Source organism: Thermosulfurimonas marina, assembly GCF_012317585.1.
Lineage (GTDB): Bacteria > Desulfobacterota > Thermodesulfobacteria > Thermodesulfobacteriales > Thermodesulfobacteriaceae > Thermosulfurimonas_A > Thermosulfurimonas_A marina.
This window is the reverse complement of record NZ_CP042909.1, coordinates 1,603,840-1,659,633: the sequence shown is the minus strand read 5'-3', so window position 1 is coordinate 1,659,633 and position 55,794 is coordinate 1,603,840. Positions and strand designations below refer to the sequence as shown.

The window sequence follows — 55,794 nt, the reverse complement described above, 5'->3', positions numbered from 1 at the left end:
TGAAAGAATTTTTGTGGTAGTCTTCCCCTATGAAAGACGCTCGCTATTTATCCCCAAAAGCTCAAGAAGCCATAAGACTTAGAGCCGTCCGAGCTGTCCTCAATGGCCAGTCTCAAACCCAGGTGGCTCAAACTTTTGGTGTGGCCAGAGGGACCATTTCAAGATGGCTCAAAATCTATCGGGAAAAAGGCGAAGAAGCCCTTTTGGCCAAACCTCGCGGACGACCTAAGGGAGGAAAGCTTAAGGGTTGGCAGGCGGCGCTGATTTGCAATCTCATAAGGGACAGATGTCCAGACCAGATGAAGCTTCCCTTTGCTCTTTGGACTAGAGAGGCTGTGGGGCAGCTCATAGAGAGGAAGTTTGGGATCAAGCTATCGGTATGGACGGTAGGGCGGTATTTGAGGCGGTGGGGCTTTACGCCGCAGAAGCCTTTGAAGCGGGCCTATGAGCAGAATCCTAAGGAAGTAAAGGCGTGGCTTGAGGAGGAATATCCACGGATCAAGCAGAAGGCCCGAGAGGAAGGAGCGGAGATTTACTGGGGAGACGAGACAGGGATCAGGTCTGACCATCAGGCAGGAAGGAGTTGGGCCCCTAAGGGGGAAACACCGGTGGTGGAAGTAAGCGGCAAGCGATTTCAGTTCAACATGATATCGGCCATAAGCAACCGAGGGAAGATGAAATTCATGATTTTTGGGGAGCGGTTTAATGCGGAGATATTTATCGAATTTTTACGAAGACTCATAAGATCCAACGAAAAAAGAAAGATATTTCTGATAGTTGACAATCATAGGGTACATCATGCGAAGAAGGTGTCAAAGTGGGTGAGTAGACATAAAGAAGAGATAGAGATTTTCTTTTTACCGAAATACAGTCCGGAGCTGAATCCGGATGAATATCTGAATCAAGACGTGAAGACAAACGCAGTGGGAAGGAGGAGGTCCCGGACGAAAGAAGAATTGATGGGCAACGTGAGGAGCTATTTGATGAGCACGCAAAGGCAGCCAGAGATAGTGAAGAGTTACTTCCGTGCTCCGGCAGTCAGATATGCCATGTAATGTCACACATTAATTGCTCGGATTAATAATATATTTAGTACCTCGCAGGCTCGGAGGTGACGAGGGGTGTTCCGCCCTCTTTCCGGTAATCCCGTCCGCTACGTGACCACACGATGAGAGCGTAGCGATAACGCCCTCCCTTGACCGGCACCACGTAGAACCGATCCGCCGGAGGCGCGACTTCCATGCGAGCAAGCTTTTCTTTCACCGCCGCTTCGTAGCTTCCGTAAAAACCGAGCACGTAAAGCTCGCCGCCTTTGCCTTCGAGGAGCTCCTCCCACGTGCCCGCTTTAAACCGGGCGGGAGTGCTCAAGGTACAGAAAAACAGGGCATCAGGTTTCAACCTTAGTCAAATAACCCTGTTTTTCCGTCCACCCTACGGGAGCTAAAACCTCCCGCCTACTACCTCCTATCCCATAGAGGGACTCGGAGGATACTTGCAAGTAAAGAAAGTCCACAAGCTTGAACCTCACAGGATTACAGAGCTTGATAAACAGAATTTTCAGGTTCTCATAAAAGCTTAGTTTAAGGAGCTTTGCTCCCACCCTCAGTATGTTCAACGCTCCTACAAGGTCTGCGTGAAAAACTTTGTTCATAACCCTGTCCTTAAAGAGGTTCCCGTTCCTGCTACCCTTCCTCAGCTTCCTTATCTCTTTATCAATCTCCTTTTTTCTTCCTTCATCTTCCTCCTCTGACTTCAATTTCCCGAGCTCCTGAACCCTCAACACATCAGCAAAAGGAGAAGTCTTTGACGTATAGCTCTCATCTACCTCTACAACTTCCATTCCGAGCTCCCGAGCTTTGTATTTGATCAGCTCTATAAGTTTCCTGAACGGAATTGACACAAACTCCTGATTGGTCTTCCTCCCTAACTCTATCTCGTTCTTGCTATCAAGAGCGTTCTTCCCTATGTAAATTACCCTGTGTCCTGTCTCGTGGAGCAAATCTACTAACTTCCTCGCTATCTTGTGCAGGTTGTTGTCAATCCACCTCTTCCTGTGAGCTGATAAAACCTTCTCCTTTATCTCAAGTTCCTTCAGCTTTTTCTTAAAGTCTCTTCACATCTTCGTAATCTCCGCTCTTTATCTCATTCCTCAGGTAATCCATCTGAGACCTTAGCTTCGCCTTTTCTTTGTTAAACCACTGATTGAAAGCTTTTATCTCCTTTCCCGAGACTATGAAGCTCTTAAGCTTAGGATTTTCACTTACAATGGATATAAGCTCGTCAAGCCCTATATCTATCCCCGCTCTGTATTCTCCTTTCGGTTCTCTCTTTTTTACTTCCTGCTCGTAAACAACATCCACATAAAGGTCATCTCCGAAGAACTTGAGTCTTACGGAAGAAACTCTATGAGGGAAATCTTTGGGTAGTTTCACTTTGAGGTATCTGCCGCTCCTGAGTTTGATTATAAGACTATCTTCTTCCTGTCTGAAAGTGTTAGCGTTTCCTTCTGCGGAGAAGTTCATCAAGTATCTGAGTTTTTTAGGCTTAGGAGGTCTGGGCATTTCTTTGAACTTCTCAGGATTATTCCTGAAGCTCTCAAGGGATTTGAAGAAACTCCTGAAGTCCTTTATAACCTGACGAATAACAAACTGGATGTAATGGGAATTGTCTATCTTCTCCTTCTGAGCTTTAAGTCTCTCAAGAAGTTCCCTTAATTCAGAATTGCCCTCTACATTCTTTAAGGTCCTTTCAAACTCCTCTCTGTATTTGCCTGAGTAGTTCTTGGCAACCAGACCGTAAAGGATGGACTGGTTTAGCAGATGCTTCCTGTAGAGGAGGTAGTATTTTCTTATGAGTATTATGAGCATGTTTCTGAAGTGAGCGAGGTCTAAGAGGAGAGTCCTTACTCTTTTCTTTTTCTCCTTTCCGCTCACTCTTATGGAAAGGACTCTCTTACCTGATGACACCCTCTACCACCTTCCTGAGCTTTCTTCTATTTGAATAATACTTCATAGAGAAGGAGTGTAGCAAGGTCTTGCGTAGATAACTGTTTTCCTTTGAAAAGGTTTTCCCATAGTCTCAAGAAGATACCTGTAAACGCTCATGTCGCTAACCTTTCCTTCGGGCTAAGAACAAAATAACAAATCGCTTTTCCACGCCCCAACCCGCTCAATTCCGTTCACCATAACGGTTTCCGGGAACGTGCGATGTGACGGTGAGTCCTCAAAGGTCAGAAGAGGCCTGCCTCGCGGAAGAACACCTCAAGGTGAGCCGCCACGAAGCGGTAGTGTTCCCGAAAAAGCGTCACTATGGCGAGGCCTCCCAGCACCGCCGTGAGTATCGTTTCCGGCGTTGATCCCGTTCGGAAAAAACGCAACCCAAAGGAACGCCTCCTCGGGGAAAGCAAAGGCACCCTTCCTGTAAGGGCGTCTTCAACGATGTGAGCGAGACATCCCACGGCGAACCAGAGCACCCCAAAAGCCACCCACGCCGGAAACGCGGGAGCGGTTTTCAGGCCGTAGAAAGCGAGGAGGGCCGCCGCCAAATAGGGGACAAACCAGTGGCTTCCCTTCCGGTGGGCGTAACGGGGTACCCTCCCACACCACCAGACGAATTCGATGAAGTCGGGAAAAACGCTGCTTAGGGCGGCGATCAGGGCGGCGGGAAATGAGTGGGTGATAAGGTAGACCGCCGAAAAAGTGATCGTCTTGTGGGCGCGCCAAGTCATGGTGAGGAAGAAAGTAGCGTGCGGAGGAGAATCTGGGTCGCGGCTAGGGGGCTTAGGAGGCTTCCCGAGGGCGAGAGCGCTACTTTGTTTTTTAGACCTAAAATCTAGGAGGAGGCCCTAGAATGGGTAGGTATTATAAGATTGCTATCCTTTTGCTGGCAGTTTGTGCCTGCATCTCTTGGGAAATGGATTCTTCAGCGGGGACTCTGGGGACAACGGACGCCACCCTGCAATCGTCCAATCTCCGCTTTTCCGCAGGGCAGGCGTTCTCTGCTTGGGGGACCGGGTCTTCTGGCATGAAAGTTTACGCTTTTGTGGGACCCACTCTGAAGGACTTGTCTCGGAAGGACTTGGCTGTTTATAAAACAGTAATTCGAACTTTTGGTGTGGCGGTGTTTGCTAAGAAATATGTGTGGAATAAACCGCCGGTGGTGAAATGGAGGCGAGCTGCTTTTTGGAAGGGATTCCTTTTTTCGTCGTCGTCGAATAGTTTTTTTTATGATCAAAGTGAATTTACTTCTTCCAGCAACTATGGAGGGGGGGTGTTTCTGGAAGTTTTTAAAGAAGAATGGCAGGGATTATGTGCGTATAGAATGCCGTCATGCTTGCCGGTGCACCAAAATAGAGTGGCCGATCTGTGTTTCGTATTCCTGTCCATTGGTACGAAGCGTTGATATAGATCTCCAAAACCCTGGCACGCGCGTTGTTTTCCGAAATTTGAAGGTGAAATATTGCTTTGGGCTGCACTATGGATTAGGATATTGCGGAGGTGATTCGTGGAGAAAATATGCAGGCCTTGCCTGCGCCTATGGCTATTGGACTCTCACGACCGCTCCCGATCGTGTGTGCTTGTCTGGATGGTGGGATAGGGTTTACCAAGATGAGACGTGTCATTTCGGTGTAATCGCTTACAGGAATTACCCAATACCTAAAGCTTGTGTCGTGCGGATTGAGTGATTTTTCTTTACTCAAGGAAGGCCTCACCTACCTGACGGGTTAGACCCACATCACCCATTGGGCCTTCCCCGCAATCAAAATTGAAAAGCTTGACCGATGAACCGTCAAGCCGATCAGGCGGCGGGTTGTAGGGTTCTGGGAGTGAACTTTCGACCTTTCGGAGTCTTCAGTCCAAGACTCGGGCCGATCTGAACGATCCCTCTCCTTTCAAGCTCCCCTAAAAAACGCAAAACGCTCTCCCCGCGCCCCGAAGGATGATTGCGGAGACGCTGGGCGAGCTCTTCAAGATCCACCTCATCCCAGTAGATGTCGCCCGCGAGTTGCCTCAGGTAGCTCCACTTTCCCTCGATGCCTCCGCGCACGCAGAAAAGGTCCGCAAGGGCGATCTCGGTCGGGGCCACCTTTCCGAAAAGATCGGTTGGCGCTCTTTTCAGGGAGCGTACCTCCACCGGATACCTCGCCCCGCCGGGGTATTCAAGCGTGAAGGGTCGCTTTGAACGCCAGGCCCGCGGGGTCATGATGGTGATGGTGTGGATCCCTTGCGAGAGGACACCCTCAAGGGAGAGCGCCCGCTCCATGCTCACATAGGCCGGCCAAGCGACGGTCACCGCGACCTCATCCGGATCCGGTAAGTCACCCGCGAAGGCGTACCATCCTTTGCAAAGACGCCAGAGGATTCCTTCCCGCACCGCCCGGTGCGTGATTACCCGCAGGGATCGTGGGTTCAGCCGCCCGACGGCGCCAAAATGTGTGGCAAGATCCTGGAGGGAAAACACCCGGCGCCCCTCGAGAGCTCTCTTAAACTCCATCCATTCTCTATACCGCATTGCCGTTTTCCTCCGTTTTCCTTGCTGTTTTTATTTTGGTGTCGGAGACGGCGTTTTTCGTGGATGTTCGTTCGCCGGTTCGGTTCCCGCGGCGCGTATTCTCTCAAGCAGGACCTCGAACAACCCTCCCCGCGAGAGCGTTTCCTCCGCGAAGCGGAGGACCTGCTCGCAGTAGACATACGCTACGAGCTCGCTCGCGCGGTGCATCGGAAGCGCATACCTTGTGAAGGTCGTCCGGAGATCCTCAAGGGCCTCGGGACGGTTGAGCCACTCCCTGAGGCGCCCTACCCCTTCCCGGAATTCGCTCGTACTCAGGCGGTAATCCCTAAGCTTGCGAGCGACGAGTTCCACGAGAGCATCGAGAGTTTTCGAAAGAGCTTCGGGATGCAGGAGCCCTCTGCCCTCCCCTAGGAAGTAGAGGTCGAGCACGTCGCGCACCTTGGGTTCTCCCCAAGAGCGTGCTCGGGCCACGAGTGCCACCACCTTGTCGGCAAGGATCTCAAAGGGATCCTCCACCGCAATGAGAGCCCGTTCAAGAGGTTTTACCGTGACGCGGTAAGCGGCGACATTTGCGATCTTAACATTGACGCGGGTCTTGCGTCGTTCGCCCTTTACTGAGGCTTTTACGATAAACCGCAAGACATCTCCCTCTCTCTTTTGACACTTGAGCTCGGCGGACTCTGCCTCCTCAATGAGGGCGGGGATTAGTCGCGTCGCCTCTTTTAACGCCTCTTCGATCGTGGCGGAATCTTTTGCCGGGTGATCGAGGTTGTTTCGGTGCTTTACAAAATCGAGATCCTCCGACCAGCGCACATTCTCATAGAAGAAATAAAGACACGACCCGCCGTGGAACACATACCGCGAGAAGAACCCCTTGGTCGCAAGCGCCCACAAAATCACCCTCTGCATCCGAACCTGCACATTCTCCGCGTCATGCCCCTGCCTCGACATCATTGCTACCCCTTTGCTGGCGTAAGCTTGTTAACAATAATGTTAGCAACCTTTCGTTGATAGGGCAAGGGTTTTCCGGTTCGCTTTATCTTTCGCGGGCGAAAAGGCCCCTCCTCCCCTTTATCCCTAGCTATTCGCCTCTGACGTCTTTTTGAGGGCGTTTGGGTCGAAAGGCTTGCCTCGAGCAAACATCCCTAAAATAGCTCTCGCCACCAGGTACAGAAAAACAGGGCATCAGGGAGGTCCCTCCCCCGCGTCTCCTTTAAAATGGGGGCTATCTCCCCTCTTACCAGTTCGTAGAGGCGCTCGGCCAGGCCGTAGCGCAGGAATTCCTCCACCGCAAAGGACCACTCTAAAAGAAGGGCGTAAGGAGTGAGATCAAAAACCGGGGCCACCCGTTGCTCCTCCGGGAGATTTTCCACTTTTTTTAGGAGATCCCAGAACTTCAAAGGCCCCGTAATAAATACCCCTTATCCTTATCCCCTTAAGGACCCGGGCATAGGAAAGGGCTACCAGGTTGAGCATGGGAAGAGAACGAAAAGAATGCGTAATGTCAAAAAAGACCTCCTCTCCTTCCGACAGGTTTTCTATTACCTTACGAAAGTTGTCTCTGATCTCCTCCTCCGAACGCCCTTCCCAAACTTCCACGGGGACAAGAGAAGGCTTAAGGGACTTCTGACGGAGTCGCGCCTCCAGACCTTCCTCAAAATTGCCTCCGTCTTCCCAGTTTTTCCTCCGGGCCTCGGCGGTAAGGAAAAAAAATCAAACGATCCTCCTCTTCCCAGTCCGAACAGAGCAATTCCACCAGGGCCTCCTGCACAAAAGGGGTCAACCCGGAGGTCTTGCCCCGCAGTTGATAATGCACCGGGACGTAACCGGTGGTCCCTAAAAAGGACATAAAAACCCGACCCATTAGATCCTCTTCCCCATTTTCTTTTTCACCGAAGATCCCTTTTATTTTTTCTTTTTAACCACCAGTTTGAAGCGCCGGCCAAGCTTTTGTAAGTCCGGAGGCCGGGGATCCGCCTGGACCTCGGTTTCCGGGATGTAGAGCGCCGCCCAGCCAAAGGGCTTTAAGCCCGAGGTGCTTTCGGGTCTCCTCTGCTCGGAAGCCAGCCAGACAGTGGTGGCCTGATCCCGGTAAGTATCTCTGCCCCGGGCGCCCCGGATATAGATGTGTCGGAAACCCTCGATGGTTACACACTCGGCCCCGCTGTGACGCCCCAGGCGGAGAGGATAAGCCCCCGAGGGGAACTCCGGAGGCCCGGCTCCCAGACGGGAAAGGATCTCAAACTCCCGGCCGGCCTCTTTTCCGTAAAAGGAGGCAAGCGCCTTAACTATCTCCTCCAGGATAATCCCTCGGCGGTCTGATCTTATCAGGGTAATTTCTCCCTCAAAAACCGCCCCGGGTTCTATCACCTCCAGGATCTGGAAGGGGCCCCGGGCCTCTCCGCCGGCTTTCTTACGATTTACAGCATAGACGATGCGGGTTTTTACCGAGCCTAAAGGACGAAAATCCGAGACCTTGAGCAGTCGAAAAGGATCATTCTGAAAACGGTCTTTGGTATAGTCCAGAATATCGGCCTCCAGCTGTTTGCTGTCATAACTTTTGCCATAGCAGTAGTCCTGCCAGGTTTTTCCCTCCACCTTTTTCCGCCGAAAATTAAGGATCGCCGTGCGAAGGGCCCCCTTGACCGCTGAGCCGGGAATTATGGGCACCCCTTCATTGGGAGAAAAAGCCGTGCGATAGATGGTAAACTTTTTGAATTCGTTAGCCAATTTGCGGGGGTTCCCTAATAAAGTTTCCAAACTTTTATAATGATCCAGAAAATCCTGAGAAACCGGTATGTGACGCCTCACAAAATCAGAACCCCTCTCCCGGATAAACTTTCTGGCCAGTCCATCCACCAATAAGTAAAGCTTTGCCAAGGATTCGGTAGTCCCCTTCTGGCAAAGGAGTTTGAAAGCCCGCAGCTCTTTTTCGTCAAAATGGGCCACAAATCTCTCAAAATCTAGCACTCCCAGATAGCCATCCGGGTGAACGAAAAATTCCGTGGGTTCATAGACCTCTCCGGTGCCCAGATGAAGGGGGGAGAGGACTTTGAGGCGCACTTTATGGACCTCAAGGGGAAGGGCTTTCATGAAAACCCTCCAGGGGAAAGACCAGGCTATAGCCCTGATGCAGGGCCCTCTTCTCCGCCTTGGAAAGGCCGGAAACCGCCCGACCTACATAAGGCCCCGAGGGATTGGAGGTCTTGAGCACCGCCCCCTCCTGGGCCATAAGGACCGGCTCCTTGAAGGGATTTTCGGAAAGGGCCAAGGGCCCCCCGTGACGCCCGAAACGCACGAAAGGTTGGTACCAAATTTTTTCATACTCCCCCGGGGCGGGGATATAGGGAGCCAGGGTATAAAGGGTGGGGGAAGGCTCCGGGAGGGGCAAATCCTTCAGGTCTTCCACCTCAAAGCGGCCAAGGCCCGCAGAGGCATCCCGACCGAAACCCACCTCCCCCATTCTCCGAAAGGCCTCGGCCAGGGATTCCTTATCCAGGGCCTCCTCCCGGAAAAGGGCCAATATCGCCAGCCTCAGTCCGGGCAAATACCAGTGGTTTTCCACCTGATAAGGGGCAAAGCCCTCTCCGGTGGAAAAGGAAAGGCGATTAAGGGAATTATGGGATTGAGGGAAAAAAAGAAGCAGATCCGGGGGTTTTTCGGGAAGAGTATCCTCAAGATCTTTCCAAAAGAGCTCCACCGCCTCCGCAGGCTTCAAAAATTTTACCTCCCTTAAATTCACCTTCGTCCCGGAAACCAGCATGTAACGCCTTTTCTTTTCCTCCTTGCGCCTTGTGAGCACCTCAAAACAATCTCCGTCCTCCTGCAGGAAAAAATGTACGGGAAGGGTCGGCCGGGGTAAAAGCCAGCAGGATCGGCCCTCCCTTTCCAGGCGAGGAAAGGCAGAGGAAAAGACCACAAAGGGCTCGCCTTCGTAAGCCCTGCGCCAGTGCTCTAGATCCCCTTTGATCAGTTCGGGATCAAAGACCAACTGCCAGAAAAAATGCCCAAAGATGGTGTCCCCCTTAAGAGAGGTCCCCAAGGGACCGAGAGGCCTGATGACAATCTCCGCCAGCTTCATGAGATCACGCTCGGGAAAAAGGATTCATAGCTTGAAAACGCTGATCTATTTCCGAATTGTCAAATTTGAAGCGCACCCGACCGTAGCCGCGGCTTCCGCTTCCCCCCAGGACATCGTATTCCAGGAGTTTGAGGCCTTCAAGGAGAAACTCCTCCAGCCTCTCATCCCCTTCGAATATCTTAAGGGTAATAGAAAACTCAAACTCCACCCCCGCGGGCACCCGTTCGGTAAAATGGGGATGCACCGCAGTGCCGGTAATGCGGTTGATGGTGTTTTCGGCCTTCACCTCCGTTAGCACTATCTCGCCCCTTCGGGCCTTTTCCCGACAATCCTCGGTGATAAAACAATCGGAAAAAGAGGCCCGGGTGGGACCGAGACCGAAGGCTTCCTTGGCCTCGGCGTCGGCCCCGCTGGCCCCGAAAAGTTTGAGAATCTTTAAGGCCACCTCCTCTTCTTCCTTGGAAAGGTCTTTTTTAAGAATTTCGGCGGAAAGAGGCCTTTTAGGATCCGGGTTCTTAGGCAGGAGCCCGCTTCTCATCTCCAGAAGGGAGCGCACCTTTCCTTTAAGGGAAGAGCCCGGGATATAAGGCTCGTGGGTGAAGGGATGCTTGACTACGGGATTGTCCGTGCCCCCGATGTGCATTTCGGTCTCCCCCGCCCCTATATGGAGCCCGGTCTCCAGAATAATCTTCCCGGTTATCTTTTTAATCTCCCTGAGCTTGGCCTGAAAGTTGTTTTTCCCCATCGCGCCCCTCCTTAGTCTTTAGGACGACATTCTCTGTAATAGGCCATAAAGGCCTCTAAAAATTGGGCAACGGTTTCCAAATCTCTAGGGCCGCGTTTTGCATCCTCGGAAACCGCTTTTATGAGTTCTTCCATCATCTTTACAAAGGAATCGGTCACCAGATCCCGGCCCCTGGCGTAGTGCACCAGGGCCAGCTGACGGTGAAGCTGAGCCAGAATAAAGTTCCAGTTTCCTCCCCCCTGCTTGCTCCTCTGATTTAAATTAAAGATCACATCGTAGTATTTTCGGATCTGGGAATTCTTGTTCTTGTGGCCTTCTTTTCCCCCTCCCTCCTGGCTGATTCTTTGGGCCCATTCCTGAGCGACTTCGGAAAAAGCCCAGGGATTAATCTGCTCTTTGGCTTTGTCTTTCCAGATCTTTTCCACCAAGGCCATAAGCGCCTCCTTTGACGCGTTGTTTGCGGGTTCGATAAAGGAGTGGCCAGAGGGCTATGATGAAAGCTTCCCGGTAGGTGTCCAACCATTGGGCCAGATCAAAAACCAGGGATTCATATTTTTGGGGGCACCCCTTGGCCCGCTCCAGTTGGCGCACCAGAAAATACCTGAGAAAAGCCCGCCACTTGAGACACCGAAGCCTGGAGAGAGGAATCTGAGTCCGCGTGAGAAGACAGATCTCCTCCGCGGCCATAAAGGCCAATTCATTAAGGCGGTAAAGACTGCCCCGGGAAAGACAGCCCTCCTCCGTCCATTGCTCCAGTTTTTCTTCTATTTTCCTCAACTCTTCAAATTCCTCCCAAGGAACTACCACACCGAACATAGTGACCCGGTTTTTGTCCTTCTTGGCCGAAGAGAGGGCCTCTTCGGATTTTCGGGCCAGAAGATCTACCGGCGTGTAGGGCTTGTGAAGGACTATCCCGGCGGAGAAATGGATCTTCGAGTTTTCACAAACATACTCCCTGAATTTGTGCCGTAAGAACAGGGCCAGATCCCTTATCTCCGTCCACGGACCGATAAGAAAAAGATCATCCCCTCCGGCAAAGACGGTATAAACATTGCGAAAGGCCCCCTTGGCTTCGCGGGCCAGGGCGTAAGGCAGATAAACGGTAAAAAAGTTGTGAAGCTGGCGGCTCATGGTAGAAAGGCGGGAAAGGGTGAAAAGTTTCCGGGGAAGACCGCAGGCAAACAGGGCCCCCAGATTGTCCACATCCGCCTTGAAGGTGGCCAGGGCCGGAAGACCGTAGAATTCGTCCTGATCCTTTTGCGAAAGGGCCAGTTGAGCCAGATGATGAAAGGTCTTCGGGCTTCCGACTTCAACTTGATCAATCAGGGAAAGGCCCTCCGACTTGCCCCTTTCCCCCACTAGATAGCGCCGATCGTATCGGTCTTCCTCCCGAAAGACCGGCACATACCCGTTGAGGGGTAAAAAGGTAGCCCCCACGGGGAGGGCTCCGTCTTCGGTGATGTTCAAATCAAAAAGTTTTAGCAGAACGCCTTTTTTTTGCCAGCTCTTCCGCGCAATCCTCCAAAAACCTGATCTGATATTCTCCAAAAAGAGGTTCTTTCAGGTCTCCGTCCTTTCCGCGGACTACGGCCATTCTTTTGCCTTTGACCAGGAGGGTCCCGATCAAGGCCTGGTCTCGACAGAGTTTACAGGCGCAGGCCTCCTTCTGATCCGGTCGCAAAATGTAGGAATCGCCCTTTATCCCGGGGTCCGAGGGCCGTCTCCCGCAGAGGGGGCAGAGGGAAGGTTCCAGATCGTTACGAAATCGCTCGAGATAACCCGGACTTACACGTTCGCTAAAGGCTCCCCCAAACCGGTAAAGATCAAACCGTTCGTATTTGGCCTCCTCAAGACGCTCGAGGTGCCTTCGCCAGAGCCCCTGGAACCTCTCTCCCTCAAAATCCCGGGGACAGGCCTCGGTGACCGCAAAGCCCAGGGCACATTCCCCTAGATAATTTTCGTAAAGCCAGCGGTTTATCCTTTCTCTGGTTTGAGAAAGGGCCTCCAGGGTTTCTTCCAGATTGGGAGCTAAAAGATGGACCTTTCCCGCGGCCGAGAAAAAGACCGAAAGAAAGGAAAGGCCGATCCTTTCGCAAAGCATTTCCGCGGCCAGCTCTACCAGAAGGGACACCAGAAAGGAGCGCCCCCGTAAGAGTTTGGCCCGGTGATGCCGCTCCTCACCCCCGCCTTTAAAAATAAAATCCTGTATTCCGTAAAAATCTCCGGAAATCAAAAGAAATTTAGTCTCTGAATCGTCACATATAAATTTTCTTTCTAAGGTGCCCCTTTTTCGGTGGTAAAGATAAAGGGCTCCGGCCAGGGCCGCCGTGGTGCGCAAATGATCGTAAAGGGAGACATCAGGAATTACCCGGCCGACACGGGCCGCAGGAATATGGGAGGTAGTGTTTCACAAATTGTGTCCGAGGGGGTAAATAAAGAGGCCTTCCTCCTTGCGATAATAAGTGGGAGTCAAACCAAAGGGAAGGAGGAAGGCCATGCAGGACAGAGAAATTATAGAAAAGCTGGAGGACCTCATCAAGGAGGCCATTAAAAGCGTGATTGAGCGACTGGCTATTGAGGAAAGAAGCCTTTACCTTGAGGAACACCCTGAAACCAAAGGCAATGGTTTCTACTCTCGCTCCCTTCTCACCAAATACGGGCCTATTGAAGGCCTTATGGTTCCCAGAACTCGAGATGGAAACTTTAGAGCTCAGATTCTACCTCCTCCAAGGAGAAGAGCCGGTCTCGACTTGGGAGAAGCTGTATTGGCCTTGTACGCTTCGGGAGCCAGTACCAGGGCGGTTTCAAGATTTATCGAGACCATTTACGGGGCTTACTATTCGCCAGCCAGTATAAGCAGACTAACGGAGGTAGCCGAGGACCAAATTGAGTCCTGGAGAAAGCGAAGGCTTTCGGAGGAATACTTTGCCCTTTATCTGGATGCTACTTTTCTGCCGGTGAGGAGAGGAACTGTGGCCAGGGAGCCGGTGTATCTGGCTTTGGGGATAAGGCGAGATGGGACCAGAGAGATTGTGGGCTTTTGGACCAGTGGAGGGGAAGGTGAGAGCGCTCTGGTTTATCAGGAAATTTTCAACGAACTGCGCGAAAGAGGTCTCAAGAGGATTGAGGTGGTCATAGGGGACGGGCTATCAGGCTTGAAGGAGGCGGTTCTCAGGGTTTATCCTGGGGCCAGGTTTCAGAGATGCGTTCTTCACAGTCTCAAGTATAGCCTGAGGAAGGTTCGGAGGTCTCACCGAGAGGCGCTGGCTCAGGATTTGAGGAAAATTTATCGGGCTGGGAGGAGGTCCGAGGCCCTGGAGGCCTTCAGGGCTTTCAAGGCCCGGTGGCAAGGGAAGTATCCGGAAGTAGTGAAGCACTGGGAGGAGAACCTCGAGGATCTCTTGGTTTTTCTGGAATATCCGGAGCCTATTCGGAATTATATTTACACCACGAATCAGCTTGAAAGGCTGATTAAAGAGGTCAAGCGCAGGACCAAGGTGATAGAGGTTTTCTGTGAGCCTGGGGCACTTTACAAGGTAGTCTATCTGGTGCTTAGGGGTCTAGAGGAGAAATACCGTTCGCGAAAACTGAGAGGTTTTGAGGATCTTATGGAGGAAGGCCTTTTATCCTGCGGACACAGTTGACGAAACACTATGATATGGGAGGTGTAAATCCGCAGAAGAGAATCAAAGTGTTGCGCCCAAAGCTCAATTTTCTCTTTATGACAGAGTTTTTTAAGATCTTCGGTAAACCCTTCAAATAGGTTCTGATATTCCTCCCGGGCCTTTTCCCGGGACAGAGCCTCTACCCTCACCGGAAAGATGGATGTGGGCGAAAGCGGGCTCAAAGGATAGCGCCAGAGAAAGTGATCGGCCTCTTCAAAATCTTTATCTCGACGAAGAAGCCTTTCAAAAAGCGGGAGAAGTCGGGTGGTTCTGTACTCTTTGATACCTATTTCCTCTCCCCTTTCAAATTCGGCCCGGTCGATGCCGCTGCTCAAGCAATCGGCCTGAGTAATGATCCACTGAAGAGGGGTCTCCGGCCGGTGGTGTTTGGCCGCCAGATTGATAAAAGAATCCTCCCTTTCTCCCTCTCCCCAATCCGGAGAATTCAGTTCGGAAGGAAGATAATCCGAAAATCTTTCGATGAAATAAGCCGTATAGAGGGCATGCTCATGGGTATGACGGTTCCGGGAACGATCGTAACGCAAGTAAAGATCGGCATTTCTTTCCCGATATTCTGAAGGAATATCTTTTCTTAAATATTCCTGGGAAAATTTGCCCACATCGTGAAATAAGCCGGCCAGGGAGACCTTCAATGCGGTGTTTTTTACTTCCTCAGGCCCCTCAAGCCCGTGCTTTTCCACCCCCATGTTCCCCTTATACTTGAGACTTTTCTCATGTCAAAGGTTAATCCGTATTTCCGGGGTTATTTAGAAATTTTCGGGCAAAATGAAGGGCGGTGGCGGAAAGGAAAATTGAAAGGTACACTCGGGATTGAGACTTTAGGAGATCCTTTCCTCCCGCGCCGGAGGGTACGATTTTTAAACCTGGGCGTTTCAGATGATCTGGATTCCTATAAGCACCTTCTACATCTACTTTGGGGCCGAGGGGCCCGATAAACTCCCGAGGGGGCTCTTTTCCGCCCTTAGAGGGGCCTTCGGCCGGGCCCTCAAAAGGCTTTCCTGTGTGGCCCGCCGGAGAAAGAGCTGTCTGGGGTGTCCCCTGGCTCAGGGATGTGCTTACGGATACCTCTTCGAGACCCCGAGGCCCCCGGAGGCCGACCGCCTCCGCAAATACCCCTTTGTAGGACACCCCTTCGCCTTTGCCCCGCCCTTCCCTTACGAAAAGAAAAATCCCCTGCGCCTGAGGATGACCCTGGTGGGCCAGGCCCTGCGCTTCTTTCCTCATGTGGTTCTGGCCCTCGAGGCCCTAGGGCATGCAGGTCTGGGAAGAAACCGGGTGCCCCTACGGCTCCTTTCCGTAAAGGAAGAATTAACAGGAAGAGACCTCTACCGGGAGGGCGAAATCCAGAATCCAGAGCCGATTCCGGCCCCGGAAAATCTCCCTCTGGCCCCGGAAACCCTGACCCTACACTTTCTGACCCCCACCGCCCTGCGCTTTTCCCGCAGGCTGGTAAGACCAGAGGCCTTAGAATTTCATATTCTGGTCCGGAATCTCCTGCGCCGGGCCTCCATGCTTTCTTATTTTCACGTCGGAAGACCCCTCGAAATAGACTTCAAGGGCCTTATCACCCAGGCCGAAAAGATCTCCCGTGGAGGCCAGGATCTCCGTTGGGTGCGATTTAAGAGGCGCTCAGCCCGCACCGGAGAGGTTCACCCCCTAGAAGGGTTCACCGGAAGGGTCTCTTTCCGGGGACCTTTGCGCCCCTTCCTGGAACTCCTTTGGCTGGGCACCTATATCCAGGTAGGCCGCCATACCAGCTTCGGCTTCGGACATTTTAAGGCTTCTGCCGACTAGATATCCCTACTTTCTGCTATACTGAAAGCCGGGAGAGCCGGCCATGTGGTGGAAGCGCATTGAGAACCAGACCTTGCTGGCCATCTTCCTGGCCATCCTTTTCGGGTTGATTTTCCCCGAAGTAAAAACTTTCGAAGTCCTGGGACAGATCTTCCTGCGCCTTCTCAAGATGGTGGTCCTGCCTCTGGTCTTTACCTCGGTCTTCGTAAGCCTGGCCGGGATGGGCACTCTCCGGGCCTTTGAAAGACTCGGGTTTTTAAGCCTGATCTATTACCTATTTACTACGGCCCTGGCGGTGATTACCGGGCTCGTCCTGGTCCATCTCCTCCATCCTGCGGCCTACCTATCCTCCCTTGCGGCCCCGAAGCTGAACCCCCTCAGCCTTCAAGATCTCCTCCTGGAGCTCTTTCCGGAAAACATGGTGCGGAGCTTTGCCGAAGACCGGATCATCCCGGTCCTCTTTTTAGGCTTGGTGCTGGGAGGAGCCTGCCTGCACACCGGAGAAAAGGGGGAGCCCCTCAAAGTCCTCCTGGAATCCCTCAACGAAACTCTCCTCACCCTTACCCGGGGAATTATACGCCTTACCCCGGTGGGGGTCTTCTTTCTGGTGGCCCCTCTGGTGGCCCGGGAGGGCCTTCAGCCCTTGCTTGATCTCGGACACTATGTGGCCACCGTAATTCTAGGGCTTTCCCTTCACGCCCTCTTCACCCTGCCGCTTCTTCTGCGTCTTCTGGCCCGAGTCTCTCCCTGGCGTTATTTCTTGGCGGTAAGGGAGGCCCCTTTCTTGGCCTTCTCCACGGCCTCAAGCTCGGCCACCCTTCCGGTGACCCTGGAGGTGGCCGAGGAACGGGGCGGGGTGCGCCGGGAGGTGGCAGGCTTCGTGCTGCCTCTCGGGGCCACGGTCAACATGGACGGCACGGCCCTCTACGAGGCCGTGGCCGCCATGTTCATGGCCTTCTCCTACGGCCTCACCCCGGGGATAAAGGAAAGCCTCCTGGTCTTTCTCACCGCGGTCCTGGCCTCGGTGGGGGCCGCGGGTATTCCCGGGGCCGGGCTGGTGACCATGACCCTGGTGCTTCAGTCCATAGGACTCCCTCTGGAGGGGTTAGGGCTCATCTTGGCGGTGGATCGCTTTTTGGATATGCTACGCACCAGTGTAAATGTGTGGGGGGACTTGGTGGGCGCGAAAATAATCGATCGGGCCCTATCCCCTCAAGGAGGGTAGCCATTCAGGACCACGAAAGAGAACGCCTCATTCCTGATACCAGCATCTTTACCAACCCGGACATCTATCGCCAGTTCGGAGAAAGTCCGGCCGAGGCCTTCCGACACTTCCTGGAGATGGCCGCCGAGGCCCGGGGCCTGGTAGTCTATATGCCCTCTTCCATCTATGAGGAACTCAAAAAAATGGTGCGCGATCTACACATCCCGGCCCGGGCCCGGGCCATCTTCAAGGTCAAATCCCCTCGAAAATACGAACTCCAGATCCCGGCCTTTCTTCTCTATGAATTCATCGAAGACCTGCGCAAGCGCATCAACAAGGGCCTGCGGGTGGCCGAAGAGGCCGTGCGTCTGGGCTCGGCCAAAAAACCGGGTGAGGTCATCAATACCCTGAGGCGTAAATATCGGGAGGCCCTGCGGGAGGGAATCCTCGACAGCCGGGAGGATCTGGAGCTCATCCTCCTGGCCCTGGAACTGGACGGAATCATCCTTTCGGCCGACCGGGGGGTGCTTCTTATGGCCGACAAACTGGGGATCCGCTATGTCCCCCCGGCGGAGATCCGGGAAACCCTGGAGGGCTTCCGTTACATGGCCTGAGGAAGGTCCCCTTCCAGGGGGACCTCCTCCACAAGCTCTGAATAGTCGTCAAGCCAGTAGGCCTCGGGATGGCGGGCATAGACCAGGACCTTTCCGGTATCGGTATTGCGGGCCGCCCGGTGAAACTTGAAGATGACCGTCTCCCGGGTAAGGGCCGCAATCTCCAGCTTTCCCAGGGCATGGGACATTACAAAACGCACCCTTTTGGCCACCCCGGAGACCATTCCCCGGGCCTTTTCAAAGATGGTGTAGCCTTCCTCGATGGGCACGGCGTAAGGCCGGTTGCCCAGGGTGGGGCGGCACTGGAAGACATAGTAGGGAGAGACCCCCAGCCCGGCCAGTTCGCGGAAAAGTTCGGCCAGCACCACCGGATGGTCGTTTACCCCCCGGATAAGGGGACACTGGTTAAGAAGATGGACTCCAGCCCTTAACAGGAGATCGCAGGCCTTGCGGGCCTCGGCCGTGAGCTCCCGGGGATGATCAAAGTGGGTAACTACATAAAGGCGCTTCCCCGGCCGGCTGTAGCGCCGGAAAAGCTCTAAAAGCTGGGGGTCGTTTAGGATGCGCTCCGGCCAGTAAGAAAAAAGGCGACTTCCGAAGCGGATATACCGGATATGCGGAATATGGATCACCGCTTCCAGGAGTTCTTTAATCCGGGAGGTGGAGAGCATGAGGGCGTCGCCTCCGGAAAAGATAACATTGCTCACCTCCGGGTGCCCTTCCAGATAACGCACCAGCTCCCGAAGGTTCCGCAAACGTTCCGGCCGCCGCTCGCTCCCCCTAAGAAAAAGACGCTTGCGAAAACAATAACGACAAAGGGCGGCACAGCGGTCTGAGGCCAGGACCAGCACCGTGGAGTCGTACTTGTGCTGCACCCCTTCCATTACCGTATAGTTGGCCTCGTTGGAGGGATCCACCCGGCCCCAGGACTCAAGCTCTCCTTCCTCCGGTACCACCACCCGCCGTAAAGGGTCGGCCGGATCCTTAAAGTTAATGAGTCTCAAATAATAGGAAGAACAGAAAAAGGGATATTTCTCCGCCACCGGACGCAGGCGCTCCTTTTCCTCGGCCGAAAGGGGTAACTCCTCCAAATCTCGCACAAAAGACACCTTATGAGGCATACCTCTCACCTCCTTTGCCTTCGGCAGATTTGGCTCTTTAACGGCGGGTAGTTATTACCCTAACCACAAATGAAGAACTGTCAAGGCCTCAAAAGGTCATAAAATAGCAAAATTTTTGAAGATTTTAGAAGCTTGCCGTGATCTGGTGATAAATAATATCGGCCAGATCCTCGGCCAGTTTCCGGAGGGCGATCTCCCGTCCGGGATCAATTACCTCGGAGGTCCCTTCCACGGGATAGGTCTCGTAACGGGTAAGGTGGGTATTGCGCCAGAGGATTTTCCCGTGAGGGGCCCGCAATTCGGCACGGAGTTCCACCGAAAGGCGTCTTTCCAGGGTCTCGGTATAACGGTTATAAGAGACTCCCCCTATCCAAAGGCGCACAACTTCTCCGGAAAGGACCAGATCGGCCTCCTTGGGAGAGGAGGCCAATTTTAGAAAACCCGAACGGGCGAAACGCTCCCGCAGGGCCTCCGTAAGAAGCACCCCGGCCCGGGTCTCGGAGGTGCGGTTGCGAAAGATCTCCACATAAAGGCTTTTCCATTCCGAAGAAAAACCCGGGGGCCGGCCCCGCAGATGGTATCCGCAGGAGGAGACCACCAGCAGGAGGGCCAGGGCCTTAGCCCACCACAAAATTGATGAGCTTTCCCGGGACATAAATCACCTTGCGGATATGGCGCCCTTCAAGGTGCCTCTTCACCCGTTCCGAAGAGAGGGCTGCGGTACGCACCTCTTCCTCGGAGACCCCGGCCGGAAGGTGCAGGTTATCCCGCACCTTACCGTTCACCTGCACCACAATGGTAATCTCCTCCTCCCGGGCCGCCTCCTCATCCCAGATGGGCCAGGAGGCCTCGGCAACCAATCCCTTCTCCCCCAGGGCCTGCCAGAGTTCCTCAGCAAGATGCGGGGTCATAGGAGAAAGAAGGAGGACGATGGTCCGCAGGGTCTCTTTAAAAACCGAGAGAGCCCCCGGAGCCCCTTCGGGGACCTCCTTAAGGGTATCTTCCAGGGCGTTTACCAGTTCCATGACCGCAGCGATGGCCGTATTGAAATGCAACCTCTCTTCCAGATCCTGAGTAACCTTGCGGATGGTCTGGTGGGTCTTGCGGCGCAGGGCCCGCAATTTCGGAGAGAGCTCTTTTCCGTCTCCCGAATAAGGAGAGACCCCGCGCAGGGCCTCGGCCCTTTCCATAACCAGCTGGTAAAGACGCTTGAGAAAGCGATGAGCCCCCTCGATGCCGTGATCGCTCCACTCAAGGTCCCTTTCCGGAGGAGCGGCAAAGAGCATGAAAAGGCGCACGGTGTCTGCCCCGTAGCGGCGGATCATCTCGTCCGGATCCACCACATTACACTTGCTTTTGGACATCTTTTCCGGACGCCCCACCTGGACCCGCTCCCCACAGCCCTCCTTGAGACAGGTCCCCTCCGGGGAGACCTCCTCGGGATAGACCCAACCGTGACGAGGACAGCGGTAAGTTTCCTTGATGACCATCCCCTGGGTGAGGAGCCTCTCGAAGGGCTCATCCAGCTCAAGATAGCCTAGGTCCCGGAGGACCCGGGTAAAAAAGCGGGCGTAAAGAAGGTGCAAAATGGCGTGCTCAATGCCCCCAATATACTGATCCACCGGAAGCCAGTAGTGTACCTTTTCCCGGTCCAGGGGCTCCCGGGCCTCGGGACAGGCAAAGCGGGCAAAATACCAGGAGGATTCCACAAAGGTATCGAAGGTATCCGTCTCGCGCCGGGCCGGCCCTCCACACCGAGGACAGGTGGTCTTTACAAAGCTTTCCAGCTTGGGGAGCGGAGAACGTCCAGCCTCGTCTAGCTGAGCGTTTAAGGGCAACTTTACCGGAAGATTCTCCGGTTTTTCCGGCACCACCCCGCAGCGCTCGCAATAGACCACTGGGATGGGACAGCCCCAGTAGCGCTGCCGACTTACCCCCCAATCGCGCAGGCGATAGGTAACCTTGGCCCTGCCGAGCCCCTCTTTTTCTAAGTATTCCACTACGGCCCTCTTGCCCCGTTCACTGGGAAGTCCGGTAAAGGGGCCGGAGTTGACCATAATCCCTGGAGCCTCGTAGGCCTCTTCCATGGTCTCCGGATCAAGATCCCCTTCCGGAGGACGGATGACCACCCGGATGGGAAGGCCGTATTTTTTGGCGAATTCGAAATCGCGCTGGTCGTGGGCCGGAACGGCCATGACCGCCCCGGTGCCGTACTCCATGAGGACGAAATTGGCCGCATAGAGGGGAACCCTCTCTCCGGTCAAAGGGTGTCGGGCATAGGCCTCCAGGAAGAAACCCTCCTTTTCCGCCAGGCCCTCTTCGATCTCCCGGCGGGCCCGCCGACAGCGCTCACGAAAGGCCTTAAATTCCGCAAGCTTCCCCGCCTGCTCGGCCAAACGTTCGGCCAGAGGGTGCTCCGGAGAAAGGGAGATAAAGGTTACCCCGTAGAGGGTGTCCGGCCGGGTGGTGAACACGGTGAGTTTTTCGGGAAGGCCCTCGATTTCGAAATCGATCTCCGCCCCCTCGCTTTTGCCGATCCAGTTGCGCTGCATGGTGAGGACCTTTTCCGGCCACTTTCCCCGGAGTTTTTCCAGCCCCTGAAGAAGTTCTTCGGCATAGGCCGTGATCCGGAAAAACCAGCCCTCCATCTCCTGCTGGGTGACCTCGGTCCCGCAGCGCCAGCAGGCCCCGCCTTCCACCTGTTCGTTGGCCAGCACGGTATGACAACTGGGGCACCAGTTCACCAGGGTCTTTTTGCGATAGGCCAGGCCCCGCTCGAGCATCTGGATAAAAAAGAGCTGTTCGTGGCGGTAATATTCGTGATCGCAGGTGGCGAATTCTCGAGCCCAGTCGTAACTAAAGCCCAGACGGCGGAGTTGCCGCCGCATGTAGGCGATGTTGTCATAGGTCCAGTCCGCCGGATGCACCCCGTGTTTGAGGGCCGCATTTTCGGCCGGAAGCCCGAAGGCGTCCCAACCCATGGGGTGCAGCACGTTGAAGCCCCGCATCTTCTTGTAACGGGCAATGACGTCCCCGATGGTGTAGTTGCGCACATGGCCCATGTGTATCCGGCCCGAGGGATAGGGAAACATCTCCAACACGTAATACTTGGACTTTTGGGGGTCTTCCACCGCCCGGAAGACCTCCCTTTCCTCCCACACCCTCTGCCACTTTTCCTCAATTTCCTCCGGCCGGTATTCCCTGGCCATTTCTGCTCCCTCTATAGCTTCATTATATTTTCGATTACGGCCTCTCCGAACTCCGAACACTTCACCTCCCGGGCCCCTTCGATCTGTCGGGCCAGGTCGTAGGTCACAATCTTCTGCTGTACCGTCCGGGCAATACCCTCCCATACCAGCCGGGCCGCCTCCTCCCAGCCCAGGTACTCCAGCATCATCATCCCGGAAAGGACCAGGGAAGAGGGATTGACCTTATCCTGGCCGGCATACTTGGGGGCCGAGCCGTGGGTGGCCTCAAAGACGGCGTATCCGTCGCCGATGTTCGCCCCGGGAGCCATGCCTAGGCCTCCCACCTGGGCGGCCAGGGCATCGGACATGTAATCACCGTTCAGGTTGGGCATGGCCAGCACACTGTAGTCTGCCGGGCGCAAAAGGGCCCACTGAAACATGGCGTCGGCAATGCGGTCGTTGATGACCACCACCCCTTCCGGGACCCCCTCCGGGTAGCGCTTGGCGATCTCTGACTCCGGGACGGTGCGATCGGGGAATTCCTCCCGGGCCAACTCGTAGCCCCACTTGCAAAAGGCCCCCTCGGTATATTTCATGATGTTTCCTTTGTGCACCAGGGTCACACTGGGCCGCTTGCGAGCGAGGGCGTACTGGATGGCCTTGCGCACCAGACGCTTGGTCCCGAAAGGACTGATGGGTTTGATCCCGATTCCGGAGTCAGGACGGATCTCTTTTCCCAGTTCTTCCCGAACGAATTCGATGAGACGACGGGCCTCCGGAGAGCCCGATTCCCATTCAATACCCGCATAGACGTCCTCGGTGTTTTCCCGAAAGACCACCATGTCCACCAGTTCCGGATGCTTTACCGGACTCGGGGTCCCGGGGACCCAGCGTACCGGCCGCACGCAGGCGTAAAGATCAAGCACCTGGCGTATGGTGACATTGAGGCTACGGATACCTCCTCCTACGGGGGTGGTCAGCGGTCCTTTAATGGCTACCACATGCTCCCGGATGGCCTGGAGGGTCTCCTCCGGAAGATAAGAACCGGTGGCCTCTTTAGCCTTCTCCCCGGCCAGGACCTCCTTCCAGTGAATACGGCGCCTTCCGCCATAGGCCTTCTCCACCGCGGCATCCAGCACCTTTTTCATCACCGGAGTAATGTCCACTCCGATGCCGTCACCTTCAATGTAAGGAATAATGGGCTCATCGGGCACCTCAAGAGTCCCATCGGGATTTAAGGTAATCTTCTCCGGGGCCATCCTTTCCTCCTTTTCGGAATATCGTTCTCAAGTTAGGCCATACCTACCTCAAAAGACTTGGCTTTACAATCCCTTTCGGCCAGGACTAAACTTGAAGACGTGAAGGAGTTTATTCGACTTTTGGGCTCTTATCTAGAGTACCTGGAGGCCCTGGGAGTAGAAGCTGTGCCTGCTTATCCGGAAATCAAGAGCTTTCTAGACCTTGACCCGTTGGTTCCCAGCACTCTCCCGGAATTGGAGGCCGAGATCCGGCGCTGTCGCAAGTGTCCTCTTCACCGCACCCGCACTCAGGCCGTTCCGGGGGAAGGCCCCTGCCCCTCGGAGATTATGATCGTGGGAGAGGCCCCGGGGCGGGAAGAAGATCTGGAGGGCCGTCCCTTTGTGGGCCAGGCCGGAAGGCTCCTTCAGAAAATGCTTCAGGCCATAGGCCTTGAAAGAACGCAGGTCTATATCACCAATGTGGTCAAGTGCCGGCCTCCGGGAAATCGCACTCCCGAGAGCGAAGAACTTCGGGCCTGCCGTCCCTACCTGGCCCGCCAGATCCGGCTGGTAAAGCCTAAGGTGATTCTGGCCCTCGGGGCCGTAGCCGCCCGGAGCCTTCTCCTCGAAGAGGGCCCTCTTTCCAAACTTCGGGGAAGACCCCACCGGATAGATGGCCTTCAGGTGGTGGTCTCCTATCACCCGGCCTATCTTCTGCGGAATCCTGCGGCCAAAAGGGCGGCCTGGGAGGATCTCCAGCTCTTTAGAAAACTCCTTTCCGGAGGCGGCCCGTGAAAAGACTCCTTCTCTTTTTTTTCTTTCTCGGGCTTTTGGGGCCGGTCCACGCTGCTCCGCCACCCCTTCTCTGGGTGACGCTTGACGACGCCATTACCCCGGTTTCGGCCAATTTTCTTCTTGCCAGTCTGGAAGAGGCCCGCAAAAAGGGCTGTCAGGCGGTAATCTGGGAGATCGACACCCCCGGGGGCCTGGTGGAATCCACCCGCAAGATCGTCAAGGCCGTGCTTTCTTCGGAGATCCCGGTAGTGGTCTATGTGGCCCCACCCGGGGCCCGGGCGGCCTCAGCGGGGACTTTTATCGTCCTGGCCTCCCACATAGCGGCCATGGCCCCGGGAACCCACCTGGGCGCGGCCCATCCGGTAACCCTCACTGGGCAAAAGATAGACAAGAAGACCCTCCAGAAGATCGAAAACGATCTGGTGGCCTGGGCCCGGAGTCTGGCCCACCTGCGGGGACGCAACGAAAAATTTGCCGAAAGGGCCGTGCGGGAAAGCCAGAGCCTCACCGCGGAAGAGGCCTTGAAGCAACGGGTAATCGAAATTCTGGCCCGGGATTCCACGGAACTCTTGCAGAAATTGCACGGCCGCAAAGTCCGCCTGGCCCAGGGCGAAGTGGTCTTACAAACTCGGGGGGCGGTTCTCCTTCCCTTTCGGGAAGATCTTAAGACCCGGATATTGAGGCTTCTGGCCCATCCCCAGGTGGCCTATTTCCTTCTCATGCTGGGGCTGGCCGGTCTTTATTTCGAGCTCTCCCATCCCGGGGCCGTCTTCCCCGGGGTCCTGGGAGCGGTCTGTCTGGTCCTGGGGCTTTTTGCCCTGCAGATCCTTCCGGTAAACTATGCTGGACTTCTCCTGATCCTCCTTGCAGGGCTCCTTTATTTTCTGGAAATCAAAATCACCAGTTACGGGCTCCTGGCCCTGGCGGCCACCGTGTGTCTCCTTTTGGGCTCTCTCATGCTCTTTGGAAGAAATCCTTCGGGCCTGCGTCTTTCCTACGGATTTCTCCTTCCCGTAGTGGCCGTGGTGAGCGCCTTTTTCCTCACCGTAACTTATCTAGCGGCCCGGGCCCTGCGCCACCGCCCCATCTCCGGGGCCGAGGGCCTCATCGGCCAAGAAGGGCGCACCCTCACGGAGGTAGGTCCTGAAGGAGGAGAAGTATTCGTTTCCGGAGAGATCTGGCGGGCCGAAGCCGAAAGGGTTATCCCTCCCGGGACTCCGGTGCGGGTCGTGGCCCAAAAGGGCCTCAAACTCTGCGTGGAACCTTTAAGGTAGATACTTTTTAAAGGAAAAAAACCTCTGGTAATCCCCCGGCTCTGAAAAAACAAACCCCTTCCCGGGATAGGAGAGGAAGGCCTTCTTGAGGCGGTCTTTGAGGGCCGGAGAAAGGCCCCTTTGGACGAGAAGGAGCCAGCCCGCCGGGCCGGCCACCTTGACCACCTTAAGCCTGGAAGCATAGGGCCGCGCCGCCTCAAAGGAGACCATCCCCAGCGCGGCCTTTCCGTTGAGCACCGCAAAGATCACCAAATCTTCTCCCCCTAGAAAAAGAACTCCAGAGGGGGGTCTGCCCTGCCGGGCCAGATAGGCGGCCTGAGCCAGATATCCCTCATAGGCATAAGGCCACACCGCCACCATGCGCCCCTTGAGGGCCTCCTCCAAAGGACCCCGAAAGATCAGGGCCGGGGTATGTCGGCTTTTAAGGACAAGGAGGGGCTCATAAGGGCCTTTAAGGAGAAGGACTCCCGGGGAGGCGAGAACCAGGGAGAAGGCCCCTTGGCGAAAGGAAGATTCAAAGGCCTTCCAGGGAAGGGGCTCCAGACGGAAGGAAGGGCCCATCTTCTTGGAGAGATAGTCCGCTAAAGGCTTCAACTGGAGATAAGTTTCCTTTACCTTTGAAGGAGAGGTGGGGACCCCCCAGAGGAGCTCGGCCGCAAGGAGCACTCGGGGAAGAAAAAACCCCGAAAAAAGGAGGAGCAGGCCCCATTTTTTCATAGCTGGGTGCCCACCTGGAAGTAACTTACGGCCTGGTGGAGCTTTTCCGCCACCTCCAGAAGTTCTTCCACATCCACCTGCATCTCCGTAGCGGCCTCCGCGTTCTGAGAGGCTCCCTGCACCACCGTTTGCATCCTGCGCCGGACTTCGGCGGTCTCCTCCCGCTGGGTGTTAGTGTCCCGACTAATGGTGTTGGAGTGTTCCACCACCTCTCCAAAGACCGTCCCCAGACGATCGGCCACCCCGGTGATGTTCTGGGTCACCTCCAGGACCTCCCGGCTGACTCGACGGAGTTCGAACATGGACCGGGCGGCCTGGTGCCCCAGTTCTTCCTGCCGGCGGCTGGATTCCAGGATCTCTCGGGTCGCCTTCTCCAACTCTTCCATGGCCTGGGCAGCCCGGCTCACCTCCTGGGTCCGGGTTTCCATGACCCGGGCCACCTCTTGAACCGCCTGATAATTGGCCTCGGTGGCCTGGTAGATACCTTCGAGGGCCCCGGCACCCCGCTCGGCCATCTCTCCACCCTGGCGGGCCCTTTCCACATTTTGTTGGATAAGAGAGGCGATCTCCTCCGCACTCTCCGTAATCCGTTCCGAGAGCCGGCGGATCTCCTCGGCCACCACGGCAAAGCCCCGGCCGGCCTCTCCGGCCCGAGCCGCCTCGATGGAGGCGTTCAGGGCCAAAAGGTTAGTCTGTTCGGCAATGTCTCGAATGAGGTCGATGATCTCCGACATCTGGGCCACACCCTCGGTAACCTTTCGGATGGTCTCCAGAGAAGTTTCCAGGGCCTGCCGGCCTTCTTTCACTTGATCCAGGGCTCGGGTGGCCTCCTCGGCCGCGGCCCGCGAACGCTCCAGGGCCAGCTTCATTCCGTCAGCGGCCTCGACAAGGGCCTTTAGGGTCTCCTCGGAAATCTGACTCTGTCTTTCGGCCTTTTCCCGGACCTCCTCGGTCATGAGCACCATGTCCTGCACCTGGTCCAGGGCCACCCCGCCCTTTTCGTGGTTCTCGGAAGAGAGCCGGGAAATCTTCTCCGCGATTTTAGAAAGCTCGTTAACCGCCTCCTGGGCCTGGCCTACAGCCTGGGCGCTCTTGCGGGCCTCTTCTTCCATCTCCCGGGCCAGTCCCTCGAGACCTTCAATGAGTCGGAAGACCTCCTCGGTCTCCCGGGCGTTGGTCTCGGCCCGCTTGACGATCTCCCGCGCGGTCTGAGCCAGGTCCCGGGCGTGTTCCCGAAGGGTCCCCTCGGCTTCAACGATGTTCTGTACGGTCTCCGATAGCTTTTCCAGGAATTGGTTGAGGGTTACGGCGATTTCAGCCACCTCCGGCACTCCGCGCGGAGGCATCCGGCGCTCGAGATCGAAGGTTCCCACAATCTCTCTCAGGGTACGGAGCTGAGCAAGGAGCGGCCGGGTCACCGTGGTCTCCAAGACCAAAAAGAGTCCCAGGACCAAAATACCACCCACGGCCACCAGGGCCGCAAAGAGGCGCTGGTTGAACCGCAGAAAGGCCGCCAGAGTCTCCTCCGGCACGGCGAGCATCACCGACCAGCGGCGCTCTCCCACCGAAAGGGCTTTCCGGGTGGCAAAGTGTTTGGCCCCTCCCTTTTCCAAAAGGGTCACCGAGCCGGAAGGGACCTCAGCCGGCTTAAAAGGGGTTTTCCCCCAGATAGTTTCTCCCCTTTCGTTTACCACCGCCGCTTGGGCCCCGGCCAGAATAAGCATATTCCGGGTCTCCTGGGCCAGAGCCTCTTTGGGAATCAAGGCTACCAGCCAGCCCTTCTCTTCCGGACCAGCCTGCACTACGGTCCCCAGGGCCAAATACTCCCTTTCTCCCAAGAGGACCTTTTCCCACACCCCTACGGGGCTTCCCTTAGGCCAGGCCAGGTTCAATTTTTTTCCCAGATCTTCCGGGCGCCCGGCGGCGATCACCTGACCTTCCGAGTCCACCAGGAGCACGTCCTGATAGATCCGGTAAACCCGGAGGAGTCCGGCCAGATAATCGTTGGCCCCGGCCTGCCCCCCTCCAATAACCACCGCGGTCTTGATTACCTCGTTTCCGGCCCAGCTTTTTAGTTCCAAAAATCGCTGGCTAAAGAATTCCTGTAGCCGGGCCTCCAGGGTATGAAGCTGGTGACCAAAGGTCTCCCGAATGCTGGTCTTAAGAAACTTCTGGGTCTGCCAATGGTGATAGAAAAGAACGCCCTGGACCACCAAGAAGGCCAGAATGGCCCCCAGAATAAACCGTGCCCTAAAGCCCCATTTCATACTTACCCTCCTTGTCTTAAAATCTCCAGGGGATCAAGAAGGATCACGCTGTGTCCCCCCAGAAGGATTTCTCCAACCAGACCCTGGACCGGTTTATCCAGAGGTGCCGGTTCTTCCTCGCTTTCATAGGTAGCCCCCAAGCGCGAGGCGGCAAAGCCCAGCCAGCCCTCGGGGGTCACGGCCACCACCAGATAGGGAGCTTCACCGGAGGGCTCCCCTAGATACCTTTCCAGATCGATCACCGGGACATTTTGACCCCGGAAAAAGGTGAAACCCAATAACCACTCCGGAGCCCAATCCGCCGGAAGGATCTCTCCCAATCGGGCCACCCCCTCCACCTCCTCCACCCGGAGCCCGTAAACCCGCTCCCCCTTTCGGAAGGTAAAATAATACGGCATTGAACATATTTTAGGAAAAAGATATCTTAAAAGTCAAGCGATCCTTACGACAGGAGGCCCGTATGAGTGAAATCGTGCGCTTTGGAGTTTCCATCCCTGAGAGTTTACTTGAAAGGTTTGATCAATATCTTCAGCGCAAGCACTATAGGAACCGCTCGGAGGCCATCCGAGACCTCATTCGGGAAAAACTGGTAGAGGAGGAGTGGCGTGAGAGTGGCCGCGAAGTCGTAGGCACTATCACCTATGTTTACGATCATCACAAGCGGGAGCTTACCGACCGCCTGATCGATCTTCAGCACGACCACTACGCCCAGATCATCTCCACCCAGCATGTGCACCTGGATCACGACCGGTGCCTGGAGGTCATCATCGTGAGGGGGGCCGTTTCCGCCATCCGGGATCTGGCCGACCGCATCAAGGCCTTAAAGGGCATCCTTCACTGCAGCCTTTCCATGACCACCACGGGGAAAAATTTAGTCTAGTCCAAGCCGAGTCCCTGCGGCCAGCCGATGTCCCTTTAAAAATTCCGAGACCGTCATCCGACGCTTTCCCGCAAGCTGGACCTCGGAGACCGCCAGTACCCCCTTTCCACAGGCGATGAGGAGTTTCTCCCCCGTCACCCCCAAAAGGGTCCCGGGAGGCTCCGGGCTTTCCTGGTCCAGCACTTGCGGGCGGAAGAGTTTAAAGACCTGGCCTTGGAGAAAAGTGTAAGCCCCGGGGCGGGGATCAAAGGCCCGAATGCGACAGGCCACTTCCCAGGCCGGAGAATGGAAATCCAGCTCAGCGTCTTCTTTTTTAAAAGGCGGGGCGTAGGAAACGCCGTTTTCCGGCTGAGGCCGGGGCTTAAGGCGCCCTTCTTTATGAAGGGAAAGGGCCTCCTCCAGAGCCTCGGCCCCCAGTCGGGAAAGCCTTTCGTAAAGCTCCCCTCCGGTCTCCTCCTCCCCGATGGAGATCTTCTTTTGCAGGAGGATGGGGCCGGTGTCCAGCCCCTCGTCCATGAGCATGATGGTGATCCCGGTCTCCTTTTCTCCCCGAAGGATGGCCCAACGAATGGGGTCCGCCCCCCGGTATTTGGGAAGGAGTGAGGCATGAATGTTCCAGCACCCGTAACGGGGAAGCTCCAGGACCTCCCGGGGCAAGATCTTTCCGTAGGCCGCCACCACGATGAGGTCCGGAGCCAGGGCCCGTAAGGGCTCCAGAAACTCCGGGTCCTTAAGGCGCAGGGGCGCGAGCACCGGGAGCCCGGCCGAAAAAGCCACTTCCTTTACCGGAGAGGGACGCAGGCGCCGGCCCCGCCCCCGAGGCTTGTCCGGCTGGGTGACCACCGCCAGGACCTCCTCGGACTCCAGGAGGGCCCTCAGGGCCGGCACCGCAAATTCCGGTGTTCCCATAAAGACTACGCGGTATCTCATTTTTTCTGAAAGGCCAGTTCGTTTTTGGTCTCATCGTAGTCCACCACCACATGATCCCCTTCGCCGAATTCCCCGGCCAGGATCTTCATAGCCAAGGGGTCTTCCACGTAGCGCTGGATGGCCCGGCGCAGAGGCCGCGCCCCGTAAACCGGATCGTAACCCACATTGGCCAACCACTCCCGGGCCCGATCCGTAAGCTCAAGGGTAATGTGTTTTTCGGCCAGACGGGCCCGCAGGTAGCGGATCTGGATTTCCACGATACGCATGAGCTCTTCCCGGCCCAGCCGGTTGAAGATGATGATCTCGTCGATCCGGTTCAGGAATTCCGGCCGGAAATGGGCCCGCAGGGCCTCCATCACCCGGCGTTCCATCTCTTGCCGATCGGCGGTGAGTTCCTGAATCCACTGACTGCCGATATTGGAGGTCATGATAATGATGGTGTTGCGGAAGTCCACCGTACGCCCCTTGCCGTCGGTGAGCCGACCGTCATCCAGGATCTGAAGCAGGATGTTGAAGACATCCGGGTGGGCCTTTTCGATCTCGTCAAAGAGGATCACCGAGTAAGGCCTGCGGCGCACAGCCTCGGTGAGTTGTCCCCCTTCTTCATAGCCCACATAGCCCGGAGGGGCTCCAATGAGACGGGAGACGGAGTGCTTTTCCATATACTCGGTCATGTCAATGCGGATGAGGGCCTCCTCGGTGTCGAACATGAATTCGGCCAGGGCCTTGGCCAGCTCGGTCTTCCCCACCCCGGTGGGCCCCAGGAACATAAAAGATCCGATAGGCCGGTTGGGGTCTTTGAGACCGGCCCGGGCCCGGCGCACAGCGTTGGCGATGGCGGTGATAGCGTGGTCCTGACCCACCACCCGCTCTTTGAGGCGTTCTTCCATCTTGAGAAGCTTCTCCCGCTCGGATTCCAGAAGCCGGGCCACAGGGATCCCCGTCCACTTGGCCACGATCTGGGCTACATCCTCGGCGTCCACCTCTTCCTTGAGGAAGCGGCGGCCGTGTTTCTTATGAAGCTCTTCCAGGCGCCGGTTTTCGGCCTCGAGCTCCCGCTCAAGCTGCGGAATCTGGCCGTAGATGATCTCCGCCACCCGGTTGAGGTCTCCGCGACGCTCGGCCTGCTGGGCCTCGATGCGCAGCTGATCGATGCGCTCCTTGAGATTGCGGATCTTGGTGATGACCTCCCGCTCCTCCTGCCACTGACGTTTCATCTCGTCGGCCTTGGCCCGCAACTCCTCGAGCTGACTTTTGATCTTCTGCAGGCGCTCCCGGGCCCGCGGATCGGTCTCCTTCTCCAGGGCCACCTTTTCAATCTCCAGCTGTTTGATCTTGCGCTCCACCTCGTCGATCTCCATAGGCATGGAGTCGATCTCGATCCGCAGTTTGGCCGCCGCTTCGTCAATAAGGTCGATGGCCTTGTCCGGGAGGTAGCGGTCCGTGATGTACCGATGGGAAAGGGTTACCGCGGCCACGATGGCGCTATCGGTGATACGCACCCCGTGGTGCACCTCATATTTTTCCTTAAGTCCGCGCAGGATGGCGATGGCCTCCTCCACCGAAGGCTCGTCCACATAGACCGGCTGAAAACGCCGCTCAAGGGCCGGATCTTTTTCGATGTACTTGCGATACTCGTCAATGGTCGTAGCCCCGATACAGTGGAGTTCTCCCCGGGCCAGAGCCGGCTTCAACATGTTGGCCGCATCCATGGCCCCTTCCGCGGCCCCGGCCCCCACTAGAGTGTGAATCTCGTCGATGAAAAGGATGATCTCCCCTTCGCTGGCCTGAATCTCCCGCAATACAGCCTTGAGCCTTTCTTCAAACTCACCCCGGAACTTGGTCCCGGCAATAAGGGCCCCGAGATCCAGTTGCACCAGACGTTTGTTCTTGAGGGGATCCGGGACATCTCCGGCCACAATCCGCTGAGCCAGTCCCTCCACAATGGCGGTCTTACCTACGCCCGGCTCCCCCACCAGCACCGGGTTGTTCTTGGTCCGCCGAGAGAGGATCTGAATGACCCGGCGGATCTCCTCGTCCCGGCCGATCACCGGATCGAGCTTCCCGGCCCGGGCCAGGGCCGTAAGATCCCGTCCGAACTTCTCTAGGGCCTGATACTTGTCTTCCGGATTCTGATCGGTAATACGCTGACCCTTGCGGATCTCCCGAATAGTCTCCAGGGCGTTTTCTTTGGTCACCCCTCGAGCACGCAGGATGCGGGCCGCCTCGGTATGGGTGTCCAGAATGGCCAAAAGGAGGTGCTCGGTGGAGATATATTCGTCCCGCATCTCGCGGGCCAGGCGTTCGGCGGCCTCCAGGACCTGCTTGAGGGTAAGCGAGAGATAGACCTGAAAACCGGTACCCGAGACCTGGGGAAGTTTTTCCAGATATTCGTCAAGGTCGGAAGACACCAGACGATTGTTCACCCCCAGGCGGTCTAAAATCATGGGCACCAGGCCCCCTTCCTGCTCCACCAGGGCCTTGAGGAGGTGTTCGGGCTCCAATTGCTGATGCCCTCGAGATTCGGCTATCCGCTGCGCCTCCTGCAGGGCATCTTGCGCCTTAAAAGTAAAGCGATCCAATCGCATTTTTCACCTCCGCTTTTTTAAGTTTTTGCGAGCGCTTCCGAGAAGTAAGGTAAGAACAGCCCCCTTCCTGTCAAGTAAAATCCTCCGGGAAAATTTTTCCCGGAAGGGAAAATCCTTCCCAGCCACCTCTCAGGATCTTACGGAATTTTCGGCCCTGAAAGCCTGGCACGCCTCTTGCGTTTTATAAGAGTGAGCCTTTTCGCGGAGGAGAAAATGAAGGTTCTTGAGGTACAGACCGGAGGAATAGGAGCGGGCCTTTTTCCGGAAAAGATGGCGGGGCCGCAAATGGTCTTTGATTTTCTGGCCCTTCTTCTCTCCCTCCTTCAACTTCCTACCCAGGAGACCTCCCCCAACACCGGGGAAGGGTCTCCAGAGGAAGGCTTAAGCCTCTTTGATTCCACCGATAATCTTCAACAACGAGAGAAAGACCCGGGAGAAATTCGCTACCCGGAAAATCCCCTATCTTTCCTGATAGAAATTTTCTCAGGTAAAATAGCCTCTAAAGAATCCCCGGAAGGGATCTCCGGGAAAAAGGCCCCTCTCAAGGTCTTCACTCCGAATATTTCTTCCCCAGAAAACCCCACTACTGCTCCTCTCAAACTCGGCCTGCCTCCGCAAACTCCAGAAGAAGGTGTAAAGAAAGAAGGGGACCTCCCGGAAAAGGGCGGACCCGAGACGGAGATTTCTTTGGAAGGGGGCTTTGAAGAAGGGAAAGAACCGGTTCCCGAAAACCCAAAGGTTGGGGAGAGGTTTCCGAAAAACCCTGGGGATTCCCCTCTCGTTTCTTCCCAGAAAGAAGACTTAAGGTCTCCTTCAACTCATAGAGCCCAAGCCGGAAGCCAGAATCCTCCCTCCCCTGAAGCCTCTTTTTCTTCGGTGATCCCTCGCCCGCAAAAAGAAAGGTCCTCCGAAAAAACCTCTTTTCCTAAGGATCTTTTGGCCAAAACCGAAAGTCCCTCCCAGAAGGTCCACTCTTTAAAAGGGCCTTCCCATTCCTATATCCTGACCAAAACCGAAGACCCTTCCCGGAAGACCCGCTTTTCAAAAGAGCCTTCCGGTCCTCCAAAGACGGAAATTGGAAAAGAAGGATTCTTGGTCGGGAGGGGAGAGGCCCTGCTTAAGGCCCCGGAAAATCTCTCCGCCGGTATTCCCACCGGTGGGGGAGACGGTCCTTCCCCGGTGCCGGCCGGAGAGGTTCCGGAATTCATAAAGGATCTGGTGGTGGAGATCCAGCCCTCGGGAGAGCGCAGGGCCCGCCTCAAACTTGAGCCTCCGGACCTGGGAGAGCTGGACATAGATCTCAAAGTACACCGTCAGGAGGTGAGCGTCTTTCTACGGGTGGAAAAACCCGAGGCCCTGCATCAACTCCAGCCCCACCTCCCGCACCTCCAGCACCTCCTTGAGGACCTGGGCTTCAACGTACTGGAATGCCAGGTGAGCCTGGGAGGAGCCGGCCAGGGCTGGCACTTTGCCGAAGAAAGAGGCCGGGAATCCTCTGGGGAGAAGGCTCCCTCCATAAAGGCCGTGGAGGAAGTCCCGGCCGAAAAGGAGCCCGCCTCAGGGGTCGCCTCCGGAAGAGGGATAAATCTGGTGGTTTAGGAGGGGAGAGATGATCGCCGGCGTGAACGAAAAGACCGGACAGCCCCTAGCCCTGGAACGGGTCCCCAAAAAGACCCTTAGCCGGGACGATTTTATGCTCCTTTTCATCAAACAGCTCCAATTTCAAGATCCCATGAAACCCATCGAAAACAACGAAATGGCCATGCAGATGGCCCTTTTCAGTCAGGTGGACCAGCTCTTTGACCTCAACCAGAACTTCGAAAAAATCCTGGAGCTGGCCCGGGACTTCTCCCTTTCGGCCACCACCTCCCTCCTGGGAAAGACCGTAAAGGTGAAAGGGGATTACGGACGCGTGGAGGGAGGAAAATTCCTGGGGGCGGAGTTTGAACTGGAGGAGCCCGCCCAGGGCGTGGAGGTGGTCATCACCGATGAGCAGGGTCGCCTGGTGAAGCGCCTCTCCCTAGGAAGTCTCCCGGCGGGTAAACACCGGGTGGAATGGGACGCCACCGACGAAAACGGAAACCCGGTGCCTGACGGAAACTACCGCCTGAGGGTCATCCTCCCCGGGAAAAACCCTCAGGACACTCCCTCCCTTCTGGTTACCGGAAGGGTGACCGGAGCGGTCCTGGGAGATACCCCTCAGGTGGTGGTAAACGGGCAGCTACTCCTCAAGCCTTCGGAGATCGAAAGGGTCTTCACCGAGTCTTCCTAAGGAGGTCAAGCCATGGGGATCTTTGGGAGCATTTACACCGGGGCCTCCGGGATTCAGGAACAGAGCCTGGCCCTGCGGGTTACGGCCAACAACGTGGCCAACCTCAACACCACGGGATTCAAGGGTGACCGGAGCCTCTTTGCGGATATCTTCGCTCAGGCCTCGGGCGAGGTCTTTCCCCGGGAAAAGGGCCTGGGAGTCCTTTTCGACCTCACCACGGATTTCTCTCCCGGAGGCTATGAGACCACGGACATCCCCACCGACCTGGCCATCATGGGACGGGGTTTCTTTGCGGTCTCTGACGGGACCAACACCTACTATACCCGGGATGGGCATTTTCTCCTGGAAGAAACCGGAGATAATACCCTGCGCATGGTTACCCCCCTGGGCTATACACTCCTCGGGGCCGATCCCACAGCCTCTCCCACGAACACCACCCAGCTCAGCCCGGTGGAAATCCCCCGGACCATCGCCGGAAGGGGCACCAGCCGGATTTCCCTACAGCTCAACCTCGATGCCCGCAAGGAGACCGAGGGGACCAGCCGGAGACTCCTTGAGGCCTGGGATGCCACCCGCCCCACCGGACCTATTGACAGCAACGACTACGAATACGTGACCAGCCTGAAGGTTTACGACCCCACCGGGGTGGACCATCTCCTGAATCTCTATCTGGACACTACGGACCAGAACAACCAGTACGAGGTGTTACTCACCCTGGCCGATCCGGCTGAGGACTGGCGCGGCACAGGCCCCTACGCCGGGGCCCTCCTCTGGGGCACCCTGGATTTCGGGGCTACGGGAGAGATCACCCAGGCCAGCTTTTACACGGTGAACCTGGACGGAACCCTCACCCCCCAGGACCTTACCCAGAGCGGCACCCCTCAGTTTACGGTGAATTTCACCGGGACCCCCCAGACCATCGATCTGGACCTGGGATTCTATTACGACCCCCAAGGGAACCTGGTGCGCACTCCCCTCTCCTCGCATATGTACGCCACCCCTTTTGCCGTCCTTTATCAAAATCAGGACGGCTATCCTCCGGGGATCTTCGACCGGGTGGAGATCGATGTGGACGGAACGGTGCGGGCCTTTTACACCAACCAGCAGTCCCAGGAGGTGGCCCGGATCTGGCTGGCGGATTTCACCGGCCTTGAGGATTCGCTGGATAGGGCCGGAGCCAATCTCTTTGTTCCCCGGGCCGGGGCCACGCCTATCCTTTTGAATCCCGGACGCGATTCCGCAGCCGCCCTTTCTTCCGGGGCTTTGGAGACCTCCAACGTGGACCTGGCCACGGAGATGATCCATCTCCTTACCTTCCAGCGGACCTTTCAGTCGAGCGCCCGGGTGATCACCACTGCGGATCAGATGCTCGAAGACTTTCTGAGGGCCAGATGATGCGCTGGATTAAAGGTTTTGAAAACAAATTCCGAAATATAAATGGGGAGGTGTAGTCATGGCTCTCACCGATGCCCTTTTTACCGGAACCAGCGGCCTCAAAAGTCTGGGGCACGGAATGAGTGTGGTGGGAGACAACGTGGCCAACCTAAACACCACGGCCTTTAAGGGCTCTCGGGTGACCTTCCAAGACGTGATGGCCCAGAGCATCAACACCGCGAGCGGCTCCGGGCAGCTCGGCCGAGGAGCCACGGTGCAGGCCCTCTATCCCACCTTCGGCCAGGGGTCCTTCGAGTCCACAGCCAGCCCTACGGATTTGGCCATCGCTGGAAACGGCTTTTTCATGGTAAAGGAACCCGGCTCCACCGGAAACATCTTCTATACCCGGGATGGACAATTCACGGTGGACAAAAATGGCTATCTCATCAATCCTTCCGGTTTCCGGGTGCAGGGCTGGCAGATCGACGAAAATACCGGAGACATCACCGGAGCCATCACCGATATCCGCATCGACCGGACCTCGGCCCCGGTGGCTACCTCCAAGATTGATGTCATTACCAACCTTGACGCCCGGGAAGAACTGGAAACCCTGATCGTAAATCTCAACGGCGATGTGGACGATGGTAGTACAGTAAGTACTACCTTCGTGGTCCGGGATGTAGACGGGAATGATAACAAGCTCTATGTGGAATTGACCTACGATGCCGGCCTTAATAAATGGAATTACGTCATCCGGAAAGACAACGCCACCGGTCCCATCCTGGCCCAGGGAACCAATGCGAGCACCACCCGGGCCACCGTCGAGCTTCCCACCACTGGAGAAAACATCATTGTGGACTGGAGTGCGGTCACCCATACCACCTCCGCCGATACTCTTTCGGCCCCTGGACGACTGGGACGGGTAGAAGTGAACGGAGACATCACCCCGGACACCTGGAATTATCTGGACTATACCCTTACGGATGCCAACGGAAACACCCGCAACCTACGTCTGTGGCTCTATTATGATAGCGGAGATAGTCGGTGGGATTACTATGTGGTCGAGAATCCCACCACTCCTGCCCCGGCAGACCCCACGGGCGAAGGCGGAACTATCCTGGCCCAGGCTACTAATATCGCTGATACCGATACCTGGTTTTTCCTGGATGGCACCACACAGAGGGTTAATCTTGACTGGAGCGCGGTGACCACCGGGGGTACGGGCTCCCTAAACCTGGCGGCTTCCTACCCCCTCCAGGAGGTCCCCACCCTTCTTGATCGCTGGGATGCCCGCAACGAGACCCCCCTGGCCTCCACGGAATACACTTACCGCACCACCCTTACGGTTTACGATTCCTTGGGCACCCCCCACGAAATCACCATCTATTACGATACCACCACCAAAGAAAATACCTACGAATTCCTGGTCACCTGTAACCCTTCGGAGGACCAGCGGGACTTCGTGCGGGATGCGGATCCCATGCAGTGGGTAGACCAGGAGGGCTCGGTCACTGTGACCAAGGACATCCCTTCCGGAAGTACTTACGCGGATACCAAGCGCGGAGTCCTGATGTACGGAAGGCTCTCCTTTGATAACCAGGGAAACGTGAAAAATTTCTACGAGACCTACCGTATCGACGCTAATACCGGGGTGCCGGTAAAGATCGTGGGGCCCAATGGAGTGCCGGTGGCCGATCCCGCCGATGGTTTTGAGGCCACCGGAGCCAATGGTTACCCCCTTCTCATTGCCGATTTTCTGGGAATTGACCTGGTGGACAACCGTCCGGCAGGCTCCGAACAGGATCAGGGGACCAATGTGCAGGCCCTGCAACAGATCGAAATGAATTTTGGATACTACTATAAAGATTCCTGGCGCTCGGAGTCCGTGCGCACCACCCAGTACGCCACCAGCAACTCCACCATCTTTTACGACCAGAATGGTTTCGGCCCGGGGTCCCTGGAAACCGTCTCCGTGGATACCGACGGGGTAATCACCGGGCATTATTCTAACGGACGGGTCATTCCCCTCTGGATGGTGGCGCTGGCCAACTTCAATGCCCCGGAAAGACTGGACAAGGTGGGGGGAAATCTCTATCGGGAGACCACGGGTTCCGGGCCGCCCATCACTGGAAAACCACGCACTAACGGCCTGGGATCCATCGCTCCCAATAGCCTGGAGCAGTCCAACGTGGACCTGGGGGAACAGTTCGTGAAGATGATCATCTTCCAGCGAGGCTTTCAGGCCGACGCCCGCATTATTACGGTAACCGACACCATGCTCGACGAACTCATCAACCTCAAACGGTAAAATAGGATCCGATCCTATTTTCGAAGGGAGGGGGCTCCTAGGGCCCCCATCTCCTTTTAATTTTTGGGCTTTCAAACCCCAAACTTCCTTTATCAAAAATAGGATCCGATCCCATTTTTGGGAGGGAGTGGCGGAAGGAAATTTAGAGGTTAAAATCGGCCCATGGCGCGCAAGAAAAAAAGGCGTAAGAAGCGCCCGGCCTATCTAGACCTTCCTCTGCCGGAGGCCATTAAGGGGGCCATGCGGGAGGCGGGCCGCCCCCTCCTCCTGCGGGAGCTCTATCACCTCCTGCATATTCCCAAAGAAGAAAGGGCCTCCTTTCGGCGCCTGGTCAAGGGGCTTGCGGCCCGCGGGGAACTCATTCACATCAAGGGGCGACGTTACGGCCTTCCGGAGGAAATGCCTTTGGTCACCGGAAGGCTCTCGGTGCACCCCGAAGGATACGGTTTCGTAAATCCCGAAGATGAAAAGGCCCCTACGGTCTTCATCCCTCCGGGGCGACTTAAGGGGGCCCTGGACGGGGACCTGGTGGTGGCCCGCATCGAACGCCGCACCAAAAAGGGCCCTGAGGGGACGGTCATCCGCATCCTGGAGCGCCGGCGCAAGAGGATCGTGGGCTTTTTCTACCGCAGTCGCAAGGTCTCCACGGTCATCCCCGAAGACGAAAGACTTCCGGTGGAGATCCTCATTCCCCCGGGAGAGGAGCGCGGAGCCGAGGACGGGGAGATGGTAGTGGCGGAGATCACGGACTTTTCTCCCGGCCGCCGCATTCCCGAGGGCCGGGTGGTGGAGGTCCTGGGGGATCCGGAAGATCTCCAGACCCAGGCCAAGGCCGTCATCTACAATTACGAACTGCCTCACCGCTGGAGCCGCCGTGTGAGGGAGGAACTGGCCCGACTCCCCGACGAAGTACGCCCGGAAGACAAGGCCGGCCGCCGGGATCTCACCCGGGTGCCTCTGGTGACCATCGATGGGGAGAGCGCCCGGGACTTTGATGATGCGGTCTGCGTACGCCGCACCCGCACCGGCTATAAACTTTACGTGGCCATTGCTGACGTCTCCCATTACGTAAAGCCGGGCTCGGCCCTGGACCGCGAGGCCTATGAACGGGGAACCAGTGTCTATTTTCCCAACATGGTGGTCCCCATGTTCCCGGAAAAGCTCTCTAACGGACTCTGCAGCCTCAATCCCCAGGTGGAACGCCTGGCCCTGACCGTGGAGATGGACTTTGATCGGGAAGGGAACCTGCGCCGCAGTCGCTTCTATCCCGCCGTCATCCGCAGTCACGCCCGTCTCACTTACAACGAAGTCAAGGCCATGCTGGTGGACCGGGACCGGGAGTTGCGAAAGAAATACAAACCCCTTCTCCGGATGCTAGAGGCGGCAGCCGAGCTGGCCCAGCTCTTGCGCAAAAGGCGCCTTTCCCGGGGCAGTATCGACTTCGATCTTCCGGAGCCGGAAGTGGTCCTGGATCTTCAGGGGGAGATCCGGGACATCGTGCGGCGGGAGCGGCATCTGGCCCACTTTCTCATCGAGGAATTTATGATTGCCGCCAACGAGGCCGTGGCCCGTTATTTGGAAGAGCGGGGCTATCCTTTTCTCTACCGAGTGCACGAGGCGCCGGACCCGGTGAAAATTCGGGAATTTGTGGAGTTTGCGCGCACCTTAGGCCTGGATCTGGAAGCTCCGGTGGAACCTACCCCGGCCTGGGTACAGGAGGTCATTCGTCTGGCGGAGGGCCGCCCTTACGCCTATCTGGTAAACATGCTTCTTTTGCGTTCCATGAAGCAGGCCCAGTACAGTCCGGAAAACATCGGGCACTTCGGCCTGGCCTCGGCCTGCTATTGCCATTTCACTTCTCCTATCCGGCGCTATCCCGACCTGGTGGTCCACCGGACCCTCAAAACCGCTCTTAAGCGCAAACGCCCGCCCTATCCTTATGAAAAGCTGGTGGAAATGGGCAAACATCTCTCCCAGCGCGAACGCACGGCCATGGAGGCCGAACGAGAGATGCTGGAAAGGGTGCAGGTCCGCTTCATGCAGGAACATCTAGGAGAGACCTTTACCGGGATCATTTCCGGGGTCACGGCCTTTGGCTTCTTCGTGGAACTGGAAGAATATTTCGTCTCCGGACTGGTACGCCTTACAGATCTCCACGATGACTACTATTTTCTGGACGAAAAAAATCATCGCCTGGTAGGCCGCCGCACCGGCCGCCTCTTTCAGATCGGCCAAAGGGTCCGGGTGAGGGTGAAGGAGGTAAATCTAAGGCGCCGGCAGATTACTTTCGAGCTGGTAGAACCTCGGCCTTGAGAAACTCCAGATATTCTCCCCCGAAAGAAAGGGCCAGGAACCCTTCCTGGCTGGCCCGCCGCACTATCCCCAGGCTTTCCCGCAGGCGATCCACCGCCGCTCCCACCCGGAGGATGGTCCACTCCAGGCCTTCAAGACGGGTCCGGGCATCGATCACCAGTTCCCGATTAAGCCCTTCTTCCCTTTCCAGGCGTTCAAGGCGTTCCTTGATCTCCTGATAAAGGCTCCCTTCCATCCGCAGCCTCCAGGATCTCTCGGGCTAAATCCCCCACACGATAATTCCTTAATTCCCGACCATCAAAGAAATGCACCGTATAATCCGAAAAGGCCAGTTCCCGAAGGCGTGGAAGCTTCTCCTCGGGGACCACCCCCAGGCGTTTCAGGGCCCAGGCTGCCAGGCCGGCAGCGGCCAGGTCTGAGGAATCAAGAACCGGCAGGAGATAACGCGGGGCCTCTTCCGCCAGAAGGCGCTCCCTCTCCTTCTCCGCCAGGCGCCCGATACCCCAGGCCACCCCGCGCTGGGCCGGGGGAAACTCCAGAAGGTTGCCATCGGGACGGAGATAAGAGACCAGAATAGGCGTGTACTCCGCGGCCAGTCCCCGGTGTTGATAGAGGCATTCGGCCAGGGCCTCCGGAGCCCCCCAGGCCATGCCCCCAGACTCCTCATTGAGCATCCACATGAGACGCCGGATAACAATGCGGGCGGCCTCCAGATCCTCCTCGGCGATACGGGCGGTCACATAGCCCAACCCCAGGATGGCCCACCACCGCACGCGTTCTTCGCGGTGACAGAAAGCCCCGATGAGGGGACTTACCGCCTTGCGGGGGGGAAAGGCCTCAAGCCCCCGGTAAAGGGAGGAGAGGTCCGGGGCCCTTTCTAGAAGCCCCCAGACCCCCCGCTTGAGATCTCTTACCTTAGACACCGCAGGCCTCTTTGACCTTCTGGGCCAGAAGCCGGCCCAATTCCCGACACCGGGCCAGATCCTCCTCCGTGGGGGCGTATTTCACCCGAAATCCCTCGTGCACGATCTCGGTCTTGGTCTCCTCAAAGACCTTGTTGAGGTGTTTTACGGCCTCCCCGCTCCAGCCATAGGAGCCGAAGGCCAGGCCCAGCTTATTCCGCGGCCGCAAACCTTTCATATAAGTAGTAAAGCCGGCCACGGTGGGAAGAAGCCCGTTATTCAGGGTGGAAGAACCAAAGGCCAGGCCTTTGGCCCGCATAACCTCGGTCATGAGCTCCGTGGTGTCCGTTACCGAAAGCCGGAAGAATTCCGCCTCCACCCCCTCGCTGACCGCTCCCTCGTAAAGGGCCCAGGCCATCTTCTCCGTACTGTGCCACATGGTGTCATAGATGACCAGAACCCGGGGCTCGGCCTCGTAACGGCTCCAGCGGTCGTAGGCCTCAAGGATTTCTTTTACGTGCCTGCGCCAGATGACCCCGTGGTCCGGACAGATCATCTCGATCTCCAGCTTGAGGTCCTTTACCGTCTGAAGCACCTTCTGCACCTGCGGGGAGAAGGGCAACACGATGTTGGCGTAATACTTGGCCACCTCCTGGAAGAGCTCACAGAAGTCCACATCGTCGTCAAAGCGGGTGCTAGTGGCGTAGTGTTCCCCGAAGGCGTCCTGAGAAATGAGGACCTTTTCTTCCGGGATATAGGAGACCATGCTGTCCGGCCAGTGGACCATGGGGGTTTCCACAAACTGAATGGTGCGCCGACCTACCTTGAGGCTGTCTCCGGTCTTTACCTCCACGAAGGGCCAGTCCTCCCGATGGAAATAGCCGATCATCCCTAGACGGCCGTTGCGGGTGCAGAAGATCTTCTCCGGCTGGATGGCCTCCACCGTGCGGGCGATGGCCCCTCCGTGGTCGGGCTCGATGTGATTGATCACCAGGTAGTCGATCTTCCGGGGATCCCCCAGGACCTCCCGTATGTGTTCCATGAACTGATCAAAAAAATGAAGCTTTACCGTATCAAAAAGGACGACCTTTTCATCCACCAAAAGATAGGCGTTATAGGTGGTTCCCCGATGGGTGGTGTAGCCGTGAAAGTTGCGCACATTCCAGTCCACCGCCCCCACCCAGTAGAGGCCCTCTTTGATCTTCACCGCTCCCATAAGGCATCCCTCCTTTCCTTATTTTAAAAGATTCCCCGGCCCCGGCTCGGGGCCGGGGGCCACTTTAGCCCTCGTAGGGGGTAAATTCACTCTTGGCCGCCCCGCAGACCGGACAGGTCCAGCTGTCGGGAAGATCCTCAAAGGCCGTTCCCGGGGGATAGCCCCGGTCCGGATCTCCCTGGGCCGGATCGTAGATATAGCCGCAGACACTGCACTGGTACTTTTTCATGGCTTACCTCCTTTGGCTTATTTTTTCAGAGGTTCACAGACCTTAGAGGACTCCCAGAGCCCGTGAAGATTGCAGTATTCCCGGGCGGTAACCTTTTCGGCCTCCACGCAGAAGAAGGCCTCCGGAGCCTGTCCCGGTTTCAGGAACTGGATGTAGGATCGGCCGTCGGCCTGAAGCTCGATCCACTGAATGTAGTGCTTCTCCTCCATGGGGTGCGGCACGCTGCCCACCTTTACCTTATAGCCTCCCGCCACCTTCTCGATCACCGGCACGTGCTTTTCTTGGGCCGCATCCACCGAGCCGGCCTCGAGCTTTTCCATGGGCTGGCCACAACAGACCAGCTCCCCTTTCCCGGCATTAAGTACCATGACTATGTTCCCGCATACGTTACACCGATAAATACCCCGATACTCCGCCATGGGCCTCCTCCTTTTTGTGGATTTAGTCTATCTAGATATTATTATACTCAAAAATGGATTTGTCAACTCAGGAATTCAGAATCCGGTAGAGGGCCTCTAGCTCCCGGCGGAGATCGGCAAGGAGCCGCGAGGGAGATGGGCGCTCGGAAAGGGCCTTGCGGGCTCCGGCAATGGTGTATCCTTCTTCATAAAGAAGGTGCTTGATGCGCCGCAGAAGCTCGATCTCCCGCGGACCGTAAAGGCGTCTTCCGGCCAGACGCCGCGGTCTTAACTGCGGGAACTCCTTTTCCCAATATCGAATAACATGGGGCTCCAGGCCGAGGAGTTCGGCCACCTCACCGATGGTGTGATAGCGAGGGCGCTCATTCCTGGGCATGCAAAAGGGCCTTGAGGGTGGGGGCCGCCCGGAAAAGCACCGTCCTGGCCCCAGGGATGATAATGGCTTCTCCCGTCCGGGGGTTGACTCCCCGGCGGGGCCGGCGATAGTGCACCCGAAAGTGGCCGAAGTGCACGATCTTAACCTCCTCCCCCCTCTCAAGGGCGGTCTTCATCTCCTCAAGCAGGGCCTCCACCAGACGATACATACTCCTTTCCGAAAAACCAAATCGCTCGTGTAAGCGGCGGGCCAGCTCCCGCTTGGTAAAGGTCTTGGGCTTCATCGCCGGCGCCCTCCAAAGGCCGAAAGGACCTTGGCGGCGACCTCCTCCTGCAGGGCGTTGACCTCCTCGTCGGTAAGGGTGCGCTCCGGGGCCCGATAGACGAAACGAATGGTTACACTCTTTTCTCCTGCCGCAAGCGGCTCTCCCCGATACACATCCACCACCTCCACCTTCTCCAAATAAGGAATATCGAGCCCGGTGAGAAATTGCAAGACCTCGCCGGCGGGAACCTCCTCGCGGAGCACCAAAGAAAGGTCCCGGGAGGTGGCTGGAAAGCGCGGCAGTCCCTGATAACGTCGGGGAAGCTCCGGAAGGGCTAGACAGGCCGTAAGATCCATCTCCGCCACTAGAAGAGGGGCCGGAAGCTCGTATTGGGCCCGGAGGTAGTTCTTGACCTCCCCGGCATAGCCTATCTCCTGCTCCCCGGCCAGAAGACGAAAAGATAAGCCCCGGCGCAAGAAGACCTCTCGGGACTGGGGTTTGAGGGTCAGCCCCGAAAGCCCCAGGGACTCAAAGAGGGTCTCGAGCACCCCTTTGAGATCATAAATATCGGCCGGCCGGCCCCGCCCTCCCCAGAAGGGAGGCTCAAAAAGGCCCAGGACCAACAGCCCCAGGTGAAGGCGCTCTTCCGGCAACTCCCCTTCTCCCGGGAAAAAGACCCTCCCCACTTCGAAGATTCGCAGACGCCCCACCTCGCGGAAAAAATTGAAACGGGCCGTCTCCAGCAACCCGGGAAGAAGGGTGGTCCGCATCACGGACTGGGTCTCGGAGAGGGGGTTGGCCAGGCGCAGGGGACGCAAACGGGGATCGCCCTCGGGAAGTTCAAGGACCTCCAGGGCTCGGGGATCGATAAAACTGTAGTTGATCACCTCGTAAAAACCCAGCGCCGTGAGGGCCTCCCGCACCCGGGAAAGCACACGATCTTCCCTTTCTAGAGGCCGAGCCGAAAGCTCTCCCACCGGCAGGGTCACCGGAAGGCGGTCATAGCCGTAGAGCCGGGCTACCTCCTCGATAAGGTCCTCCTCCAGGACCAGATCACCCCTATGGGAGGGCGGCCGGAAGAGGAGCTCCTCCTCTCCCACTTGCACCTCCCCCCCCAAGCGTTTGAGATATGCGCCCGCCTCGGAGAAGGGCCGCTCCCAGCGGAGATAACTTATGAGCTTGGTGCGGCGCAGACGGATCTCCGGGGCCTTCCAGGGCCGAGGATAGAGGTCTATCTTTCCCGGAAGAATCCTTCCTCCAGCCACTTCCACCAGCAGGGCTGCCGCCCGGTCTAGGGCCCGAGGCACCCCCTCCGGATCCACCCCCCTTTCAAAGCGGTAGGAACTTTCCGTGGAAAGACGCAGGCTCCGGGCCGAACGGCGGATCCTCACCGGATTGAACCAGGCGGATTCCAGAAACACCCTCCGGGTCTCCTCCCTGACCCCACTTTCTTCCCCGCCCATCACCCCGGCTACAGCCACCGGCCCCTCGGCATCGGCAATCACCAAGGTGCCGGTCGGAAGCTCGCGCCACTGTCCGTCCAGAGTGCGCAGCCCCTCCCCCTCCCGGGCGGCCCGCACCAGAATCCTTTTTCCCCGGATCCTTTCGTAATCGAAGGCATGAAGGGGCTGGCCCAGCTCGAGCATCACATAATTGGTCACATCCACCAGATTGTTGAGGGGCCGCAGCCCGCACATCCAGAGCCTCTGGGCCATCCAAAAAGGGGATTCCCCTACGGAAAGCCCTTCGAGGAGCCTTCCCGCGTAGCGAAAACACCCCTCCTCGTCCTCAATGGCGCACTCCAGGTATTCCCGGAGATCTCCTTCAGGGAACGCGGGGATTTCCGGAAACTTGAGCGGGGCTCCGGTAAGGGCCGAGACCTCCCGAGCCACCCCCAGGATGGAAAGACAATCCCCCCGGTTGGGGGTAACCGCCACCTCAAGGACCGGCTCCGAAAGCCCCAGGGCCTCATGGAAGGGAAAGCCGGGCTCGGCCTCCGGGGGAAGAATCAGGAGCCGATTTTTTTCTTCCGAGACCCCGGCTTCATAAGGAGAAAGAAGCAGGCCCTCGGAAGGCACCCCCCGAAGGCGGGTCTCCTGGACCTTAGCCCCGGAAAAGGTGACCGCTCCCGGAAGGGCCAGCGCCACTTTGAGGCCAGGCTTAAGCCCCGGGGCCCCGGAGACCACGGTATAGCGCCTTTTTCCGTCGGAAAGCTCGCACACCGCAAGGCGGTCGGCCTCTGGATGGGCCTTGACTTCCAGAATTTCCGCCGCCACCACCGGACCCAGGGCCTGATAGGCCTCCTCTACCCCTTCCACCTCCAGGCCCCCCAGAGTAAGCCTTTCGGCCAACTCCTCGGCTGAAAGCTCCGTTTCCACCAGCTCCTTCAACCAACTTACCGGGACCCGCATCAGAATTGCTCCAGAAAGCGGAGATGATTTTCATAAAAAAGCCGGATATCGTCGATCCCGTGACGCAGCATAGCGATGCGCTCCACTCCCAGGCCAAAGGCCAGCCCCTGCCACTTTTCAGTATCATAACCCACACCCCGCAGCACCTGGGGATGAACCATCCCGGCCCCCAGGATCTCCAACCAGCCGGTCTCTCCGCAGAGCCGACAGCCCTTTCCCCGACAGATCACACATTCGATATCCATCTCCGCGCTGGGTTCGGTGAAGGGGAAATAGCTGGGCCGAAAGCGCACCCGGGTCTCTGGACCGAAGATCTCCCGGGCGAAATAGGTGAGAAGGCCCTTAAGGTCGGTAAAGCTCACTTCCCGGTCCACCAGAAGGCCCTCCACCTGATGGAACATGGGGGTGTGGCGCACATCGGAGTCGCAGCGGTAGACCTTTCCCGGGGCGATGATCCGCAGGGGCGGCCTGTGGGCCAGCATGGTCCGGATCTGAATGGGCGAGGTGTGGGTGCGCAGGAGAAGCCCTCCCTCCAAATAAAAGGTATCCTGCATGTCCCGGGCGGGATGGTCTGGAGGGATATTCAGGGCCTCGAAGTTGTAGTAGTCGGTCTCCACTTCCGGGCCCCGGGCCAGGTCAAAACCCAGCCGCAGAAAGACCGCACAGATCTCCTGCAGGGTCTGGGTCACCGGATGGAGACGCCCGAGTTCGAAGGGACGCCCCGGCAGGGTAAGATCCACCCCCGGGGTCTCGTCTTCGGCCGCCCGTAGAAGGGCCTCCCGGCGGGCTCGCAGGGCCTCTTCCAGCTCGTCCCGCAACTCGTTGGCCAGCCGCCCCACCCGCCGCCTTTGTTCCGGAGGGAGATCCTTGAGACCCTTGAGGATGCGGGTAATCTCGCCCTTTTTTCCTAGGTAACGAACGCGGAACTCTTCCAAGGCCTTAAGGTCAGGGAGGGCGGCCAGCTCTTCTTTAAGGCGCGACCTTAAGGCCTCCAGCTCCTTTTCGGTCATGGAGGGTTACTGCCAGGCGGCCCGGGCCTTCTCCACCAGCTTGGCAAAGACCTCCGGCTCCGTTACCGCCAGATTGGCCAGGATCTTGCGATCCAGGGCAATGCCGGCCTTCTTGAGGCCTCCCATGAAACGGCTGTAATTCATCCCGTGAAGCCGGGCCGCGGCATTGATGCGTACCTGCCAGAGCCTCCGGAAATCGCGCTTTTTCTGTTTACGATCCCGATAGGCGTAGACCAGGGCCCGTTCCACCGTCTCCCGCACCCGCCGGAAACAGTTCTTGCGCTGGCCCCAGTAACCCTTGGCCATGCGGATGAGCTTCTTGTGTCGCCTCCGAGTCTTAAATCCGCCTTTTGCCCGCGGCATCTTTTCCCCTCCCTTAGAACTTATAAGGTACCAAGCGCTTGACGTGCTTTACGTAGCCACCCTCCAGGACCTTGTCCTGCCGCAAGCGGCGTTTGCGCTTGGCGGTCTTTTTCCGGTTGAGGTGGCTGCGACCGGCCCGAAAGTGCACCAGCTTGCCCTTACCCGTAACCTTAAATCGCTTGGCCGCCGAACGATTGGTCTTCATCTTGTTTTTCTTGCCCATGGTCTCACCTGCCTTTTATTTCTTAAGGGGGGCCAGAATCATGATCATCTGTCGGCCCTCCATCCGGGGAGCCATCTCGACCTGGCCCAAATCCTTAACCGCTTCCTGGATCTTTTGCAAGACCTTCTGCGCCAGCTCCGGATGCACAATCTCCCGGCCCCGGAAAAAGACCCGGATTTTGACCTTGTTATTATCCTCCAGAAAGCGCCTTATATGCCGAATCTTGGTCTGGAGATCATGTTCCTCGGTCTTGGGACGGACCTTGATTTCCTTGAGCTCTACCTGGCTCTGGCGCTTCTTGGCTTCCTTGGCCTTCTTGGCCTCCTGATAGAGAAATTGTCCGTAGTCCATGATCTTGCAGACCGGGGGACTGGCCTGAGGGGCCACTTCCACCAGATCCAGCCCGTATTCCTCAGCCCGAGCCAGGGCCTCCCGCAGAGGCACAATTCCGATCTGTTTTCCGTCCGGACCGATGAGCCGTACCTCCCGGGCCCGGATCTGTTCGTTAATCCGATAGCGGCGCTTGTCTATGCTTCCCAAAAAAACCTCCCTCTTAGATTAGATTTTTTTGCTCTGGATTTCTTCTCGGAGTTTACGCAAAAATTCTTCCGGAGAAAAGCTCAAGTTTTCTCCGGTCCGGGTGCGCACCGTAAGGCGCTCTTCTTCCACCTCCCGATCCCCCACGATGACCATGTAGGGGACCTTCTTGACCTGAGCCTCCCGGATCTTGTAGCCCAAGCGTTCCCCACGGAAGTCCGGCTCCACCCGTATTCCTGCGGCCTGCAGAAGATCACAGACCTTACGGGCGAAGGGCTCGTGGCGGTCCGCCACGGTGAGCACCGCTACCTGCACCGGAGCCAGCCACAGGGGAAAGGCCCCGGCGTAATGCTCGATGAGGACCCCGAAAAATCTCTCCAGAGACCCCAAAAGGGCCCGGTGAATCATAATGGGCCGGTGGGGACGATTGTCCGGCCCCATGTAGGAGATATCGAATCTTTCCGGGATGTTGAAGTCCACCTGAATGGTGGAACACTGCCAGAAACGGCCCAGTACGTCCCGGATCTTGAGATCGATCTTGGGACCGTAAAAGACCCCCTCTCCGGGATCAATCTCGTAGGGAAGGCCCTTCTTTTCCAAGGCCGCCCGCAAAGCCCCTTCGGCCTTCTCCCACACCTCCTCCGAGCCCACATATTTCTCGGGGCGGGTGGAAAGATAGATCTGATACTCCTCAAAACCGAAAACCGTAAGGAAATAGACCACCAGATCGAGCACCCGAAAGATCTCCTCCTCTAACTGATCCTCCCGACAGAAGATGTGGGCGTCGTCCTGGGTGAAGCCCCGCACCCGCATGAGACCGTGAAGGACCCCGCTGCGCTCGTAACGGTAGACTGTCCCCAGTTCACAGTAACGGATGGGAAACTCCCGGTAGCTCCGCTTGCGGCTCTTGTAGATCAGGATGTGAAAGGGACAATTCATGGGCTTGAGCTGGTAGGCCCTCTCATCGATCTCCATGGGGGCGAACATGTTTTCGGCATAGAAATCCAGATGCCCGGACATCTTCCAGAGATCCCGCAGGGCGATGTGGGGGGTAAAGACCAGCTGGTAGCCCCGCCTGAGATGTTCCTCCCGCCAGAAATCCTCAATCTCCTTGCGGACTATAGCCCCCCTGGGGTGCCAGAGAATGAGCCCCGGGCCTACCTCTTCTTCAATACTGAAAAGTTCAAGCTCCCGGCCCAGACGACGGTGATCTCGGCGCTTGGCCTCCTCCAGACGCTTTAAGTATTCTTTAAGGGCTTCCTGGTCGAAAAAGGCCGTGCCGTAAATGCGCTGGAGTTGAGGGTTGCGTTCGTCTCCCCGCCAGTAGGCCCCGGCCACCGAAAGGAGCTTGAAGGCCTTGACCATCCCGGTGTGAGGAAGGTGGGGCCCCCGACAAAGGTCCACGAAATCTCCCTGCCGATAAATACTCACCCTTTCTTCCGGAATCTCTTTAAGGAGCTCCACCTTGTAAGTCTCGCCCCGGGAGGCAAAAAACCGCTCGGCCTCCTGGCGCGGAAGCTCCTCCCTCTTAAGGGGCAGACGACGCTTGACGATCTCCTTCATGCGCTTTTCGATGGCCGCAAGGTCCTCCTCGGTGAAGGGCCTCTGGTAATCGAAGTCGTAGTAAAAGCCTTCCTCCGTGGCCGGGCCGATCCCCAGACGGGCTTCCGGAAAGAGCTCCTTTACCGCCTGGGCCAGGACGTGGGCCGCCGTGTGCCGCAGGACCTCCAGAGCCTCGGGATCCTCGGGAAAGATGGGCTCCACTTCTCCCCCTTCAAGAAGGGGGGAGTGAAGATCTAGGAGCTGGCCATTTACCCGGAAGGCCACCGGACGGCGGCCCTCAAAATCAAAGACTTCCAGTAGACGGGCGGCAGGCACCCCGGACTCGACTTCGGCCTCTTGTCCCCGATAATGGAGATGGATTTTCACCTCCCCTACTCCTAATAAAACTAAGGCCTCCCGGGGCTGCCCCCAAGAGGCCTTTAATAAATGGTAGGCGCGGGCGGGATCGAACCGCCGACCTCTTGCGCGTCAAGCAAGCGCTCTCCCACTGAGCTACGCGCCTTCCCTTTCCATTGGTGATTTATTAACAAGTCCCGCAGAAGCTGTCAACCAGATTACGGGCACTTTCTAAAGCCGCACCCCGGGCCTCCCCCCCCGATTTCCAGAAATTATTTTTTCCATAATCTGGAAATTTGGAGTATCTTAATTGACTTTGTCTTTAACCTGTTTTATGGTATAAACAGAATCCAAAAAGAAGGGGGTGAGTCAAATGAAAGCCATTAAAAATGCCGGTCTCTTAGGGGTGGGTTTGGTAAGCTTTGCAGTGTTAGGGCCCTTTGCCATCTTCCCCGCGATCGCTGGGCTAGCTTATATCTCCAAGCTGGCTGAGGGTTATCACGAGGTCTACCAGACCGAACTCGAGCCTGCTGAGGTGACCGCCTAAAACTCGGGGGAGGCCTCAGGCCTCCCCTTTTATTTTTTCTCCTCCTTAGCAACTCTCTTGAGATATCTTGAATAACCTTTCCTGAAAGAAGTTCTGAAACTCCTTCAACAGTTTCCTTGGAAATCCGGGCATAGTTTTCCAAATCTTGCCCTGTAGCCTCTCCAAAAAGTTTATTGCAAGAGACTATAATTATGCGGAAATTACGATTCGAATTTTCCGAGAGCAAGCTTAGCGAATTTTAAAAAAGTCCAAAATTAAAAATGGCGTCCCCGGCGGGATTTGAACCCACGTTGCCGGCGTGAAAGGCCGGTGTCCTGGACCTGGCTAGACGACGGGGACGCCGTTTTTTTTGGGGCTTAAAAATAACGGCCCTTCCCAGAACTGTCAAGCACGCGGCCTTTAAAAATTCTCACAAAGGGGCTCAAAGTAGCCCCGGGGATGGGCACAGGAGGGGCACTCCTCCGGGGCCTCTGGTCCCACATGGATATAGCCGCAGTTGCGACAGCGCCAGGCGATGGGCTCGTCGCGCTTAAAAAGCGTGCCGTTTTTGATCCGCTCGGCCAGGGCCCGATAACGCTTTTCGTGAAATTTCTCCGCCTCGGCAATGGCCTCCAGCACCGCCGCCACCTCCGGGAAGCCCTCCTCCCGGGCCACCCGAGCAAATTCGGGATACATCTGACTGTGTTCATAGTTTTCGCCCTCGGCCGCGGCCAGAAGGTTCTCCAGGGTGTTCCCTATGCGGCCCGCAGGATAAGCAGCCTGGATCTCTACCAAACCCCCTTCCAGAAACTTGAAAATACGCTTTGCGTGTTCCTTTTCCTGCTCCGCGGTCTCCAGAAAGATGTCCGCAATGCGCTGAAACCCCTCTTTCTTGGCCTGAGAAGCGAAAAAGGTGTAGCGATTGCGGGCCTGAGACTCTCCGGCAAAGGCCGTCAAAAGATTCCTCTCCGTACGGGTGCCCTTCAAACTCTTCATTCCGGCCTCCTTTGAATTAATTTTTGTTTAGAGCTTTTATAAAATAGCTAGCTTCTCTTGTCAAGGGCTATCCCCCTCGGTATAGAAGCTAATTATGGATCCGGAAGTGTCCATAGTGATTCCGGCTTACAACGAAGAGGAGGCCCTGCCCCATCTTCTGGAGAGGCTGGCGGAGATCCTGCCCCAGATCCCTCCGGCTGAAGTCCTCATCGTGGACGACGGTTCCACCGATGGCACCCCGGAGATCCTGAAAGATTCCGTGAAGCGTTATCCCTGGCTGCGGGTCCTCATCCTGCGGCGCAATTTCGGCCAGAGTGCGGCCCTGACCTGCGGGCTGGATCACGCCCGGGGAAAGATCCTGGTCACCCTGGATGCCGACCTCCAAAATGATCCTGCAGACATCCCCAAGCTCCTCGACAAATTAAAAGAAGGCTATGACCTGGTCTCCGGATGGCGAAAAAATCGCCAGGATCCCTTCTTTACCCGCAAACTTCCCTCCAGGGTGGCCAACGCCCTCATCAGCCGCATCACCGGAGTGCGCCTCCATGACTACGGCTGCACCCTCAAGGCCTACCGAAGGGAGGCCCTTCAGGGAGTGACGATCTATGGAGAACTCCATCGTTTTATCCCGGTGCTGGCCGATCTCCGAGGGGCCCGGATTGCCGAGGTCCCGGTGCGCCACCACCCCCGCCGCTTTGGAAAGAGCAAATACGGCCTGTCGCGCACCTATCGGGTGCTCCTGGACCTCCTTCTCATGTTCTTCTTCCAGCGCTTCGCCACCCGGCCCCTCCACTTTTTCGGGCTCCCGGGAGGCCTCCTCTTTGGGACCGGCTTTCTCATCGAACTCTATCTTTCCTTCCTGAAGATCTTTGGACACCAACAGATCGGCCACCGGCCCCTTCTCCTCCTCGGAGTCCTCCTCATCCTTACCGGGATCAATCTCGTCTGTACCGGACTTCTGGCCGAGCTTATCATGCGCGCCTATTATGAGGGCAGCGGTCGCCGAACCTACGCCCTCCGGGAAATCCTGCCGTGAAAAAATGGACCAGCTTTCTCTTACGGGTAGGAGTTAGTACCGGGCTCCTGGTCTATCTCCTCCGCCGGGTGGAGGTTTCCTCGCTTGCCGCGGCCCTTCGGGCCTATTCCCCCCTCTGGTGGTTGGCCGGATTTATAGTCTATGCCGCCTTTCAGGCCCTGAGCACCCTGCGCTGGCAGACCATCTGCTCCCACCTGGGGCTCAGACAGTCCTACGGCTTCTTCCTTAAACTTTATTTGGTGAACATGTATTTTAACACCCTCCTTCCCGGACTTATGGGAGGAGACGTGGTGCGCAGTTATTATCTCTATCGAGAGGGATTGCGGGCCCGGGAGTCCGGGGTCAGCGTGATCCTGGATCGCGGGGCCGGACTGGCCGGGCTCTGTTTTATCCTGCTTCTGGCCCTACCCCGGTGGGGGGATTTTCTGCCCCTCCATCTTCGTCGAACCCTTTTTCTGTGGGCGGCTGCGGTGGTGGCCGGAGGGATGGGGCTGACCCTCTGGGCCACCCTTTCCTCCCGGAGGGCCCCCTATCTCGAACCCTTGCGCCTCCCTCAGGCCGGAAAGATCTTTCTCTACGGCCTGGGAGTGCAACTCCTTTATGTACTCCAGTTTGTGGTTATGGCCCGGGGATTGGCCGTGGAGATGCCCGCAAGTGACTTCCTGGTCCTCGTCCCGGTCACCGGCTTCCTGGCCTCGCTTCCGGTGAGCCTGGGGGGACTGGGGGTGCGGGAGGCCTCCCTGGTATATTTTATGAGCCTGCGGGGCGTGCCCCAAGAGAAGGCCCTTCTCCTAGGACTTCTGGTATACTCCACCGTGCTGGTAGGGGCCCTGCCCGGGGCCTATCTTTACTTACGGGGCCTGGGGCGTGTTCGAACTTAAGGTCTTTTTGAAAACTTTTACGGCCCTTTTCGTAATCGTGGATCCGGTGGGAGGTATTCCCCTTTTTCTGTCCCTTACGGAGGGCTATACGGAAAAAGAACGCCGCCTTACAGCCTTTAAGGCCTCTCTGGCGGCCTTTCTGGTGCTGGCAGCCTTTATCTTTCTAGGAGAAAAAATCCTTTCCTTTTTTCAGATCTCTTTGGGTTCTTTCCGGGTGGCCGGAGGGGCCCTTCTTTTCCTGATCGCCCTGGAGATGCTCCAGGCCAAGCCCCGGAGCACCAAAAGCACCCCTCCGGAGGAGGCCGAAAGCCGGCAGAGGGAGGACATCTCTCTGGTGCCCCTGGCGGTGCCCATCCTGGCCGGGCCCGGGGCCATCACCACGGTGATCGTGCTGGCCGGGGGAGAGGATCTTTCTATGAAATTCACCGTCTTAGGCGCCTGCGCCCTGACCTTCCTGGCCACCTTCCTTCTCTTCTCGCAGGCGGCACGCCTGGCCCGCTTTCTGGGAAGAACCGGGGCCAACCTCCTGGTGCGCCTCATGGGACTCCTTCTGGCTGTTATTGCCGTAGAATATATGGTAGAAGGATTAAAAGAGGTCTTTCCGGCCCTCAGGGGTCCCTGAGGGGGAGGAGGTGTGAGATGCAGGTAGGGCTGGTTTACGACGATATCTTTCTGAGGCACCGTCCCGGAGACTATCATCCCGAGCGTCCGGAAAGGCTGGTCAAGATCCGGGAAAGGCTGGCCCAAGAAGACCTGGCCCCTCGGGTGAGCTGGCTCGCCCCCCGCAAGGCCACTAAAGAAGAAATCCTCTGGAATCACAGTGAGGCCCATTACGAAAGGATAGCCGCCACCGCCGGGAAACCTTACGTGCAGCTTGACCCGGATACCGCCACCTCTGAAGATTCCTTTGAGGCGGCCCTTTACGCCGTTGGGGCCCAGTTCGTGGCCCTGGATGAACTCTTTCGGGAGAACTTTTCCTCCGTCTTCTGCCTGGTGCGGCCCCCGGGGCATCATGCCGAATACGATCAGGCCATGGGGTTCTGTCTTTTCAACAACGCGGCCCTGGCCGCCCACTATGCCCTAAAAGTCCTCAAATTCTCCCGTATCCTCCTGGTGGACTGGGATCTCCATCACGGAAACGGCACCCAACGCTCCTTCTACCAACACCGGAAGGTCCTTTACTTTTCCACCCACCAGTTTCCCTATTATCCAGGGACCGGTCGCCTGGAAGAGGTAGGCCACGGAGAGGGCGAAGGCTATACGGTAAATGTGCCTCTTCCCGCAGGCTGTGGGGATGCGGAGTATCTGGCGGTCTTTGAGGAGGTCCTGCGGCCGGTGGCCCGGGCCTTCCGGCCGGAACTGGTGATCGTCTCTGCCGGGTTTGACCCCCACGAGGACGACCCCCTGGGGGGTATGCGGGTCACCTCTCAAGGGTTCGGGGCTCTGGCCCAGGTAATCAAAGAGGTGGCGGAAGAGAGTGCCGAAGGGCGCCTTCTCCTGACCCTGGAGGGAGGCTACAGCCTTACCGGACTTGCCGAAAGCGTGGCCCGGGTAATTCGGGTCCTTTCCGGGGACGGAAAGCCGGAGATAAGGGGGGAACCCTCC

The 55,794-nt window shown here is 57.0% G+C and carries 56 protein-coding genes, 2 tRNA genes and 1 pseudogene (1 of these 59 only partly in view); 19 read left to right on the top strand and 40 right to left on the bottom strand.

Annotated elements, in window-relative coordinates:
- Positions 1-29 precede the first annotated feature (29 nt).
- Positions 30-1,055: an IS630 family transposase gene (locus FVE67_RS08630; protein ID WP_168719201.1), complete on the top strand. Its 1,026-nt coding sequence runs from the start codon at positions 30-32 to the stop codon at positions 1,053-1,055.
- A gap of 34 nt (positions 1,056-1,089) precedes the next feature.
- On the opposite strand, the gene FVE67_RS08625 is transcribed toward FVE67_RS08630, so the two are convergent.
- The 3 genes and pseudogenes from FVE67_RS08625 to FVE67_RS08615 form a co-directional block, all read right to left on the bottom strand.
- Positions 1,090-1,368 (bottom strand): hypothetical protein, encoded by a 279-nt coding sequence (locus FVE67_RS08625; RefSeq protein ID WP_168720188.1) that lies wholly within the window; start codon positions 1,366-1,368, stop codon positions 1,090-1,092.
- Positions 1,369-1,387: 19 nt separating this feature from the next.
- Positions 1,388-2,966, bottom strand: a pseudogene (locus FVE67_RS09640) (RNA-guided endonuclease InsQ/TnpB family protein).
- 263 nt (positions 2,967-3,229) lie between these two features.
- Entirely contained in the window at positions 3,230-3,727 is a 498-nt protein-coding gene (locus FVE67_RS08615) for a metal-dependent hydrolase (protein ID WP_168720187.1), read from the bottom strand.
- 122 nt (positions 3,728-3,849) lie between these two features.
- Between FVE67_RS08615 and FVE67_RS08610 the strand changes: the two genes are divergently transcribed.
- Entirely contained in the window at positions 3,850-4,401 is a 552-nt protein-coding gene (locus FVE67_RS08610) for a hypothetical protein (protein ID WP_168720186.1), read from the top strand.
- Between the two features lie 396 nt (positions 4,402-4,797).
- Here the strand turns inward: FVE67_RS08610 and FVE67_RS08605 are convergent, their stop codons facing one another.
- The 11 genes from FVE67_RS08605 to cas10 (FVE67_RS08555) all read right to left on the bottom strand — a co-directional run bounded on the left by FVE67_RS08605 (position 4,798) and on the right by cas10 (FVE67_RS08555) (position 12,729).
- Complete coding sequence (locus FVE67_RS08605; protein ID WP_210534594.1) at positions 4,798-5,493, bottom strand: type IV toxin-antitoxin system AbiEi family antitoxin domain-containing protein; 696 nt, start codon at positions 5,491-5,493, stop codon at positions 4,798-4,800.
- 48 nt (positions 5,494-5,541) lie between these two features.
- Positions 5,542-6,420: a nucleotidyl transferase AbiEii/AbiGii toxin family protein gene (locus FVE67_RS08600; protein ID WP_168720184.1), complete on the bottom strand. Its 879-nt coding sequence runs from the start codon at positions 6,418-6,420 to the stop codon at positions 5,542-5,544.
- Positions 6,421-6,656: 236 nt separating this feature from the next.
- Complete coding sequence (locus FVE67_RS09510; RefSeq protein ID WP_168720183.1) at positions 6,657-6,884, bottom strand: TM1812 family CRISPR-associated protein; 228 nt, start codon at positions 6,882-6,884, stop codon at positions 6,657-6,659.
- Positions 6,841-7,110 (bottom strand): CRISPR-associated DxTHG motif protein, encoded by a 270-nt coding sequence (locus tag FVE67_RS09635; RefSeq protein WP_425505358.1) that lies wholly within the window; start codon positions 7,108-7,110, stop codon positions 6,841-6,843. The genes FVE67_RS09510 and FVE67_RS09635 overlap by 44 nt, the downstream gene beginning before the upstream one ends.
- A gap of 55 nt (positions 7,111-7,165) precedes the next feature.
- On the bottom strand, positions 7,166-7,375 hold the full coding sequence (locus FVE67_RS09505; RefSeq protein ID WP_168720182.1) for a TM1812 family CRISPR-associated protein: 210 nt from the start codon (positions 7,373-7,375) through the stop codon (positions 7,166-7,168).
- 41 nt (positions 7,376-7,416) lie between these two features.
- Complete coding sequence (csm5, locus tag FVE67_RS08580; RefSeq protein ID WP_168720181.1) at positions 7,417-8,604, bottom strand: type III-A CRISPR-associated RAMP protein Csm5; 1,188 nt, start codon at positions 8,602-8,604, stop codon at positions 7,417-7,419.
- On the bottom strand, positions 8,585-9,592 hold the full coding sequence (csm4, locus tag FVE67_RS08575; protein WP_168720180.1) for a type III-A CRISPR-associated RAMP protein Csm4: 1,008 nt from the start codon (positions 9,590-9,592) through the stop codon (positions 8,585-8,587). Before csm4 ends, csm5 begins: the two co-directional genes overlap by 20 nt.
- Before the next feature lie 4 nt (positions 9,593-9,596).
- Positions 9,597-10,337, bottom strand: a complete 741-nt coding sequence (gene csm3 / locus FVE67_RS08570) for a type III-A CRISPR-associated RAMP protein Csm3 (RefSeq protein WP_168720179.1) — start codon at positions 10,335-10,337, stop codon at positions 9,597-9,599.
- 11 nt (positions 10,338-10,348) lie between these two features.
- A complete protein-coding gene (csm2, locus tag FVE67_RS08565) occupies positions 10,349-10,771 on the bottom strand; it encodes a type III-A CRISPR-associated protein Csm2 (protein WP_168720178.1) in 423 nt (140 codons plus the stop codon).
- Positions 10,722-11,804: a type III-A CRISPR-associated protein Cas10/Csm1 gene (gene cas10, locus FVE67_RS08560; protein ID WP_168720177.1), complete on the bottom strand. Its 1,083-nt coding sequence runs from the start codon at positions 11,802-11,804 to the stop codon at positions 10,722-10,724. Before cas10 (FVE67_RS08560) ends, csm2 begins: the two co-directional genes overlap by 50 nt.
- 1 nt (position 11,805) lies before the next feature.
- On the bottom strand, positions 11,806-12,729 hold the full coding sequence (cas10, locus tag FVE67_RS08555; protein WP_168720379.1) for a type III-A CRISPR-associated protein Cas10/Csm1: 924 nt from the start codon (positions 12,727-12,729) through the stop codon (positions 11,806-11,808).
- A 103-nt stretch (positions 12,730-12,832) separates the two neighbouring features.
- Here cas10 (FVE67_RS08555) and FVE67_RS08550 point away from each other — a divergent pair, with 103 nt between their 5' ends.
- Positions 12,833-13,981, top strand: coding sequence for an IS256 family transposase (locus FVE67_RS08550; protein ID WP_425505381.1), 1,149 nt, complete (start codon positions 12,833-12,835; stop codon positions 13,979-13,981).
- Here FVE67_RS08550 and FVE67_RS08545 read toward each other — a convergent pair.
- Complete coding sequence (locus FVE67_RS08545) at positions 13,879-14,709, bottom strand: HD domain-containing protein (RefSeq protein WP_168720176.1); 831 nt, start codon at positions 14,707-14,709, stop codon at positions 13,879-13,881. The genes FVE67_RS08550 and FVE67_RS08545 overlap by 103 nt on opposite strands.
- A 190-nt stretch (positions 14,710-14,899) precedes the next feature.
- Between FVE67_RS08545 and cas6 the strand changes: the two genes are divergently transcribed.
- The 3 genes from cas6 to FVE67_RS08530 are packed head-to-tail and all read left to right on the top strand — an operon-like array spanning position 14,900 to position 17,635.
- Positions 14,900-15,817 carry a CRISPR system precrRNA processing endoribonuclease RAMP protein Cas6 gene (gene cas6 / locus FVE67_RS08540; RefSeq protein ID WP_168720175.1) on the top strand — a complete coding sequence of 306 codons (918 nt, stop codon included), beginning with the start codon at positions 14,900-14,902 and terminating at the stop codon, positions 15,815-15,817.
- 43 nt (positions 15,818-15,860) lie between these two features.
- Entirely contained in the window at positions 15,861-17,042 is a 1,182-nt protein-coding gene (locus FVE67_RS08535; RefSeq protein WP_210534593.1) for a dicarboxylate/amino acid:cation symporter, read from the top strand.
- On the top strand, positions 16,982-17,635 hold the full coding sequence (locus tag FVE67_RS08530; protein ID WP_246167889.1) for an RNA ligase partner protein: 654 nt from the start codon (positions 16,982-16,984) through the stop codon (positions 17,633-17,635). The genes FVE67_RS08535 and FVE67_RS08530 overlap by 61 nt, the downstream gene beginning before the upstream one ends.
- Here the strand turns inward: FVE67_RS08530 and FVE67_RS08525 are convergent.
- From FVE67_RS08525 to icd, 4 genes are all read right to left on the bottom strand, one after another.
- Entirely contained in the window at positions 17,623-18,756 is a 1,134-nt protein-coding gene (locus FVE67_RS08525; protein WP_168720174.1) for a KamA family radical SAM protein, read from the bottom strand. The two genes, FVE67_RS08530 and FVE67_RS08525, sit on opposite strands and share 13 nt — an antisense overlap.
- A 124-nt stretch (positions 18,757-18,880) precedes the next feature.
- Positions 18,881-19,387, bottom strand: coding sequence for an LPS-assembly lipoprotein LptE (locus tag FVE67_RS08520; protein WP_210534592.1), 507 nt, complete (start codon positions 19,385-19,387; stop codon positions 18,881-18,883).
- Positions 19,374-21,965 carry a leucine--tRNA ligase gene (gene leuS, locus FVE67_RS08515; RefSeq protein ID WP_168720172.1) on the bottom strand — a complete coding sequence of 864 codons (2,592 nt, stop codon included), beginning with the start codon at positions 21,963-21,965 and terminating at the stop codon, positions 19,374-19,376. Before leuS ends, FVE67_RS08520 begins: the two co-directional genes overlap by 14 nt.
- 11 nt (positions 21,966-21,976) lie before the next feature.
- The gene (gene icd / locus FVE67_RS08510; RefSeq protein WP_168720171.1) at positions 21,977-23,203 is read right to left on the bottom strand and encodes an isocitrate dehydrogenase (NADP(+)); all 1,227 of its coding nucleotides are present in this window, start codon (positions 23,201-23,203) and stop codon (positions 21,977-21,979) included.
- Between the two features lie 57 nt (positions 23,204-23,260).
- Here icd and FVE67_RS08505 point away from each other — a divergent pair, with 57 nt between their 5' ends.
- Both FVE67_RS08505 and FVE67_RS08500 read left to right on the top strand, forming a co-directional pair.
- Positions 23,261-23,977 (top strand): uracil-DNA glycosylase, encoded by a 717-nt coding sequence (locus FVE67_RS08505; RefSeq protein WP_246167887.1) that lies wholly within the window; start codon positions 23,261-23,263, stop codon positions 23,975-23,977.
- On the top strand, positions 23,974-25,251 hold the full coding sequence (locus FVE67_RS08500) for an NfeD family protein (RefSeq protein ID WP_168720170.1): 1,278 nt from the start codon (positions 23,974-23,976) through the stop codon (positions 25,249-25,251). Before FVE67_RS08505 ends, FVE67_RS08500 begins: the two co-directional genes overlap by 4 nt.
- On the opposite strand, the gene FVE67_RS08495 is transcribed toward FVE67_RS08500, so the two are convergent.
- From FVE67_RS08495 to FVE67_RS08485, 3 genes are read right to left on the bottom strand one after another with little or no spacing between them, the layout of a single operon-like run.
- Positions 25,243-25,968: a phosphate/phosphite/phosphonate ABC transporter substrate-binding protein gene (locus FVE67_RS08495; protein WP_168720169.1), complete on the bottom strand. Its 726-nt coding sequence runs from the start codon at positions 25,966-25,968 to the stop codon at positions 25,243-25,245. The genes FVE67_RS08500 and FVE67_RS08495 overlap by 9 nt on opposite strands.
- Positions 25,965-28,235 (bottom strand): methyl-accepting chemotaxis protein, encoded by a 2,271-nt coding sequence (locus FVE67_RS08490; RefSeq protein ID WP_168720168.1) that lies wholly within the window; start codon positions 28,233-28,235, stop codon positions 25,965-25,967. Before FVE67_RS08490 ends, FVE67_RS08495 begins: the two co-directional genes overlap by 4 nt.
- A gap of 2 nt (positions 28,236-28,237) precedes the next feature.
- Positions 28,238-28,633, bottom strand: a complete 396-nt coding sequence (locus tag FVE67_RS08485) for a chemotaxis protein CheW (RefSeq protein WP_168720167.1) — start codon at positions 28,631-28,633, stop codon at positions 28,238-28,240.
- Between the two features lie 62 nt (positions 28,634-28,695).
- On the opposite strand from FVE67_RS08485, the gene nikR reads away from it, so the two are divergent.
- Entirely contained in the window at positions 28,696-29,115 is a 420-nt protein-coding gene (nikR, locus tag FVE67_RS08480) for a nickel-responsive transcriptional regulator NikR (protein ID WP_168720166.1), read from the top strand.
- Here the strand turns inward: nikR and fmt are convergent.
- Positions 29,107-30,045: a methionyl-tRNA formyltransferase gene (gene fmt, locus FVE67_RS08475; RefSeq protein WP_168720165.1), complete on the bottom strand. Its 939-nt coding sequence runs from the start codon at positions 30,043-30,045 to the stop codon at positions 29,107-29,109. The two genes, nikR and fmt, sit on opposite strands and share 9 nt — an antisense overlap.
- Positions 30,042-32,633 (bottom strand): ATP-dependent chaperone ClpB, encoded by a 2,592-nt coding sequence (clpB, locus tag FVE67_RS08470; protein WP_168720164.1) that lies wholly within the window; start codon positions 32,631-32,633, stop codon positions 30,042-30,044. The genes fmt and clpB overlap by 4 nt, the downstream gene beginning before the upstream one ends.
- 1,092 nt (positions 32,634-33,725) lie before the next feature.
- Between clpB and FVE67_RS08465 the strand changes: the two genes are divergently transcribed.
- The 5 genes from FVE67_RS08465 to rnr all read left to right on the top strand — a co-directional run bounded on the left by FVE67_RS08465 (position 33,726) and on the right by rnr (position 40,900).
- Positions 33,726-34,232, top strand: a complete 507-nt coding sequence (locus FVE67_RS08465) for a flagellar hook-length control protein FliK (RefSeq protein WP_168720163.1) — start codon at positions 33,726-33,728, stop codon at positions 34,230-34,232.
- 10 nt (positions 34,233-34,242) lie between these two features.
- Complete coding sequence (locus tag FVE67_RS08460) at positions 34,243-34,905, top strand: flagellar hook assembly protein FlgD (protein WP_168720162.1); 663 nt, start codon at positions 34,243-34,245, stop codon at positions 34,903-34,905.
- A gap of 12 nt (positions 34,906-34,917) precedes the next feature.
- Positions 34,918-36,300: a flagellar hook protein FlgE gene (locus FVE67_RS08455; RefSeq protein ID WP_168720161.1), complete on the top strand. Its 1,383-nt coding sequence runs from the start codon at positions 34,918-34,920 to the stop codon at positions 36,298-36,300.
- Positions 36,301-36,358: 58 nt separating this feature from the next.
- A complete protein-coding gene (locus FVE67_RS08450; protein WP_168720160.1) occupies positions 36,359-38,587 on the top strand; it encodes a flagellar hook protein FlgE in 2,229 nt (742 codons plus the stop codon).
- Positions 38,588-38,749: 162 nt separating this feature from the next.
- Complete coding sequence (rnr, locus tag FVE67_RS08445) at positions 38,750-40,900, top strand: ribonuclease R (RefSeq protein ID WP_168720159.1); 2,151 nt, start codon at positions 38,750-38,752, stop codon at positions 40,898-40,900.
- Here rnr and FVE67_RS08440 read toward each other — a convergent pair.
- The 14 genes from FVE67_RS08440 to FVE67_RS08375 all read right to left on the bottom strand — a co-directional run bounded on the left by FVE67_RS08440 (position 40,869) and on the right by FVE67_RS08375 (position 50,916).
- Positions 40,869-41,135: a hypothetical protein gene (locus FVE67_RS08440; RefSeq protein ID WP_168720158.1), complete on the bottom strand. Its 267-nt coding sequence runs from the start codon at positions 41,133-41,135 to the stop codon at positions 40,869-40,871. The genes rnr and FVE67_RS08440 overlap by 32 nt on opposite strands.
- Entirely contained in the window at positions 41,095-41,823 is a 729-nt protein-coding gene (locus FVE67_RS08435) for a DVU0298 family protein (protein ID WP_168720157.1), read from the bottom strand. Before FVE67_RS08435 ends, FVE67_RS08440 begins: the two co-directional genes overlap by 41 nt.
- Positions 41,816-43,018, bottom strand: a complete 1,203-nt coding sequence (locus tag FVE67_RS08430; protein WP_168720156.1) for an FprA family A-type flavoprotein — start codon at positions 43,016-43,018, stop codon at positions 41,816-41,818. The genes FVE67_RS08435 and FVE67_RS08430 overlap by 8 nt, the downstream gene beginning before the upstream one ends.
- Before the next feature lie 64 nt (positions 43,019-43,082).
- Positions 43,083-43,247: a rubredoxin gene (gene rd, locus FVE67_RS08425; protein ID WP_168720155.1), complete on the bottom strand. Its 165-nt coding sequence runs from the start codon at positions 43,245-43,247 to the stop codon at positions 43,083-43,085.
- Positions 43,248-43,264: 17 nt separating this feature from the next.
- Positions 43,265-43,666: a desulfoferrodoxin gene (locus tag FVE67_RS08420; protein ID WP_168720154.1), complete on the bottom strand. Its 402-nt coding sequence runs from the start codon at positions 43,664-43,666 to the stop codon at positions 43,265-43,267.
- Positions 43,667-43,733: 67 nt separating this feature from the next.
- Positions 43,734-44,042 (bottom strand): MerR family transcriptional regulator, encoded by a 309-nt coding sequence (locus FVE67_RS08415; RefSeq protein WP_168720153.1) that lies wholly within the window; start codon positions 44,040-44,042, stop codon positions 43,734-43,736.
- Positions 44,029-44,325, bottom strand: a complete 297-nt coding sequence (locus FVE67_RS08410; protein ID WP_168720152.1) for an integration host factor subunit alpha — start codon at positions 44,323-44,325, stop codon at positions 44,029-44,031. Before FVE67_RS08410 ends, FVE67_RS08415 begins: the two co-directional genes overlap by 14 nt.
- The gene (pheT, locus tag FVE67_RS08405) at positions 44,322-46,718 is read right to left on the bottom strand and encodes a phenylalanine--tRNA ligase subunit beta (RefSeq protein WP_168720151.1); all 2,397 of its coding nucleotides are present in this window, start codon (positions 46,716-46,718) and stop codon (positions 44,322-44,324) included. Before pheT ends, FVE67_RS08410 begins: the two co-directional genes overlap by 4 nt.
- Entirely contained in the window at positions 46,718-47,728 is a 1,011-nt protein-coding gene (pheS, locus tag FVE67_RS08400; RefSeq protein WP_168720150.1) for a phenylalanine--tRNA ligase subunit alpha, read from the bottom strand. Before pheS ends, pheT begins: the two co-directional genes overlap by 1 nt.
- Before the next feature lie 6 nt (positions 47,729-47,734).
- The gene (gene rplT / locus FVE67_RS08395; protein ID WP_168720149.1) at positions 47,735-48,091 is read right to left on the bottom strand and encodes a 50S ribosomal protein L20; all 357 of its coding nucleotides are present in this window, start codon (positions 48,089-48,091) and stop codon (positions 47,735-47,737) included.
- A 13-nt stretch (positions 48,092-48,104) separates the two neighbouring features.
- A complete protein-coding gene (rpmI, locus tag FVE67_RS08390; RefSeq protein ID WP_246167886.1) occupies positions 48,105-48,296 on the bottom strand; it encodes a 50S ribosomal protein L35 in 192 nt (63 codons plus the stop codon).
- Between the two features lie 33 nt (positions 48,297-48,329).
- On the bottom strand, positions 48,330-48,845 hold the full coding sequence (gene infC, locus FVE67_RS08385; protein WP_343036328.1) for a translation initiation factor IF-3: 516 nt from the start codon (positions 48,843-48,845) through the stop codon (positions 48,330-48,332).
- A gap of 27 nt (positions 48,846-48,872) precedes the next feature.
- Complete coding sequence (gene thrS / locus FVE67_RS08380; protein WP_168720146.1) at positions 48,873-50,780, bottom strand: threonine--tRNA ligase; 1,908 nt, start codon at positions 50,778-50,780, stop codon at positions 48,873-48,875.
- A gap of 61 nt (positions 50,781-50,841) precedes the next feature.
- Positions 50,842-50,916, bottom strand: a tRNA-Val gene (locus FVE67_RS08375).
- Positions 50,917-51,123: 207 nt separating this feature from the next.
- Between FVE67_RS08375 and FVE67_RS08370 the strand changes: the two genes are divergently transcribed.
- On the top strand, positions 51,124-51,297 hold the full coding sequence (locus tag FVE67_RS08370) for a hypothetical protein (RefSeq protein WP_168720145.1): 174 nt from the start codon (positions 51,124-51,126) through the stop codon (positions 51,295-51,297).
- A gap of 261 nt (positions 51,298-51,558) precedes the next feature.
- On the opposite strand, the gene FVE67_RS08365 is transcribed toward FVE67_RS08370, so the two are convergent.
- Together FVE67_RS08365 and rbr are read right to left on the bottom strand one after the other, a co-directional pair.
- Positions 51,559-51,636: transfer RNA gene (locus FVE67_RS08365), tRNA-Glu, on the bottom strand.
- 60 nt (positions 51,637-51,696) lie between these two features.
- A complete protein-coding gene (gene rbr, locus FVE67_RS08360) occupies positions 51,697-52,272 on the bottom strand; it encodes a rubrerythrin (RefSeq protein WP_168720144.1) in 576 nt (191 codons plus the stop codon).
- 94 nt (positions 52,273-52,366) lie between these two features.
- On the opposite strand from rbr, the gene FVE67_RS08355 reads away from it, so the two are divergent.
- The 4 genes in view from FVE67_RS08355 to FVE67_RS08340 are tightly spaced (at most 17 nt apart) and all read left to right on the top strand, a layout consistent with a single transcriptional unit that may run on beyond the window.
- Positions 52,367-53,308, top strand: a complete 942-nt coding sequence (locus tag FVE67_RS08355; RefSeq protein ID WP_168720143.1) for a glycosyltransferase family 2 protein — start codon at positions 52,367-52,369, stop codon at positions 53,306-53,308.
- Positions 53,305-54,189, top strand: coding sequence for a lysylphosphatidylglycerol synthase transmembrane domain-containing protein (locus tag FVE67_RS08350; protein ID WP_168720142.1), 885 nt, complete (start codon positions 53,305-53,307; stop codon positions 54,187-54,189). Before FVE67_RS08355 ends, FVE67_RS08350 begins: the two co-directional genes overlap by 4 nt.
- Positions 54,176-54,811: a MarC family protein gene (locus FVE67_RS08345; RefSeq protein WP_168720141.1), complete on the top strand. Its 636-nt coding sequence runs from the start codon at positions 54,176-54,178 to the stop codon at positions 54,809-54,811. The genes FVE67_RS08350 and FVE67_RS08345 overlap by 14 nt, the downstream gene beginning before the upstream one ends.
- Positions 54,812-54,828: 17 nt before the next feature.
- Positions 54,829-55,794, top strand: partial view of a histone deacetylase family protein gene (locus FVE67_RS08340; RefSeq protein ID WP_168720140.1) — the 5' portion only. It continues 66 nt past the right edge of the window; the window shows 966 of its 1,032 coding nt (coding positions 1-966); the start codon lies at positions 54,829-54,831; its stop codon lies beyond the right edge, outside the window.

Bases quoted from the DNA above. Each gene is read 5' to 3' on its own strand.
- FVE67_RS08630 (WP_168719201.1), top strand. From the start codon at position 30: ATGAAAGACGCTCGCTATTTATCCCCAAAAGCTCAAGAAGCCATAAGA.
- FVE67_RS08615 (WP_168720187.1), bottom strand. From the start codon at position 3,727: ATGACTTGGCGCGCCCACAAGACGATCACTTTTTCGGCGGTCTACCTT.
- FVE67_RS08610 (WP_168720186.1), top strand. From the start codon at position 3,850: ATGGGTAGGTATTATAAGATTGCTATCCTTTTGCTGGCAGTTTGTGCC.
- FVE67_RS08605 (WP_210534594.1), bottom strand. From the start codon at position 5,493: ATGGAGTTTAAGAGAGCTCTCGAGGGGCGCCGGGTGTTTTCCCTCCAG.
- FVE67_RS08600 (WP_168720184.1), bottom strand. From the start codon at position 6,420: ATGCAGAGGGTGATTTTGTGGGCGCTTGCGACCAAGGGGTTCTTCTCG.
- FVE67_RS09505 (WP_168720182.1), bottom strand. From the start codon at position 7,375: ATGGGTCGGGTTTTTATGTCCTTTTTAGGGACCACCGGTTACGTCCCG.
- csm5 (WP_168720181.1), bottom strand. From the start codon at position 8,604: ATGAAAGCCCTTCCCCTTGAGGTCCATAAAGTGCGCCTCAAAGTCCTC.
- csm4 (WP_168720180.1), bottom strand. From the start codon at position 9,592: ATGAAGCTGGCGGAGATTGTCATCAGGCCTCTCGGTCCCTTGGGGACC.
- csm3 (WP_168720179.1), bottom strand. From the start codon at position 10,337: ATGGGGAAAAACAACTTTCAGGCCAAGCTCAGGGAGATTAAAAAGATA.
- csm2 (WP_168720178.1), bottom strand. From the start codon at position 10,771: ATGGCCTTGGTGGAAAAGATCTGGAAAGACAAAGCCAAAGAGCAGATT.
- FVE67_RS08550 (WP_425505381.1), top strand. From the start codon at position 12,833: ATGCAGGACAGAGAAATTATAGAAAAGCTGGAGGACCTCATCAAGGAG.
- FVE67_RS08545 (WP_168720176.1), bottom strand. From the start codon at position 14,709: ATGGGGGTGGAAAAGCACGGGCTTGAGGGGCCTGAGGAAGTAAAAAAC.
- cas6 (WP_168720175.1), top strand. From the start codon at position 14,900: ATGATCTGGATTCCTATAAGCACCTTCTACATCTACTTTGGGGCCGAG.
- FVE67_RS08535 (WP_210534593.1), top strand. From the start codon at position 15,861: ATGTGGTGGAAGCGCATTGAGAACCAGACCTTGCTGGCCATCTTCCTG.
- FVE67_RS08525 (WP_168720174.1), bottom strand. From the start codon at position 18,756: ATGCCTCATAAGGTGTCTTTTGTGCGAGATTTGGAGGAGTTACCCCTT.
- leuS (WP_168720172.1), bottom strand. From the start codon at position 21,965: ATGGCCAGGGAATACCGGCCGGAGGAAATTGAGGAAAAGTGGCAGAGG.
- icd (WP_168720171.1), bottom strand. From the start codon at position 23,203: ATGGCCCCGGAGAAGATTACCTTAAATCCCGATGGGACTCTTGAGGTG.
- FVE67_RS08495 (WP_168720169.1), bottom strand. From the start codon at position 25,968: ATGAAAAAATGGGGCCTGCTCCTCCTTTTTTCGGGGTTTTTTCTTCCC.
- FVE67_RS08490 (WP_168720168.1), bottom strand. From the start codon at position 28,235: ATGAAATGGGGCTTTAGGGCACGGTTTATTCTGGGGGCCATTCTGGCC.
- FVE67_RS08485 (WP_168720167.1), bottom strand. From the start codon at position 28,633: ATGCCGTATTATTTTACCTTCCGAAAGGGGGAGCGGGTTTACGGGCTC.
- nikR (WP_168720166.1), top strand. From the start codon at position 28,696: ATGAGTGAAATCGTGCGCTTTGGAGTTTCCATCCCTGAGAGTTTACTT.
- fmt (WP_168720165.1), bottom strand. From the start codon at position 30,045: ATGAGATACCGCGTAGTCTTTATGGGAACACCGGAATTTGCGGTGCCG.
- clpB (WP_168720164.1), bottom strand. From the start codon at position 32,633: ATGCGATTGGATCGCTTTACTTTTAAGGCGCAAGATGCCCTGCAGGAG.
- FVE67_RS08460 (WP_168720162.1), top strand. From the start codon at position 34,243: ATGATCGCCGGCGTGAACGAAAAGACCGGACAGCCCCTAGCCCTGGAA.
- FVE67_RS08455 (WP_168720161.1), top strand. From the start codon at position 34,918: ATGGGGATCTTTGGGAGCATTTACACCGGGGCCTCCGGGATTCAGGAA.
- FVE67_RS08450 (WP_168720160.1), top strand. From the start codon at position 36,359: ATGGCTCTCACCGATGCCCTTTTTACCGGAACCAGCGGCCTCAAAAGT.
- rnr (WP_168720159.1), top strand. From the start codon at position 38,750: ATGGCGCGCAAGAAAAAAAGGCGTAAGAAGCGCCCGGCCTATCTAGAC.
- FVE67_RS08440 (WP_168720158.1), bottom strand. From the start codon at position 41,135: ATGGAAGGGAGCCTTTATCAGGAGATCAAGGAACGCCTTGAACGCCTG.
- FVE67_RS08430 (WP_168720156.1), bottom strand. From the start codon at position 43,018: ATGGGAGCGGTGAAGATCAAAGAGGGCCTCTACTGGGTGGGGGCGGTG.
- rd (WP_168720155.1), bottom strand. From the start codon at position 43,247: ATGAAAAAGTACCAGTGCAGTGTCTGCGGCTATATCTACGATCCGGCC.
- FVE67_RS08420 (WP_168720154.1), bottom strand. From the start codon at position 43,666: ATGGCGGAGTATCGGGGTATTTATCGGTGTAACGTATGCGGGAACATA.
- FVE67_RS08415 (WP_168720153.1), bottom strand. From the start codon at position 44,042: ATGCCCAGGAATGAGCGCCCTCGCTATCACACCATCGGTGAGGTGGCC.
- FVE67_RS08410 (WP_168720152.1), bottom strand. From the start codon at position 44,325: ATGAAGCCCAAGACCTTTACCAAGCGGGAGCTGGCCCGCCGCTTACAC.
- pheT (WP_168720151.1), bottom strand. From the start codon at position 46,718: ATGCGGGTCCCGGTAAGTTGGTTGAAGGAGCTGGTGGAAACGGAGCTT.
- pheS (WP_168720150.1), bottom strand. From the start codon at position 47,728: ATGACCGAAAAGGAGCTGGAGGCCTTAAGGTCGCGCCTTAAAGAAGAG.
- rplT (WP_168720149.1), bottom strand. From the start codon at position 48,091: ATGCCGCGGGCAAAAGGCGGATTTAAGACTCGGAGGCGACACAAGAAG.
- rpmI (WP_246167886.1), bottom strand. From the start codon at position 48,296: ATGAAGACCAATCGTTCGGCGGCCAAGCGATTTAAGGTTACGGGTAAG.
- FVE67_RS08370 (WP_168720145.1), top strand. From the start codon at position 51,124: ATGAAAGCCATTAAAAATGCCGGTCTCTTAGGGGTGGGTTTGGTAAGC.
- rbr (WP_168720144.1), bottom strand. From the start codon at position 52,272: ATGAAGAGTTTGAAGGGCACCCGTACGGAGAGGAATCTTTTGACGGCC.
- FVE67_RS08355 (WP_168720143.1), top strand. From the start codon at position 52,367: ATGGATCCGGAAGTGTCCATAGTGATTCCGGCTTACAACGAAGAGGAG.